Source organism: Flavobacterium sp. CAU 1735, assembly GCF_039888695.1.
Lineage (GTDB): Bacteria > Bacteroidota > Bacteroidia > Flavobacteriales > Flavobacteriaceae > Flavobacterium.
In genome coordinates this window covers 1-57,671 of record NZ_JBDQQQ010000010.1, presented here as the reverse complement: position 1 = coordinate 57,671, position 57,671 = coordinate 1, and the positions used below count along the sequence as shown (strand labels likewise).

The 57,671-nt window shown below is 37.6% G+C and carries 58 protein-coding genes and 1 tRNA gene; 37 read left to right on the top strand and 22 right to left on the bottom strand.

What is annotated here, in order from left to right:
- Positions 1-101 precede the first annotated feature (101 nt).
- Positions 102-172: transfer RNA gene (locus AAFN64_RS17100), tRNA-Cys, on the top strand.
- A 57-nt stretch (positions 173-229) separates the two neighbouring features.
- On the opposite strand, the gene AAFN64_RS17095 is transcribed toward AAFN64_RS17100, so the two are convergent.
- The 3 genes from AAFN64_RS17095 to rnr all read right to left on the bottom strand — a co-directional run bounded on the left by AAFN64_RS17095 (position 230) and on the right by rnr (position 3,998).
- Complete coding sequence (locus AAFN64_RS17095; RefSeq protein ID WP_300488753.1) at positions 230-916, bottom strand: LysE family transporter; 687 nt, start codon at positions 914-916, stop codon at positions 230-232.
- Between the two features lie 191 nt (positions 917-1,107).
- Positions 1,108-1,797, bottom strand: coding sequence for a head GIN domain-containing protein (locus tag AAFN64_RS17090; RefSeq protein ID WP_300488755.1), 690 nt, complete (start codon positions 1,795-1,797; stop codon positions 1,108-1,110).
- Positions 1,798-1,817: 20 nt separating this feature from the next.
- A complete protein-coding gene (gene rnr / locus AAFN64_RS17085) occupies positions 1,818-3,998 on the bottom strand; it encodes a ribonuclease R (RefSeq protein ID WP_300488758.1) in 2,181 nt (726 codons plus the stop codon).
- Positions 3,999-4,111: 113 nt separating this feature from the next.
- Between rnr and AAFN64_RS17080 the strand changes: the two genes are divergently transcribed.
- Together AAFN64_RS17080 and rpiB are read left to right on the top strand one after the other, a co-directional pair.
- Positions 4,112-4,351 carry a DUF2007 domain-containing protein gene (locus AAFN64_RS17080; RefSeq protein WP_136404338.1) on the top strand — a complete coding sequence of 80 codons (240 nt, stop codon included), beginning with the start codon at positions 4,112-4,114 and terminating at the stop codon, positions 4,349-4,351.
- 46 nt (positions 4,352-4,397) lie between these two features.
- The gene (gene rpiB, locus AAFN64_RS17075; RefSeq protein ID WP_347067154.1) at positions 4,398-4,832 is read left to right on the top strand and encodes a ribose 5-phosphate isomerase B; all 435 of its coding nucleotides are present in this window, start codon (positions 4,398-4,400) and stop codon (positions 4,830-4,832) included.
- A gap of 135 nt (positions 4,833-4,967) precedes the next feature.
- Here the strand turns inward: rpiB and AAFN64_RS17070 are convergent, their stop codons facing one another.
- The 4 genes from AAFN64_RS17070 to AAFN64_RS17055 all read right to left on the bottom strand — a co-directional run bounded on the left by AAFN64_RS17070 (position 4,968) and on the right by AAFN64_RS17055 (position 8,216).
- Entirely contained in the window at positions 4,968-5,744 is a 777-nt protein-coding gene (locus AAFN64_RS17070; RefSeq protein ID WP_300488767.1) for a polysaccharide deacetylase family protein, read from the bottom strand.
- The gene (locus tag AAFN64_RS17065; protein ID WP_347761404.1) at positions 5,741-6,676 is read right to left on the bottom strand and encodes a glycosyltransferase family 2 protein; all 936 of its coding nucleotides are present in this window, start codon (positions 6,674-6,676) and stop codon (positions 5,741-5,743) included. Before AAFN64_RS17065 ends, AAFN64_RS17070 begins: the two co-directional genes overlap by 4 nt.
- The gene (locus AAFN64_RS17060; RefSeq protein ID WP_347761403.1) at positions 6,664-7,854 is read right to left on the bottom strand and encodes a glycosyltransferase family 87 protein; all 1,191 of its coding nucleotides are present in this window, start codon (positions 7,852-7,854) and stop codon (positions 6,664-6,666) included. Before AAFN64_RS17060 ends, AAFN64_RS17065 begins: the two co-directional genes overlap by 13 nt.
- 89 nt (positions 7,855-7,943) lie before the next feature.
- A complete protein-coding gene (locus tag AAFN64_RS17055; RefSeq protein ID WP_347761402.1) occupies positions 7,944-8,216 on the bottom strand; it encodes a DUF1294 domain-containing protein in 273 nt (90 codons plus the stop codon).
- A 97-nt stretch (positions 8,217-8,313) separates the two neighbouring features.
- On the opposite strand from AAFN64_RS17055, the gene AAFN64_RS17050 reads away from it, so the two are divergent.
- On the top strand, positions 8,314-10,437 hold the full coding sequence (locus tag AAFN64_RS17050; RefSeq protein WP_347761401.1) for a Tex family protein: 2,124 nt from the start codon (positions 8,314-8,316) through the stop codon (positions 10,435-10,437).
- A gap of 96 nt (positions 10,438-10,533) precedes the next feature.
- On the opposite strand, the gene tatA is transcribed toward AAFN64_RS17050, so the two are convergent.
- The gene (tatA, locus tag AAFN64_RS17045) at positions 10,534-10,710 is read right to left on the bottom strand and encodes a twin-arginine translocase TatA/TatE family subunit (protein WP_136404332.1); all 177 of its coding nucleotides are present in this window, start codon (positions 10,708-10,710) and stop codon (positions 10,534-10,536) included.
- Between the two features lie 211 nt (positions 10,711-10,921).
- On the opposite strand from tatA, the gene AAFN64_RS17040 reads away from it, so the two are divergent.
- From AAFN64_RS17040 to rfbD, 10 genes are read left to right on the top strand one after another with little or no spacing between them, the layout of a single operon-like run.
- Positions 10,922-11,785 carry a M23 family metallopeptidase gene (locus AAFN64_RS17040; RefSeq protein WP_300488781.1) on the top strand — a complete coding sequence of 288 codons (864 nt, stop codon included), beginning with the start codon at positions 10,922-10,924 and terminating at the stop codon, positions 11,783-11,785.
- A gap of 7 nt (positions 11,786-11,792) precedes the next feature.
- Positions 11,793-12,149, top strand: a complete 357-nt coding sequence (locus tag AAFN64_RS17035) for an SdpI family protein (protein ID WP_347761400.1) — start codon at positions 11,793-11,795, stop codon at positions 12,147-12,149.
- Between the two features lie 6 nt (positions 12,150-12,155).
- Complete coding sequence (locus tag AAFN64_RS17030; RefSeq protein ID WP_347761399.1) at positions 12,156-13,643, top strand: GH3 auxin-responsive promoter family protein; 1,488 nt, start codon at positions 12,156-12,158, stop codon at positions 13,641-13,643.
- Complete coding sequence (locus AAFN64_RS17025; RefSeq protein WP_347761398.1) at positions 13,643-14,545, top strand: carboxypeptidase-like regulatory domain-containing protein; 903 nt, start codon at positions 13,643-13,645, stop codon at positions 14,543-14,545. Before AAFN64_RS17030 ends, AAFN64_RS17025 begins: the two co-directional genes overlap by 1 nt.
- Before the next feature lie 43 nt (positions 14,546-14,588).
- Positions 14,589-16,277, top strand: a complete 1,689-nt coding sequence (locus AAFN64_RS17020; protein ID WP_347761397.1) for a hypothetical protein — start codon at positions 14,589-14,591, stop codon at positions 16,275-16,277.
- A gap of 15 nt (positions 16,278-16,292) precedes the next feature.
- On the top strand, positions 16,293-17,279 hold the full coding sequence (locus AAFN64_RS17015) for a hypothetical protein (RefSeq protein ID WP_347761396.1): 987 nt from the start codon (positions 16,293-16,295) through the stop codon (positions 17,277-17,279).
- Between the two features lie 2 nt (positions 17,280-17,281).
- On the top strand, positions 17,282-18,298 hold the full coding sequence (gene rfbB / locus AAFN64_RS17010) for a dTDP-glucose 4,6-dehydratase (RefSeq protein ID WP_347761395.1): 1,017 nt from the start codon (positions 17,282-17,284) through the stop codon (positions 18,296-18,298).
- Positions 18,299-18,314: 16 nt separating this feature from the next.
- Positions 18,315-19,175 carry a glucose-1-phosphate thymidylyltransferase RfbA gene (rfbA, locus tag AAFN64_RS17005; RefSeq protein ID WP_300488802.1) on the top strand — a complete coding sequence of 287 codons (861 nt, stop codon included), beginning with the start codon at positions 18,315-18,317 and terminating at the stop codon, positions 19,173-19,175.
- A gap of 4 nt (positions 19,176-19,179) precedes the next feature.
- Positions 19,180-19,731: a dTDP-4-dehydrorhamnose 3,5-epimerase gene (gene rfbC / locus AAFN64_RS17000; protein WP_300488805.1), complete on the top strand. Its 552-nt coding sequence runs from the start codon at positions 19,180-19,182 to the stop codon at positions 19,729-19,731.
- Entirely contained in the window at positions 19,725-20,585 is an 861-nt protein-coding gene (gene rfbD, locus AAFN64_RS16995) for a dTDP-4-dehydrorhamnose reductase (RefSeq protein ID WP_347761394.1), read from the top strand. Before rfbC ends, rfbD begins: the two co-directional genes overlap by 7 nt.
- Here rfbD and AAFN64_RS16990 read toward each other — a convergent pair.
- Complete coding sequence (locus AAFN64_RS16990) at positions 20,582-21,850, bottom strand: O-antigen ligase family protein (protein ID WP_300488811.1); 1,269 nt, start codon at positions 21,848-21,850, stop codon at positions 20,582-20,584. The two genes, rfbD and AAFN64_RS16990, sit on opposite strands and share 4 nt — an antisense overlap.
- Before the next feature lie 159 nt (positions 21,851-22,009).
- Between AAFN64_RS16990 and AAFN64_RS16985 the strand changes: the two genes are divergently transcribed.
- Positions 22,010-22,537: a hypothetical protein gene (locus tag AAFN64_RS16985; RefSeq protein WP_300488814.1), complete on the top strand. Its 528-nt coding sequence runs from the start codon at positions 22,010-22,012 to the stop codon at positions 22,535-22,537.
- Positions 22,538-22,564: 27 nt separating this feature from the next.
- Here the strand turns inward: AAFN64_RS16985 and AAFN64_RS16980 are convergent, their stop codons facing one another.
- Both AAFN64_RS16980 and AAFN64_RS16975 read right to left on the bottom strand, forming a co-directional pair.
- Positions 22,565-23,641 carry a glycosyltransferase gene (locus tag AAFN64_RS16980; protein WP_347761393.1) on the bottom strand — a complete coding sequence of 359 codons (1,077 nt, stop codon included), beginning with the start codon at positions 23,639-23,641 and terminating at the stop codon, positions 22,565-22,567.
- Positions 23,642-23,650: 9 nt separating this feature from the next.
- The gene (locus AAFN64_RS16975; protein ID WP_300488819.1) at positions 23,651-24,829 is read right to left on the bottom strand and encodes an O-antigen ligase family protein; all 1,179 of its coding nucleotides are present in this window, start codon (positions 24,827-24,829) and stop codon (positions 23,651-23,653) included.
- Between the two features lie 254 nt (positions 24,830-25,083).
- On the opposite strand from AAFN64_RS16975, the gene AAFN64_RS16970 reads away from it, so the two are divergent.
- Complete coding sequence (locus AAFN64_RS16970) at positions 25,084-25,833, top strand: FkbM family methyltransferase (RefSeq protein ID WP_347761392.1); 750 nt, start codon at positions 25,084-25,086, stop codon at positions 25,831-25,833.
- Positions 25,834-25,948: 115 nt separating this feature from the next.
- Here AAFN64_RS16970 and AAFN64_RS16965 read toward each other — a convergent pair whose 3' ends face one another.
- The 6 genes from AAFN64_RS16965 to AAFN64_RS16940 all read right to left on the bottom strand — a co-directional run bounded on the left by AAFN64_RS16965 (position 25,949) and on the right by AAFN64_RS16940 (position 33,297).
- Positions 25,949-27,631 carry a hypothetical protein gene (locus AAFN64_RS16965; RefSeq protein ID WP_347761391.1) on the bottom strand — a complete coding sequence of 561 codons (1,683 nt, stop codon included), beginning with the start codon at positions 27,629-27,631 and terminating at the stop codon, positions 25,949-25,951.
- Position 27,632: 1 nt separating this feature from the next.
- Positions 27,633-28,355 carry a glycosyltransferase family 2 protein gene (locus AAFN64_RS16960; protein ID WP_300488828.1) on the bottom strand — a complete coding sequence of 241 codons (723 nt, stop codon included), beginning with the start codon at positions 28,353-28,355 and terminating at the stop codon, positions 27,633-27,635.
- An 81-nt stretch (positions 28,356-28,436) separates the two neighbouring features.
- Positions 28,437-29,402 (bottom strand): NAD(P)-dependent oxidoreductase, encoded by a 966-nt coding sequence (locus AAFN64_RS16955; RefSeq protein ID WP_347761390.1) that lies wholly within the window; start codon positions 29,400-29,402, stop codon positions 28,437-28,439.
- 244 nt (positions 29,403-29,646) lie between these two features.
- Positions 29,647-30,981 carry an oligosaccharide flippase family protein gene (locus tag AAFN64_RS16950; protein ID WP_347761389.1) on the bottom strand — a complete coding sequence of 445 codons (1,335 nt, stop codon included), beginning with the start codon at positions 30,979-30,981 and terminating at the stop codon, positions 29,647-29,649.
- Positions 30,982-31,039: 58 nt separating this feature from the next.
- Complete coding sequence (locus tag AAFN64_RS16945) at positions 31,040-32,053, bottom strand: NAD-dependent epimerase/dehydratase family protein (protein ID WP_347761388.1); 1,014 nt, start codon at positions 32,051-32,053, stop codon at positions 31,040-31,042.
- A gap of 14 nt (positions 32,054-32,067) precedes the next feature.
- Positions 32,068-33,297, bottom strand: coding sequence for a WcaI family glycosyltransferase (locus AAFN64_RS16940; protein ID WP_300488840.1), 1,230 nt, complete (start codon positions 33,295-33,297; stop codon positions 32,068-32,070).
- 408 nt (positions 33,298-33,705) lie between these two features.
- On the opposite strand from AAFN64_RS16940, the gene AAFN64_RS16935 reads away from it, so the two are divergent.
- Genes AAFN64_RS16935 through AAFN64_RS16925 form a run of 3 tightly spaced genes read left to right on the top strand, consistent with a single transcriptional unit; the run spans position 33,706 to position 36,808 of the window.
- A complete protein-coding gene (locus AAFN64_RS16935; protein ID WP_300488843.1) occupies positions 33,706-34,689 on the top strand; it encodes a UDP-glucuronic acid decarboxylase family protein in 984 nt (327 codons plus the stop codon).
- Positions 34,689-36,041 carry an exopolysaccharide biosynthesis polyprenyl glycosylphosphotransferase gene (locus AAFN64_RS16930; RefSeq protein WP_300488847.1) on the top strand — a complete coding sequence of 451 codons (1,353 nt, stop codon included), beginning with the start codon at positions 34,689-34,691 and terminating at the stop codon, positions 36,039-36,041. Before AAFN64_RS16935 ends, AAFN64_RS16930 begins: the two co-directional genes overlap by 1 nt.
- Positions 36,041-36,808 carry a glycosyltransferase family 2 protein gene (locus tag AAFN64_RS16925; RefSeq protein ID WP_347761387.1) on the top strand — a complete coding sequence of 256 codons (768 nt, stop codon included), beginning with the start codon at positions 36,041-36,043 and terminating at the stop codon, positions 36,806-36,808. The genes AAFN64_RS16930 and AAFN64_RS16925 overlap by 1 nt, the downstream gene beginning before the upstream one ends.
- On the opposite strand, the gene AAFN64_RS16920 is transcribed toward AAFN64_RS16925, so the two are convergent.
- The gene (locus AAFN64_RS16920; RefSeq protein ID WP_347761386.1) at positions 36,803-38,113 is read right to left on the bottom strand and encodes a phenylacetate--CoA ligase family protein; all 1,311 of its coding nucleotides are present in this window, start codon (positions 38,111-38,113) and stop codon (positions 36,803-36,805) included. The two genes, AAFN64_RS16925 and AAFN64_RS16920, sit on opposite strands and share 6 nt — an antisense overlap.
- Before the next feature lie 130 nt (positions 38,114-38,243).
- On the opposite strand from AAFN64_RS16920, the gene purD reads away from it, so the two are divergent.
- Positions 38,244-39,515 carry a phosphoribosylamine--glycine ligase gene (purD, locus tag AAFN64_RS16915; protein ID WP_347761385.1) on the top strand — a complete coding sequence of 424 codons (1,272 nt, stop codon included), beginning with the start codon at positions 38,244-38,246 and terminating at the stop codon, positions 39,513-39,515.
- Positions 39,516-39,517: 2 nt separating this feature from the next.
- Here purD and AAFN64_RS16910 read toward each other — a convergent pair whose 3' ends face one another.
- Complete coding sequence (locus AAFN64_RS16910) at positions 39,518-39,748, bottom strand: uracil phosphoribosyltransferase (protein ID WP_136404309.1); 231 nt, start codon at positions 39,746-39,748, stop codon at positions 39,518-39,520.
- 48 nt (positions 39,749-39,796) lie between these two features.
- Here AAFN64_RS16910 and AAFN64_RS16905 point away from each other — a divergent pair, with 48 nt between their 5' ends.
- The gene (locus AAFN64_RS16905; RefSeq protein ID WP_300488858.1) at positions 39,797-40,729 is read left to right on the top strand and encodes a DUF6427 family protein; all 933 of its coding nucleotides are present in this window, start codon (positions 39,797-39,799) and stop codon (positions 40,727-40,729) included.
- On the opposite strand, the gene upp is transcribed toward AAFN64_RS16905, so the two are convergent.
- Positions 40,724-41,377 (bottom strand): uracil phosphoribosyltransferase, encoded by a 654-nt coding sequence (gene upp, locus AAFN64_RS16900; protein ID WP_300488861.1) that lies wholly within the window; start codon positions 41,375-41,377, stop codon positions 40,724-40,726. The genes AAFN64_RS16905 and upp overlap by 6 nt on opposite strands.
- 68 nt (positions 41,378-41,445) lie before the next feature.
- On the opposite strand from upp, the gene AAFN64_RS16895 reads away from it, so the two are divergent.
- Both AAFN64_RS16895 and AAFN64_RS16890 read left to right on the top strand, forming a co-directional pair.
- A complete protein-coding gene (locus tag AAFN64_RS16895) occupies positions 41,446-42,051 on the top strand; it encodes a DUF4254 domain-containing protein (protein ID WP_347761384.1) in 606 nt (201 codons plus the stop codon).
- Positions 42,052-42,063: 12 nt separating this feature from the next.
- Entirely contained in the window at positions 42,064-43,098 is a 1,035-nt protein-coding gene (locus tag AAFN64_RS16890) for a glycosyltransferase family 9 protein (RefSeq protein WP_347761383.1), read from the top strand.
- 147 nt (positions 43,099-43,245) lie between these two features.
- On the opposite strand, the gene AAFN64_RS16885 is transcribed toward AAFN64_RS16890, so the two are convergent.
- Positions 43,246-44,298, bottom strand: coding sequence for a ferredoxin--NADP reductase (locus AAFN64_RS16885; protein WP_300488869.1), 1,053 nt, complete (start codon positions 44,296-44,298; stop codon positions 43,246-43,248).
- A gap of 127 nt (positions 44,299-44,425) precedes the next feature.
- Here AAFN64_RS16885 and AAFN64_RS16880 point away from each other — a divergent pair, with 127 nt between their 5' ends.
- The 14 genes from AAFN64_RS16880 (at position 44,426) to atpG (ending at position 56,890) form a co-directional block, all read left to right on the top strand.
- Entirely contained in the window at positions 44,426-44,761 is a 336-nt protein-coding gene (locus AAFN64_RS16880; RefSeq protein ID WP_300488870.1) for a helix-turn-helix transcriptional regulator, read from the top strand.
- A gap of 81 nt (positions 44,762-44,842) precedes the next feature.
- Positions 44,843-45,568: a hypothetical protein gene (locus AAFN64_RS16875; RefSeq protein ID WP_347761382.1), complete on the top strand. Its 726-nt coding sequence runs from the start codon at positions 44,843-44,845 to the stop codon at positions 45,566-45,568.
- A 57-nt stretch (positions 45,569-45,625) separates the two neighbouring features.
- Positions 45,626-47,095, top strand: a complete 1,470-nt coding sequence (locus AAFN64_RS16870) for a DUF5687 family protein (RefSeq protein ID WP_300487504.1) — start codon at positions 45,626-45,628, stop codon at positions 47,093-47,095.
- A 24-nt stretch (positions 47,096-47,119) separates the two neighbouring features.
- The gene (locus tag AAFN64_RS16865) at positions 47,120-47,815 is read left to right on the top strand and encodes an ABC transporter ATP-binding protein (RefSeq protein ID WP_300487506.1); all 696 of its coding nucleotides are present in this window, start codon (positions 47,120-47,122) and stop codon (positions 47,813-47,815) included.
- 135 nt (positions 47,816-47,950) lie between these two features.
- Complete coding sequence (locus tag AAFN64_RS16860; RefSeq protein WP_347761381.1) at positions 47,951-50,602, top strand: gliding motility protein; 2,652 nt, start codon at positions 47,951-47,953, stop codon at positions 50,600-50,602.
- Positions 50,603-50,668: 66 nt separating this feature from the next.
- Complete coding sequence (locus AAFN64_RS16855; protein WP_347761380.1) at positions 50,669-51,094, top strand: polymer-forming cytoskeletal protein; 426 nt, start codon at positions 50,669-50,671, stop codon at positions 51,092-51,094.
- On the top strand, positions 51,063-51,284 hold the full coding sequence (locus AAFN64_RS16850) for an AtpZ/AtpI family protein (RefSeq protein ID WP_300485032.1): 222 nt from the start codon (positions 51,063-51,065) through the stop codon (positions 51,282-51,284). Before AAFN64_RS16855 ends, AAFN64_RS16850 begins: the two co-directional genes overlap by 32 nt.
- A gap of 7 nt (positions 51,285-51,291) precedes the next feature.
- Positions 51,292-51,696, top strand: coding sequence for a hypothetical protein (locus AAFN64_RS16845; protein WP_300485030.1), 405 nt, complete (start codon positions 51,292-51,294; stop codon positions 51,694-51,696).
- A 112-nt stretch (positions 51,697-51,808) separates the two neighbouring features.
- Positions 51,809-52,999: a F0F1 ATP synthase subunit A gene (atpB, locus tag AAFN64_RS16840; RefSeq protein ID WP_300485028.1), complete on the top strand. Its 1,191-nt coding sequence runs from the start codon at positions 51,809-51,811 to the stop codon at positions 52,997-52,999.
- A gap of 30 nt (positions 53,000-53,029) precedes the next feature.
- Positions 53,030-53,224, top strand: a complete 195-nt coding sequence (gene atpE, locus AAFN64_RS16835) for an ATP synthase F0 subunit C (protein WP_136404294.1) — start codon at positions 53,030-53,032, stop codon at positions 53,222-53,224.
- 92 nt (positions 53,225-53,316) lie between these two features.
- Positions 53,317-53,817 carry a F0F1 ATP synthase subunit B gene (locus AAFN64_RS16830; protein ID WP_300492168.1) on the top strand — a complete coding sequence of 167 codons (501 nt, stop codon included), beginning with the start codon at positions 53,317-53,319 and terminating at the stop codon, positions 53,815-53,817.
- Complete coding sequence (atpH, locus tag AAFN64_RS16825; protein ID WP_300492169.1) at positions 53,817-54,350, top strand: ATP synthase F1 subunit delta; 534 nt, start codon at positions 53,817-53,819, stop codon at positions 54,348-54,350. The genes AAFN64_RS16830 and atpH overlap by 1 nt, the downstream gene beginning before the upstream one ends.
- Positions 54,351-54,389: 39 nt before the next feature.
- Positions 54,390-55,964 carry a F0F1 ATP synthase subunit alpha gene (atpA, locus tag AAFN64_RS16820; RefSeq protein WP_300492166.1) on the top strand — a complete coding sequence of 525 codons (1,575 nt, stop codon included), beginning with the start codon at positions 54,390-54,392 and terminating at the stop codon, positions 55,962-55,964.
- Positions 55,965-56,032: 68 nt separating this feature from the next.
- The gene (gene atpG, locus AAFN64_RS16815; protein WP_300492165.1) at positions 56,033-56,890 is read left to right on the top strand and encodes an ATP synthase F1 subunit gamma; all 858 of its coding nucleotides are present in this window, start codon (positions 56,033-56,035) and stop codon (positions 56,888-56,890) included.
- 558 nt (positions 56,891-57,448) lie between these two features.
- On the opposite strand, the gene AAFN64_RS16810 is transcribed toward atpG, so the two are convergent.
- Positions 57,449-57,671, bottom strand: a 223-nt coding sequence (locus AAFN64_RS16810; RefSeq protein ID WP_347761379.1) for a hypothetical protein, incomplete at its 5' end; no start/stop codon positions are given.

Sequence of the window (57,671 nt, the reverse complement as noted above, 5' to 3'; positions counted from 1 at the left end):
CAGCCTGTTGAAAACGAGCGCATTATAAAATAAGTACAATAAAATGTCGAATTTGAATTTGAATTTCAAAATATTTTAGTAAGTTTGCGCCCTACAATACTGGCATCGTGGCCGAGAGGCTAGGCAGCGGTCTGCAAAACCGTCCACAGCGGTTCGAATCCGCTCGATGCCTCAGGAAACAAAAAGAGCGGTTATATTAACCGCTCTTTTTTATAACTATAATTTACTATTATTTTTTCTCTTCGATTTTTTCCAGTGTATTTTTTACAAATTCCTTTTCTTTAGGAAACCATCCCTGGAACATCAATACCAATCCAAAAACAATTAACAAAATACTGCTTAATTTTTTAACTTTCAGAATGTTAGAAGGAGTCAGTTTTTTACGAAGTTGTTTGGCTAATAAGATTTTTCCGATATCCGTAATGAAATAGGAACCAATCACCGCACTAAAAAACGTTAGCATACGGGAAGGCACCATATCCAGTTTAGGTCCGAAAGTAATGATAATTGCCAACCAGAATCCTAAAACCCCGATATTGATAAAATTAAGTAGGAATCCCTTGATAAAAAGGCTGAAGTAATCTCTTTTGATCAACTCAACAACTTCCTCGTCTTCTTCGACCGATTTGCTTTGTCTTCGAAGTTTAAAAAAAGTGATCATTCCATAAGTAAACATCAGGATACCGCCAAAAATAAATAAAGCGGGATCGTCCTTAATACTTTGAATCAGTCGGACACTACTAAAGTAAGCAATAGCAATAAAAACGATATCACCTAAGACTACTCCAACGTCAAATGACATGGCCGCGCGAAATCCTTTGGTAATACTGGTTTCCAAGAGAACAAAAAAGACAGGGCCGATCATAAAACTTAAAAAGAATCCTAACGGAATTCCGGTAAGAATATCGTCTATCATGAAAAGGTATTTAAGGTGAATAAGCGTAAAAACACTGTTACTACAATGTTAAATTACAAATATAGTTTAAAAAATCCGATAGGTTTAAAACGATTGTCTCAAATCGACCGGAAAACGGGTTTATTGTATAAAAGAAACCCCGACTACTCACTAGTCGGGATTTTATATATTTTGTTTCAGTTGTAACGGAATTATTTTTTGATTACGTCAATATTTCCGCCTGCAAAAGTTTTCTGATTTACTTTTTTAGGGTTTCCATAAATGGTAATGTCTCCGCCCGCTCTTGTTTTGGCATCTACCAGATCGGTTGCAAAAACATCGGCTTCACCACCGGCATTAACAGCTACAGTCGTTTGAGAGGTTTCGAAAGTTTTGGCATTTACAATACCACCGGAATTGATCACAATATCTTGGTTTTCGGCTTTACCATTTAATTTTACCACACCACCGGTAGTCGCGCGGACACTTGCTTTTTTAACATTCAAACCAACTTTTATCTGTCCGCCTTTGTTGGCATTTACAGTAAAGTCGACTCCTTTTACCATGACGTCGCTGGACACATAAGCACCTTCACTGGCTTCAATACTTTCGATATTTTTATAGAAAATGATGGCTGTAATATCTTCGCCTTTCAGAAATTTATCCAACGGCATACGGATTTTTAAATCGCCGTTTTTGTTTACAATTTCTACTTTTTCGGCGCCTTCACCTTTTAGTTCAATTTTGTTTTCGGAACCCGGAATCAATTGGGCCGATATTTTATCGAATACTTTTACCGCTGTAAAATCACCTACGTTTTTAGTCACCTGAGCAAAACCAAACTGGGTTGCCAATAGGAATGTGACCATTGCGAAACTGTTCTTAAAAGTTGTTTTTAGCATCGTTTTCTGTTTTTAAAATGTTACGAATCTTTCTTTTTGATAAAATGAAAATCCAGTTGTTTTTTAACCAGATCGGCATTTTTAACTTTTACGATGACTTCGTCGCCCAATTGGATGATATTATGTGAAATTTCGCCAACCAAAGCATATTGTTTTTCGTCGAACGTATAGTAATCGTCGCGGATTTCGCGGATACGTACCATTCCTTCGCACTTATTTTCAACAATTTCCACATAAATACCCCATTCGGTCACACCGGAAATAACGCCCAAAAACTCTTCGTCTTTATGATCCTGCATATACTTCACCTGCATATACTTGATACTGTCGCGTTCGGCATTGGCTGCCAGACTTTCCATAGTAGAGGAATGCATACATTTTTCCTCATATACTTCCGCATCGGCCGAAGCGCCGCCATCGAGGTAATGTTGTAGCAAACGGTGTGCCATAACATCGGGATAACGACGAATTGGAGATGTAAAATGCGAATAATAATCGAAAGCTAGTCCGTAATGACCTATGTTTTCGGTAGAATAACTGGCTTTGCTCATACTGCGAATGGCCAGAGTATCAACCAGATTTTGTTCTTTTTTGCCCTGTACATCTTCCAACAACGTATTCAGCGATTTTGAAATGGCATCTTTGGATTTAAAATTGATCGAATAACCGAATTTAGCGATTACGGTTTGTAAGTTGATCAACTTGTCCTGATCCGGTTCATCGTGGATACGATACACAAACGTTTTCTTTTGTTTTCCGATAAATTCCGCCACCTTTCGATTGGCCAGCAACATAAATTCTTCGATCAGATGGTTGGCATCTTTGGCGACTTTAAAATACACTCCGGTTGGTTCGGCATTTTCGTTCAGGTGGAATTTTACTTCTACTTTATCGAATGAAATAGCACCGTTTTGCATTCGTTTTTTTCTAAGGATCTTAGCCAGTTCGTTTAGTTTTAGCGTCGCTTCCACTATAGGCGCATCGACAGTATACTCGTTTCCGGTAAGCGAAATTTCGGCCGGAATCTGATTTCCTTCGGTTTCGATAATGTGTTGCGCTTCTTCATAAGCAAAACGCTGGTCGGAATAGGTTACCGTTCGACCAAACCACTGGTTAACCAATTCGGCTTTTTCATTCAGTTCAAAAACGGCCGAAAAGGTATATTTCTCTTCGTGTGGACGTAGTGAACAGGCAAAATTGGAAAGCACTTCCGGAAGCATTGGCACTACACGATCGACCAGATAAACGGAAGTCGCTCGTTGGTACGCTTCATCGTCCAATACGGTTCCTTCCTGAACATAATGGGAAACATCGGCAATATGGATTCCGATTTCATAGTTTCCATTTGGAAGTTTTTCGAACGACAAGGCGTCGTCAAAATCCTTGGCATCTTTCGGGTCGATTGTAAATGTAAGCGTATTCCGCATATCGCGGCGTTTTAGAATTTCGCTTTCCTGAATGGAAGTATCCAGTTTTTTGGCATAGGCCTCCACCTCTATCGGGAAATCGTATGGTAGTCCGTATTCCGCAAGGATCGCATGGATTTCGGTATTGTGTTCGCCTGGTTTTCCCAATACTTTTGTAACCACTCCAAACGGACTATCGGCTTTAGCCGGCCAGTCTTCGATATGAACCAGAACGACATCCCCGTTTTGCGCCTCTCCCATTTTTTCTTTCGGGATAAAGATATCGGTATACATTTTCGGATTGGCTGACGTCACAAAAGCAAAGTTCTTTTGGATATCGATCACACCAACAAAATCGGTTTTTTTGCGTTCGATAATTTCAACGACTTCCCCTTCCGGTCTGCGTCCTTTTCTGCGATTGTAGATATAAATTTTTACCTTATCGCCATCCAGAGAATGATTCAGATTATTGGTTGGGATAAAGACATCGTCTTCCAGATCCGGACAAACAAAATAAGCCGTTTTCCGACTGGTCATATCGATTACCCCTTCAAAATAATCAGCTTTTGTGATGATACGGTATTTACCGCGGTCCACTTCTTCGATCTTTTCTTTGGAGGTAAGGTATTTTAATTCTTTGATGATTTCATTCCGACTTTGGGTATCATTCAGTTCCAAAACAGCAGCTATTTGTTTGTAGTTGAATGTTTTGTTAGGATCTTTGGAAAGGATTTTAAAAATTTTTGCAGAAAAATCTTTCCCTTTATTACCTAACTTTTTGTGTTTCTTACTCATAAATTCTTTTCTAATATACTGCTAAAATTACGAATTAGTATTCACAATCGGGGAAGAAAGAATAAGAATTATAGAAATAATAACTTTTGTATCTTTAGCAAAACCTTTAAACGATGAATGAATTTGTTACGGTAGCCGTTTTTGATTATCCGCACGAAATTGCCGTGCTAAAGCATTTATTGGAGCAACAGGAAATCCGTTATTTTTTTGAAAATGAGACGATGATGAACATTGCGCCTATGTATTCGCAGGCTTTGGGAGGAATTAAACTAAAAGTACATCCGGATGATATTGAAGCCGTACGGGCGATTCTTAAAAAATTAAACGACGACACCAATTTAAAAATTGTTTAACAGTATTCTTTGCTAACTTTGCAGTAAACAAATAAACAACAACACAATGAGAATTTCAATTGGGAACGACCATGCCGGTCCGGACTATAAACAAGCGATTTTAAAACATCTGGAAGCCCAGGGTCATACGGTAACGAATCATGGGACAGACACTTTTGATAGTGTGGATTATCCCGATTTCGGTCACCCGGTTGCATTGGATGTTACAGAAGGAAGAGCCGATTTTGGTATTGTAATCTGCGGAAGCGGAAACGGTATCGCGATTACGGTTAACAAACACCAGGGAATCCGTGCGGCTTTATGCTGGACAAAAGAAATTGCGGCATTGGCACGTCAGCATAACGATGCGAATATTATCAGTATTCCGGCGCGATTTACCTCGATTCAACAGACTATCGAAATGGTGGATACCTTTTTGGCAACGGCTTTTGAAGGCGGACGTCATGCCAATCGTGTGAATAAAATCCCGGTTTGTCAATAGACCAGAGAATAAAGAGAAAAGAGAAAAGACCCGATAGGGTTATAATAAAAAGGCTTCCATTTGGAAGCCTTTTCTATTTGTTAAGCACACCTGACAGGTTTTTAAAACCTGTCAGGTGTAGCGGCTTAGTGTATTTTAGAGAATATCTTTAATAAACTCCTGAAAAGTACCGAATGGTAACTTGCTTTTTTTCATATTCGAAATAAACTGATCCAATCGGTTTTCCATTTTTACACCGGTATTTTTACGGACATAACCCGGGAATCCAAAACGTTCGAAATCGTCCAGATCGGTAAACTCCCACGGATGGAAATAAATGTTGAGGTACTTATCTTTTTTATAGGTCCATTTGGCAATGCGGCTATACAAACCCAACGGAAGATTGTGAAACGACAGCCAGAAAAGCGGAAACCGTACCAATGGACTCACTGAAGCCGGTATTTGCAAAACGTTGTCTTTCTTATAATAGGTCCGGGAAATATGCAGGTTGTTATACCTTCCGGGAAGATAAGTCGGATTAATCGAACTGTTATAAAGATATCCGGCTTTGGCCACTTCTTTTTCGTCTACCGGCATCATGCGCGGCATACGGAAACCGGTCACGGTCATACCGGACAATTCTTCCAGTTTTTCTTTGGATTCCTTTAAATGCGGTACTTCAAAATTGGAATGGTAATACGTATGTGAAGCCAGCTCATGCCCTTCCCTTTTAATACGTTCGATAATTTCGGGTGCATTAATAGCAAAAGTGGCCGTACTAAAGAACGTCGCTTTTACCTGATGTTTTTGGAGAATATCCAATATTGCATGCGAACCGGTAATAGATAACTGAATCTGATCATCGAATGAGATGTCTTTTCCGTATTCGAACGGCATGTCGAATTCTTCAATATCAAAACTTAATAAAATCATGACTGATCTTTTAAATTGGTAGAACGGATAATATAATTCGGTCGGTTTTTAGTTTGCATAAACATCTTACCTACATAAATACCAATAATTCCCAGCATGATAAGCTGTAAACCACCAAAGAAAACAATGGTAATAATAATAGATGCCCAACCGGAAACTTCAATATGATTATAAAATGCATATACCACATATGGGATATACAATAGCGATAACAGAGACATGATCAACCCTACATAAACAGCAGTATATAAAGGTTTTATGCTAAAAGAAGTCACACCATGTAAGGCTAGGCGGACCATTTTTTTAAAGGAATATTTACTAGTACCGGCAAAACGTTCGGCCGGTTCATAGCGGATACCATATTGTTTAAAACCAAGCCATTTGGTAAGTCCTCTTAAAAACGGTTCGGTTTCATGAAAGTTTCGGAACACATTTACTACAGTACGATCCATCAGTCTGAAATCGGCAGTACCGGCTTCGAGTTCGATATCCGAAAGGGAATTAACCAGTTTATAAAAAAGATTCGAACTGCTTCTTTTGGCTTTCGAAAGTCGTTTGTCTTCCTCACGAATGGTGTACACAATATCAAAACCTTCCTCCCATTTTTGAAGCATTTCAGGAATGATTTCCGGTGGATGTTGCGCATCGCAGTCCAATGAAATCACACAATCACCATAGGCATTGTCCAAACCGGCTTTTACCGCCAGTTGATGTCCGAAATTCTTGGAAAATTCCAAAAAATAAGCATTATTATAATTGTTTGCCAGTTCTTTTACGGTAACCAGTGTTTCATCCCTACTCCCATCGTCCACAAAAATAACCTCCCAGTTATACGGCAACGTACTAAAAACAGAATGAATGTTTGTAAAGATATTCCGGATATTATCCGCTTCGTTGTAAGCAGGAATTACAATAGAGACTAATTTTCGCATACGGTAACGGATTTAGGGTTGAAATCTTTTGTAAGCATTTCATAAATTATTGTAAACCAAATGATAACGCAAGGTAAAGCTTTTAACGCATGATTGCGGATAAAAACACGGGCAGCTTTCGGAAACAGATCCGTTGGCGATAAGGATGTTAGTAAAATCGCAAAAATCAGTAAGGCGATCTCCCATTTGGAATGTTGCGATTTACGCATAAACCAGATGGCCACACCGGTAAACGCAATGATATAAGTAGGCGATTCGGAGCCACTGCTAAAAATTACGGTAAAAATCAAGGTCGATGCCAGTAATAACAAACGAAACTCCAGGAATTGAAATTGTTTTATTCGGAGATAAGTTGCACCGAAAAGCAATACACCGCCCAGTAAAAACGGAGTATTCGGAATGGTAGGATCGCCCAAAGTCCGTCGAACCATTCCCATAAAGGAAATATCCTGATACGAATCCAGACTGATATTCGACGAATTTTTATAAACCAGGGTATTGAACCATTCTACGTAGGTATCGATAATAAACTTAGGCGACGACAAAAGCATCGGTACCACAAAAAGTACAACAGCCCAAAAAATAAGCCCAAGGATAAACTGAATTTTTTTCTGCGTAAAAAAGAAAAACGCCAGGCCAACGATTCCATATAATTTGATCATTGTACAACTTATAATAGGAAAAGTAGCGATTCCGTTTTTGTTTTTTAGCGTATAGGAAAAGGCAATCAGAATAGCACCCGTCAGGAAAATATTAAACTGAAAACTTAGCAAAGCCGTAATCAGTTCATTGGCGCAGATTAGCGCGATAATAGCCTTTACTTTATTCGAAAGCGGTAAACTTTTAATTCCGAAAGCAAAAACAAGTACACTGCATACATTCCATAACAGCATTCCCAAATAATCCGGTAATAGCGCAAAAGGAGCGATAAATAAGGCAAAAACAGGGCCATAGTGATTTCGATCCCAGTATTCGTCGGGATAATGCGCATAAAGCGATTTGGATTCGATTAAATGCCAGAACGTATATTTAAAAATCGAATAATTATTATAACTGCCGTGGTTATACTGTTTAATAGCGATTAAAGCCGCCACTGCCACGAGTAGACCAAAAATATATTTGGGTTGTAGCAGAAAAGAAAACCGGGAAAACTTATTTTTTGTAAGATTCGGTATCAAAATGTCTTGAATTTAGTAAGGGATTGGACAAATATATAGATTTCAGCGGAATTTTTCCGGACGGTTTTTATTATGATCAAATGATAATATCAAAGATCAAAATAATGTTTGAGCAGCATCAGTATTCCGATTTGCAAAACCAGCAACACCGAAAATTTCCATAGAAAAGACGGTTTTGCTATTTTATGCCGAAAAAGCAGCATCGCACCTATAGCACCGATACTTCCACCAATAAAACTAATAGCCAGCAATTTTTTTTCGGATATCCGTTTTCGTTGGGTAACCGCCAGCCATTTATCGATGCCAAAAACAACAAAAGCGAAAACATTCATGCTGAGGACATAACAGAATAATGGCTGCATTGTTATAAAATTTCTGCCAAAGATAGTATTTTAGCCTGCACAATCCGTTTTTTAAAAACAGGGTTTGCGACATTTTAACAAGCAATTTATTTATAGGATGACGAATATTGAGTATATACTAAAGCATGTTTCGACGGCTCCAAAGAACATAGAAAGTACCTTACAGCTTTTGGCAGAAGATTGTACGATACCCTTTATTGCCCGTTACCGAAAAGACAAAACCGGAAATCTGGATGAGGTTGTTATTGAACAGATTGCCAAATTAAATGCGGCTTTCGAAGCCATTATTAAACGAAAAGAGGCCATTTTAAAATCCATTGCGGAACAGGATGCTTTAACACCGGAACTGAAACAGAAAATAACCAATAGTTTCGACCTGAACGAATTGGAAGATTTTTACCTTCCGTATAAGAAAAAAAGAAAAACCAAAGCCGACGTAGCCCGTGAAAACGGATTGGAACCGCTGGCTAAAATTATCATGGCACAAAATGCCGATGATCTCGATTATATCGCATCGAAATACCTGAATGACAAAGTGGGGAATGAAGACGAAGCACTTCAGGGTGCGCGTGATATTGTAGCCGAATGGATTAATGAAAACATGTATATCCGTAAAAATCTGCGAAGAATGTTCCAGCGTAAAGCCGTGATCGAAACCAAAGTGGTAAAAGCGAAAAAAGACGAAGAAGGTGCCAAAAAATTCGAACAATACTTCGAATGGTCGGAACCGATAACCAAAGCACCGTCACATCGTTTACTGGCCATGTTACGTGCGGAAAACGAAGGCTATATCAAATTAAAAGTCGATATCGAACAGGAGGAAGCGCTGGAGTTTATCGAAGAAAACATCATTAAAAACAAGAAAGAGACGGCCACGCATCTCAAAAAAGCGATTGGCGACAGTTATAAAAGATTACTGGAACCGGCGATTTCGAACGAAACCTTACAGGAAGCGAAAGCGAAAGCTGATGCAAGTTCGATTCAGGTATTCGCCGGAAATTTAAATCAATTGCTACTGGCACCGCCATTGGGTGAAAAACGGATTCTGGCAATCGACCCGGGATTCCGAACCGGATGTAAGGTGGTTTGTCTGGACGAAAAAGGGGATTTGTTATATAACGAAACCATTTTCCCGCATGCGCCACAAAATGACACCGCGATGGCAATGAAAAAAATCCGCTCGATGGTCAATTCCTATAAGGTCGATGCGATTTCGATTGGAAATGGAACAGCTTCCAGGGAAACGGAATTTTTTATTAAAAAAATAGCTTTCGACAAGCCGATACAGGTATTTGTGGTAAGCGAAGCCGGAGCGTCGGTATATTCGGCGTCCAAAATTGCCCGTGACGAATTTCCGAATTACGATGTTACCGTACGTGGTGCCGTATCGATCGGAAGACGATTATCGGATCCGTTGGCCGAACTGGTAAAAATCGACCCGAAATCGATAGGAGTAGGGCAGTACCAACATGATGTCGATCAGACGCAGCTTAAAAGCGAATTAGATACCGTGGTTACCCGTTGTGTAAACTCCGTTGGAATTAACCTCAATACGGCGAGTAAATCGTTGTTGAGTTATGTGTCCGGAATAGGCGAGAAGATGGCCGAAAACATTGTGACGTACCGATCGGAAAACGGCGCTTTCGAAAGTCGGAACCAACTAAAAAAAGTACCGCGACTGGGTGAAAAAGCCTTTCAACAGGCGGCGGCTTTTATCCGAATCACGAATGCAAAAAACCCATTGGACAATTCTGCGGTACATCCGGAAGCCTACGGAATTGTTGAAAAAATGGCAAAAGACCTTAAAATATCGGTTAACGATTTGATTGCCAACAAAGAAAAAATAAGTGCGATACCATTGGAAAACTACGTCACCGATGCGGTTGGACTTTTAAGTTTAAAAGACATTATAAAAGAGTTGGAAAAACCGGGACTGGATCCGAGGAAAGCGGCCAAAGTATTTGAGTTTGATGCCAATGTTAAAACGATCCGGGATTTGCGCACCGGAATGGTATTACCGGGAATTGTAAATAATATTACCAATTTCGGATGTTTTGTGGATATCGGAATCAAGGAAAGCGGATTGGTTCATATTTCCCAGCTCAAAGAAGGATTTGTGAGCGATGTAAACGAAGTGGTAAAACTACACCAGCACGTACAGGTAAAAGTGACCGAAGTCGACGAAGACCGCAAACGAATACAGTTAAGCATGATACTGTAAAGACAAATAAAAAGAGGCTGTAAAAAATAAACAGCCTCTTTTGTTTTTAAAAAGTCGTTTACTTTTACAGCCTCTAAAAAAAAGTATTACAAAAAATTACTCTTTGGTTTCGTCTTTCTTAGGAGCGGAAGGTTGATCGTCCTTAGCAGCATTTTTGAATTCTTTAATTCCGGAACCCAAACCTTTCATTAGTTCAGGAATTTTTTTACCACCGAATAAAAGTACAATTACCACTACGATCAGGATTATTTCTGTTGCACCAAGCTTTCCCATTGTTACTGTGTTTATTATTTCAAAAAATTAATTCGTAAATCGAGAGAACAAAGTTAGGTATAAATACAATTAGACGAATAAATAATTGAGGCTTTTTAAAGATAAGGGGCTAAATTTAGGATTTCTTTAACCTAAATCACAAAAATCAATATAGGTGCAGGGTTAAGAAAGCCGGTATTAAATTATTATATTTGTGAATTAAAAGAATATAATGTCTGCGAAGCGACTAAAACGACAGCTTTTAAAAAAGAAATTATTCAATAAAAACCGATTGGTTATATTGAATGAAGATACGTTTGAAGAGATATTTTCTCTGAAGTTAAATCTGATGAACGTTTTTGTGAGTCTCACCGTATCTACGATATTCCTGATTACCGCCACCACGTTTATTATTGCCTTTACACCTTTACGGGAATACATCCCGGGTTATTCTTCGACCAAACTTAAAAAGGAAGCCACACAACTGGCCATAAAATCCGATTCGTTGGAACAAGTGATCCGGCAGAACAACCTGTATGTGGAGTCGATTAAAAAAGTGCTTACCGGCGATCTGGACTATGCCAAGTTAAACAAAGATTCCATTAAGGTAGAAGACAAAAACACGGAGGTCGCGGATCTGAATCCGTCGCAAACCGATTTAAAACTACGGGAACAGGTTCGACTGGAAGACAAATACAATGTTTTCGAAAAAGCCAAACCAAGGGTAAATCTGGTTTTATTGCCACCGGTAAAAGGACATATTGTAGAAAAATACAATTCCAAAAACAAACATTATAATATTAGTGTTGCGCTGACAAAAAATACACCGATTAAATCGATTGCAAACGGGACGGTTGTTTTTTCCGATTGGACGCCAACCAACGGACAGGTGATCATCATCAGACATAACGACGGGATTATTTCGGTTTATAAACGAGCGGCATCCTTAACCAAATCGGAAGGGGATGTGGTTAAATCCGGAGAAGTGATTGCTTTGGCCGGAATTACCGGAACCTATCCGGATGTACAATTACACTTTGAACTCTGGAAAGACGGTTATCCGATCGATCCGACTCAGTTTATTGATTTTGAATAACCTAACTATGGAGTGGACAACAAATCTGTTACAGTTACCTTTATTATGTGGTGGAATTTTTATCCTTGCCGGGCTAATTCAGTATTGTTTTCCGCCTAAAAAAATAAACAGTTTATACGGATACCGTACATCGGGTTCTATGAAATCGCCGGAACGATGGCAATTTGCACAAAAATATTCCGCGATAGAATTGATCAAAAGTGGTGGTATATTGATAGTACTGGCAATGACACCTTTGATATGGCCCAGCCTAAAGAATGGTGAATTCGTTATAAGTATGGCTCTGGTATTGCTTTTTGTTTTTATTCTGATATACCGAACCGAAAAAGCATTGAAAAAAAAGTTTGCCGATAATCCTAAATAAAATCAAATGTCGATAAAATCGATTGTTGCTAAAGTACTAGCTGGAAAAATTTATAAGAATACGCGAAAATGGGCGGACAATCCGGTTGCAACCCAACAAAAAATATTTTGGGAACTGATTCGTTCGGCTCAAAACACCCAATTTGGAAAAGACCATCAGTTTGAGACGTTCACATCGGTAGACGATTTCCAGAAACAGGTACCGGTTCGCGATTATGAACAACTGCGACCTTATATCGACAAGATGTTAACAGGTGAGGCTGACGTATTATGGAAAGGAAAACCGTTATACCTGGCCAAGACGTCCGGAACGACTTCCGGAGCCAAATACATTCCGCTAACAAAAGAATCGATGCCGTATCATATTGAAGCGGCACGGAATGCCATTTTACATTATATCCATGAAACCGGAAACGCATCGTTTGTAGACGGCAAAATGATTTTTTTACAGGGAAGTCCGGTATTGGACGAGAAAAACGGAATCAAACTGGGCCGACTTTCAGGGATTGTGGCGCATTATGTTCCGAAATATTTACAAAAAAACCGGATGCCAAGCTGGGAAACCAACTGTATTGAAGATTGGGAAACCAAAGTCGACGCGATAGTAGAGGAAACCTTCCACGAAAACATGACGGTCATCTCCGGAATTCCGTCGTGGGTACAGATGTATTTTGAAAAACTAAAAGAAAAAGGCAATAAACCGGTAGGCGAAATCTTTAAAAACTTTAACCTGTTTATCTACGGTGGCGTGAATTACGAACCCTATCGGGCGAAATTCGAAAACCTGATTGGACGCAAAGTCGACAGTATTGAATTATTTCCGGCTTCCGAAGGCTTTTTTGCCTATCAGGACACCCAGAAAGAAAAAGGAATGCTACTGTTGTTGAATTCGGGTATCTTTTACGAGTTTATCAAAAGTGACGAATTTTTCCAGGAAAACCCAAAACGCTATACCATAGGTGAAGTAGCACTGGGAATCAATTATGTTTTGATCATTTCTACAAACGCCGGATTATGGTCTTATAATATAGGCGATACCATTCAATTTACGAGTTTGCAACCGTATCGGGTACTGGTTTCGGGACGCATCAAACATTATATTTCTGCATTTGGTGAACACGTGATCGGAAAAGAAGTAGAAGCCGCGTTAAAAGAAGCGATGGAAAATACCGATGTACGGGTTAATGAGTTTACCGTAGCGCCGCAAATTACACCGACCGAAGGTTTACCGTATCACGAATGGCTGATTGAATTTGAACAGGAACCGGAAGACATGGTCATATTCGAACAAAAACTAGACAAAGCCATGCGGGCACAAAACGTCTATTATGACGATTTGATTTCAGGAAATGTATTGCGAACGGTGGTTGTGACAAAAGTAGCCAGAAATGCATTTCAGGAATATATGAAGTCCGAAGGAAAACTGGGTGGCCAAAATAAATTACCGCGCCTTTCGAACGATCGGAAAATTGCCGATAAACTGAAGAAAGAATAATGTATAAGGCGTTATTTTTTCTATTGTTCCTTTCGATAAGTAGTTCGGCACAAATACGAGGAACTGTCGTTGACGAAAACCAACAACCGGTCGCCTATGTGAATATCTGGGTTGAGGATGAAAATAACGGAACAACAGCCGATGGGAACGGAGATTTTACTATTTTCGAGAAAAATCCGGAGAAGGTTTTAGTGTTCAGTGCGTTGGGCTATGAAACAGCGAAAGTAAAAGGTACCGAAGCGGCCAACGTTGTGTTAAAGCAGCGTCCGTTACAGCTTCAGGAAGTTATGATTGCCGGAAAAAAAGGCAATAAAACGATAACCGTTGGCGATTATAAAAAAGGAGGAATCAACCATTTCTTTTCCAGTGGAAAAAATCCGTGGATTGTAGCGCGCTATTTTCCGTTTGATGGGAACAGTGCCAAAACATCCTATCTTAAGGAGTTGATGATCATGACCGACTCGGAAGTGAATCCGGCAAAGTTTATCCTGCATTTTTATGAAGTAGCGGAAGATGGAAGTCCGGGAAAAGACCTAACCGATACAATTTTGCTGATCGAAGCGGCAAAAGGAAAACAAAACACCGTGGTAAAACTGGATGGCTATGATTTGGAAATCGGAAAAAAAGGCATCTTTGTAGCCGTCGAATGGCTTATTATCGACGAAAACAAATATGATTTTAAAATGGCATCAAATGATGCCGCTTCGGGGAGTTATACCGTTAGTAACTTTTCCGGAACCCGGTACGAACCCAGAATAGGGACAATACCGTCTGAAGAAAGTACTTCCTGGCGGTTTACGATGGGACGATGGTCGCGATTTGACAAACCAATCCAATCGGGTATCGGGAAGTATAACAACAAGTTTAATGAACTTGCGATAAAGTTAACTTTAACAAACTAAAAAATAAAAATCCTACATTTGTGGGTTACTAAATAGAAAGCATATGAAAGAGATTAAAAACATTTCGCGTTCACGCGCACAGGAATCATCGGCAGCAATTGAACGTTTGTACATTACCATGCGTCATTTGTTTAACAGAGGATTCTATAAACCCATGGGTATTTCGGGAGAAACTTTACGCGAAGCGTTATTGTCGTTACGTCCGGAAATATATGGGACGATTGCAGAAGAAAAAGTAGAGTTAAACGGATTACTATATGTAATTGAGCGTTTACCCATTGGTATTGAAGAATGCCGTTATATCAACCTGACCTCGGATGAAGGGTATTCGAAGTCGCATTTTCAGGCGATAGTACCGCCAAAAAGAAGACGAAACTGTTACCGTATCGATGACGAGCAGATGAATATCGAAATTACCCGTGGCCGTTCGGATATCTATGATATTTTAACGCACCTTACTTTTATTTTTATCGAATCGCATAAAATCAAAGACCGGGTATTAATCGATGAAGATGGTCGTTTAACACGTGACTGGGAAAAACTGGAGCAGGTTATCCTTCAGAATAAAAAACTGACGTTGGTAGAACGCGAAAAAGCGATTTCGCATGTATCAAATATTTTAGGAAGAACGTTTGCTGAGGTATTGGATATTTACGACAGTTTTGCAACCCAACAAGCACCGGAACGTTTTCTACACATCATTTACTGGTTAGGGAAACTGGCGATAGAAGAGGTGGTCGACAATAACAAGCGAACCATTACTTTTAGCCCGATTCTGAGAGAACGTTTGGGACACCATATCCATGGAGAGATCTGGGCGAACAACATCAAAAAAGTTTTACTGAAAAATAAATTAATCCACCGTCCGATTCATGTGATCAGTGCGAATATGCACAGTGTGATGAATTCCTTATTTGCGACACACGTATTAAAAGGAAAATTCAAAGACCAGTCGGATTTTGTGATTTACGAAGAACTGAGCAAATCATCCAATAATGATTTACGAGCGAAAGCGGAAGAATTCGCGATAAAACACGGTATGATTTCGCTTCCGGATACTTCGGGAACGAACATTGACGTTCAGATTTTCGATACGGCAAAAATTGACTGGAACAAATCGGCATTTCCAAATGCAAAAGTCGAAGGCGAACATCCGGTGATTATCGTGATGGATTATGCCTTTGGTGAGCAGGCCTACGAAACGATCGACGAACTATTAAAACCGTATAAAGACGGACAGGAAAAAGTATTCCTGAACGTAGAATCGGTTTCGATTATGGGTAAAGCCGGTATTTTAGAAGGAGGAAAAGGCGACATCATGATTCCATCGGCACATATCAACGAAGGAACAGGAGATAACTATCCGTTTGACAATGAACTTTCGGCCGAAATGTTTGAAGGAAATGAGATTCCGGTTTTTGCAGGACCAATGATAACGGTATTAGGAACATCGTTACAAAATAAAGACCTGTTAAAATTTTTCCACGAATCGACCTGGGGTGTGATTGGACTGGAAATGGAAGGAGCCTACTATCAGAAAGCCATTCAGTCGGCTTCCAAAATTAGAAAAAGTATCCCGTCAAATGTAAAAGTACGCTATGCGTATTATGCATCGGATAACCCATTGGAAACTGGAAGTACATTAGCTTCGGGAGGATTAGGAACAACCGGAGTTAAACCAACGTATTTAATTACGATTAAGATTTTAGAGCAAATTTTTAATATAAAATAAAACCTATCACTTACTATGAATAATAACTCTAACGCGACGCATTCAGAAGATCAGGAAATCGATTTGTCACAAGTTTCCAAGAAAATTGGAAATGCCTTTCAGTACTTTTTAGACTGGATTTTCGATGGTGTCTTATTTTTAAAACGCAATATAATAATCATATCCATTTTGTTTATTATAGGAGCAGGATTAGGATTTTATCTGGATAAATCAGAAAAAGTATATAGCAATCAAATAATAGTAATTCCTAATTTTGAAAGTGTTGATTATTTGTATGCCAAAGTAGAGTTATTAAATGCAAAAATTAAAGAACGTGATTATACGTTTTTAACTGGTTTAGGTATAAAAGAACCTAAGAAAATATCGAAGATTGAAATTGAACCCATCATCGATATTTATCGTTTTATCGATAATAGTGAAGAGAACTTCCAGATGATTAAATTGATGGCTGAAGACAACGATATGCAAAAAATATTGGAAGACAAAATCACAAGTAAGAATTATAAATTCCACACGATATCTTTTTTAACGCATGGATTAACACAAAGAAATACTACACTGGAACCGTTAATGAAGTTCTTTAACGATAGTGATTATTATAAAAATGTTCAGAAAGAAAAAATCAAAAATCTGGAGCTAAAAATTCAAACAAATCAGGAAACGGTTAACCAAATCAATGGGATTTTAAACCAGTTTTCGGAAAATACCAGTTCGCAACAAAAAAGTGATAAGTTGGTTTACTATAATGAAAACACGCAGTTAAATGACGTGATCAAAACGAAAGACCAATTGGTAAATGAGTTAGGCTATCTGAATGTGCAGATGAATGATTTTAAAGAAATTATAAAAGAAAGTAGTTCCACAATAAATGTACGCAATACCAAATCGGTTAATGGTAAAATGAAACTGATTTTGCCGGTACTTTTTGTCGGATTGTTTTTATTAGCCGGAATGCTGCGTTCTTTCTATAAAAAACAAATGATTAAAAGAAACTTAGTATAAGCATGAAAAACATACTGATAACCGGAGGTGCGGGATTTATAGGAGCCAATTTTGTAACCTATTTTATAGAAGGGAATCCGGATATAAACGTAGTTAATTTAGACAAGCTGACCTATGCAGGAGATTTGGCCAATCTGGAAGAAGTGGCCAATCACAGTCGTTATACTTTTGTACAAGGCGATATCTGCGACCGTGAGTTGATCGAGACGCTTTTTGAAAAATATGATTTTTCGGATGTGATCCATTTTGCAGCCGAGTCGCATGTGGACAATTCAATCTCTGGACCGGAAGCTTTTATCCGAACCAATGTCATCGGAACATTCAACCTGTTGGATACCGCTCGTAAACATTGGATGACGGGACCGAATCACTATAAAGAAGGATATGAACAATCGCGTTTCCATCATATTTCAACCGATGAGGTTTACGGAACGTTAGGTGCCACCGGATTGTTTACAGAAGAAACATCCTATGCGCCCAATAGTCCATATTCGGCTTCAAAAGCCTCTTCCGATATGATTGTAAGAAGTTATTTTCATACCTATGGAATGCAGGTGGTAACGACAAACTGTTCCAATAATTACGGTCCGAAACAGCACAATGAAAAACTGATTCCAACCATTATCCGCAAAGCGATTTCGGGAGAAAACATTCCGATTTATGGCGATGGACAAAATGTAAGAGACTGGTTGTATGTGTTGGATCACTGTAAAGGAATCGAATTGGTTTTTAAAAACGGAAAAGCAGGCGAAACCTATAATATCGGAGGACGAAACGAGCGCAACAACCTGTATATAGCCAATACAATTTGTGAGCTATTAAACGAAATGCAACCTAAAACCGAAGGCCGTTATCAAGAACAGATTGTTTTTGTAAAAGACCGCCCGGGACACGATTTGCGTTATGCGATCGATGCAACTAAGATCGAAACGGAATTGGGCTGGAAAGCCGATGAAAATTTCGAAACCGGAATTCGGAAAACCATTGCCTGGTATCTAAACAAATTTGACAAAAAATAATAAAGCATTTCATAAAATGAAAGGGATAATATTAGCAGGAGGCTCCGGCACCAGATTACACCCGCTTACGCTGGCCGTGAGCAAACAGTTAATGCCTATCTATGATAAGCCAATGATTTATTATCCGCTGTCGACATTAATGTGGGCAGGAATCCGTGAAATACTGATCATTTCTACACCACATGATTTACCACTCTTTCGTCAATTATTAGGCGACGGAAGTAAACTGGGCTGTCGTTTTGAATATGCCGTACAGGAAAACCCTAACGGACTTGCGGAGGCCTTTATTATTGGTAAAGATTTTATTAAAGACGATAAAGTAGCGCTGATTTTAGGTGATAATATTTTTTACGGAACCGGATTAGCCGAATTACTTCAGGCGAATAACAATCCGGATGGCGGGATCATTTATGCCTATCACGTACACGACCCGGAACGTTATGGCGTGGTTGATTTTGATAAGGATGGGAAAGTACTTTCGATAGAGGAAAAACCGATTTATCCGAAATCAAATTATGCGGTACCGGGAATCTATTTTTATGATAACGATGTCGTTTCGATAGCCGAAAATATCAAACCGAGTAACCGTGGCGAACTGGAAATAACCGATGTCAACAAAGAATACCTCGAAAGAAAAAAACTTCAGGTGAGTATCTTAGACCGTGGAACCGCCTGGCTTGATACCGGAACGTTCCAGTCGTTAATGCAGGCCGGACAGTTTGTACAGGTTATCGAAGAACGCCAGGGATTAAAAATCGGAGCCATTGAAGAAGCGGCCTACCGAATGGGATTTATTGATGCCGAACAATTGCAGCTTTTGGCGGAACCGTTATTAAAAAGCGGCTATGGAAAACACTTATTAAGCATATTAGAATAAAAAAATGACGATTACTCCTACAAAACTATCCGGCTGTTATATACTTGAACCCAAAGTGATTCAGGATGCGAGAGGTTATTTTATGGAAAGTTTTAATGAAAAAACATTCCGCGATGGAACCGGTGAGGACGTTCATTTTGTTCAGGACAACCAGTCGTTTTCGTCCAGAGGTGTACTACGGGGATTACATTATCAGACCGGAGAACACGCACAGGCGAAATTGGTTCGCGTTTTACAGGGAGAAGTGTTGGATGTAGCAGTCGACATCCGTCCGGAGTCGGAAACCTATGGTCAATATGTAGCAGAAGTATTATCAGCCGAAAACCAAAAGCAGTTATTTATCCCAAGAGGATTTGCACACGGTTTTTTGGTACTTAGTGAAACGGCTACTTTTTTCTATAAATGCGACAATTTTTACAATAAAGAATCCGAAGGCGGAATCATTTATAATGACCCGAACCTGTCGATTGACTGGAAACTGGAAGCTTCGGAATTATTGATTTCCGAAAAAGACCAGTTTTTGCCCACATTTGATAAAGCCCGAAAGATATGGTAGTACTGGTAACCGGTTCGTCGGGACAATTAGGACAATCATTACAATCTATTTCGGAAAACTACCCGGAAATTGATTTTGTTTTTGCTTCGTCTGCTGATTTGGATATAACGGATACAGAAAAGACTATTGCTTTTTTTCGGAAAACACAGCCGGCCTACTGTATTAATACGGCGGCTTATACTGCTGTTGACAAAGCCGAAAGTGAGCCGGAAAAAGCATTTCAGGTAAATGTAAAAGGACCGCAAAATCTGGCGGAAGCCTGCGCCAAAACGAATACCGTTTTACTTCATATTTCAACGGATTTTGTTTTTGATGGCGAAAAGAGTACGCCCTATACTGAAGATGATATACCCAATCCGAAAGGCGTTTATGGAAAAACAAAGTTGGAAGGGGAACAGGCTATAAAAATAACCTGGTCAAAATACTACATTGTGAGGACATCCTGGGTCTATTCCGAATTTGGTAACAACTTTATGAAAACGATGTTACGACTGGCTTCCGAACGGGATACCCTTAACGTAGTCGATGATCAGATTGGAACACCCACTTATGCGGTTGATCTGGCCGAAGCACTCATTACAATAATCCGTTATGATTTTCAAAATGATAGTAAACCGTATGGAATTTATAACTTTAGCAATGAAGGCTTATGTAGTTGGTATGATTTCGCTAAGAAGATATTCGAATTAAGTCATACCGCCATTACAGTAAATTCAATACCTACAACAGCATATCCAACACCGGCGCAACGTCCAAAATACAGTGTATTGGATAAGCAGAAAATCAAAAACATTTTTAAAACCGATAGTACCAATTGGGAAGTATCGTTATCCAAAGCACTACAGCAGCTTTAATTTTCAGGATTTTTTAATTCATCCGAAGTCGGATTTTTCCGGAAAGCATCGTTTCTAAGGAATGTCATCAGAATCAGATGGAAAAAGAAAATACCATAATGTCTGTAAAAGAAATCTTCGGTAAAACAAATGATCAGGATGTTTAGTGTCATTACATAGAGTAAGAACTGATCGACTTTTAATACAACGCGAAAAACTTTATAGCAATAAAACAGGAAGAATAGTAGTGCGAAAATACCTGCCGAAATAAGCATATATAAAAAGTAATTATGCGTCATGTACTTAATCGTTACAAAAAAATCAGAATCATAGTTGGTTTTATAACATTCGTCCAAACTTTCCTGAAGTTTACCAAAACCCACTCCAAACAAATAATGTTCTTTAGCTAATTCGATACTACATTTCGTTATCGAAAGACGCACATTTGTAGAATCATAAGAAAGCCCTTTAGGCGGATTATTATAACTGTTATACATTTCTACAAATCGGTTTTTAACTCCGGGTATCGAAAAAGCAAGAATGCTTCCGAGTAAGAGAAAAGAAACCGTGACCATTACTTTTCTTTTCAGACTAAAATGGCGCAGTGTTAATGGCATACAAATTAAAAGGGCAAACAGAAAGAGGATGTTTATTTTTGAAAGCAATAAAAAGGTAATCAGCAGGAATGCTGCAACATAAAACAATTCGAAATAGGCTTTCTTTTCCAGCACCTTTTTAAAACTAAAAGCGGTACACACAATTATCATAGATGAATAATACGTCGGATGTATTCGGAAAAAAGGAATTTCGGAATATACGAAATCACGGAATTTCGGAATGTTATACTGATATACAAAGAAATCTGAAAAGTCGTATTTATACAAAAATGCAACGATATAACTAACGGCAATAATCAGACAGGTATTTTTAAAGATGGTGAGATACAGATTCACTTTTTCACCGGAAAAGAACGTCTTCGGGATTAATGAAAAAACAACCGGAAACAGTAAAAAAAACAAAGCGTGATTGATCGCCACCAGATTTTCGACCAGTTCCATTCGCAAAAGACTAAACACCGTTATGATCCAAAACGGAATGGTTAGGTATAAAACTTTAAAATCAAAATTTCTATAGCTTTTCGTGGAATAACTGTAAAGCCCGGTATTTAAAGCAACCAATATAAAAAAGAAGGTTGAGATATTTTCTTTGAAGAAAGGGAAAATAAAAAGCAGGGGAATAAAAAATAAAAATAATTTTTCGGATATTTCTTTTATACGTAGTCGCATATTTTTATTGTATTAATATGATAATCAATATTTTGATTATAGACTGTCAGGACGCATCAAAGCGTCGATTCAATGGCAAATATATTATTTTAAATAAATAAAATTTTTTTAAGACATATAAAAAAATATGATAAATTTGTTCATTCAAAAACAGAAAAAATGAAAAAAATTGGCTTATTGTTTTTAGGTAGTATTCTTTTATTCTCCTGTGGTAGAGATAACAAAAAAGAAGAGGCGGAAACTTCTTCTGAGCAAAAAGAAGTGGTAGTAGCAGATAATTATGCGATCACACTTGATGCAATTTATGAAAAAGATGATGAACTACTATTAGTGTTTAAAAAAGCAGGGTACTGGGATTATGACCACCCTACAAAATTTAAAATAGTAGGCCAGCCAAATATGCAGAACATTAAAATAGATGTACCACAAGGTTTAAGTATGGAAAATGTTCAGGTGGATTTAAGTTCGAATAAAGAACAGAAATACGTAACGATTAAAGGAATCAATGTATTAAACAATGGTAAAGTCGTTATTGATGGATCAAACAACATGCATGCGAAATACTTTGATATGGGTAATAGCGTTGGATGGGATCCGAAAGGCTTACGATATATTATGAATTTCGGCGGGGAGTATCCACCAAGAATGGTTGGAAACGAACAATTGGAAGCCGTATTGGTAAAATAAAAAAAGGGGACTATTTAGTCCCCTTTTTTATAACATATCATAAAGATCATTCCATAGATGGCCCTTCTTTTCCCAGCTATAATTTTGATAAACATAAGCTGAAAGATTTACGCCTCTTTCTTCCCGTTCGTTTGTACTCCAACTGGTTACTTGATTTATAGCGTCTGTCAACTCGGTCAAAACAGGATTAATCATTATTCCTCCGTTTCCATTCCATTCCGGATTAATACCGGTATTATAGGTAGTGATAACCGGTGTTTTACAGGCAGCAGCTTCCAGATTGACCATACCCACTGCTTCTGAATAAGAAGGCGCTACAAAAGCTTTTGCATTCGCATAAAGACGGTATTTTTCGTCGCCAAAAACACCACCCACAAATTCCACTCTGTTTTCCAGCCCTAATTCCTGACAGCGTTTTCGCAACTCCGGTGAATAATCGTTTTCGGAGCCGACAATCTTTAATTTGATTTTTTTATCTTGAATCTTACACATCGATTCAATCAAAATATCCAGTCCTTTTTTAGGGTGAATCCTACCTAAAAACAACAGATACTCTTCATCCGGATTGTAATTCAGATTTGCCGGTAGATTGGAAAAATGAAGTAGATTCGGAATTTCAACAATATTTTTGTGGTTTGTTAGTTTAAAAAGATTGTCTTTTTCGATAGGAGTTATGGCATGTATTATTTTAGAATTTTTCAGCAATGTATTCAGAAACAGCGCCAAATAAATTTGCTTCTTCAGTTTTTTTTCACCCAAATGCCAAGGTTCCAGCATTCCGTGTGGTGTTATGACATAAGGGATGTTTTTGCTTTTTGCCAGCTTACCGGTTATATACTGCGTATACATAAAAACACCATGAATATGTAAAAGCGTTTCACGGTTGATATTGGAATGGATATAATTCTTAAATTCTTTGGAATAATCCCAAGGTTTGTCTGTAGGAAAAACAGTATAATTATCCTGAGGTTCTTTTCTATTGGTAAGAATAACAGATTTATAGTGATTGTCTGAATTGAGGTAATTGTTTAAATTAACCAAAACAGTTCGAACGCCGCCACTGTCAAACGAAACATTTTCGGCAACCTGATATATAGTTTTCATGAGGTCTAATTAAGGTAAAGGCTTATTATTATTTAGAGCTGTTTTTTCTTTTAACGAATAGTATAATAACCATATAAAAAAGAAGAATTCTGGAGGGAAGTAATGTCCGTCTCTGAATAATTTTAAAAGAATATAAATAAAAAGACCCTGAGCCAAGGCCATATCTTTGTATTGAAACACATTGAAAGCAAGGTACAGCAATACAAAAATCAGTAAAAATCCGAATATTCCCATTTCCGAAACAATTCGTGTAAATAAGGAATTGGCATCGGGTGCATTAATGGTGTGTTTGTTTTGGGTCCGAATATACTGAGGAGGCCGCATTTGTTTCAGATAAACTTCCTTATGCATATGAATATGACTTCCGATACCAGTACCTAAGGGATGATCTTGAATATTATTTTTTGCAACGTAGAGATTACTAATCAACGCATAAGAACTAAGGTTGGTTTTATTATCAAATTTTCCGGTATTGATTACGTTTAATGATTCATATGTTTCTTCAACTCTTAATTTAAAAAACGGATACTCCTGATAGATATAGATGAAAATACCGATAATAACAGGAAGTAAACAAACGAGGTAAGAAATCCTTTTCAGGGAAATATTAGGAACAATAAACATTAAGCCACAGCCTATATAACCCAAAGAAGAGTTTGATAGAATTAATGTCCCGAATATTGCAGCAAAAGACCAATATTTTTTTTCTTTAAAAAAATAATAACAGGCAGGAATCACAACGATTGCATAGTGAGCCGGTTCTGTGAAAATACTTTGTAGCCGACCATCATTAACATTGATATTTAAAAAATAGAGCGGATATCCCAAAATTGCCACATAGAGACACATTTTTGAATAGACCGATTTAATTTGTGAAAGCGGGTAAAGCGGAATAAAATTATAATAGTATATCCCTAAAATGGAAATCCCGATTAACTGTGCAATGGCATAGCGGTAGGGGATGTCAATAAGGGTATTCGCAGTTAAAGCATGTACGAGGAAACCTAATAATAAAAGCAAGAAATAAATATTAAATTTCAGCTTTTTGATTCTAAGCAATAAAAAATAATTAACAAGAATGATCAGATATAAAAGTTTCCAGTCTATAATAAGGTGGAAAAAGAAAGCCTCCGTGAAAATTGCAAAAACTGAAGAATATAAAAGATATTTGCGTATAGATATTTTCATTTTATGATCTAGCTATTATGGCGTATGTAATACGTTGTTAAAATACTGTTTTCTACTGTTGACCGGAGGGAAATAATTCAGACGTTAAATATAAATTAATAATCAGAATATTCAGGTATTGTGATACAGTACTATAATTGCAAATATAATTTTATAAAAAAGAAATAGCATAAAGTATTAAATGAATTATTTTCAGAGATTATTTTTTGATGTATCGGTTTTATTATAACTTGCATTACTAAAATTAAGAGATAATGAAATACTCTACTATAATAAAACAATTATTTGTAGTAACTAAATCGAAATGGATTTTACAATTTATAAAAGGGAACATATATTCTATAGCATCTTTTGAAGTCGTTTCTAATTTACAGAAGTCGATTCCTCATTTGGACAGAATAATCGACGTGGGAGCCAACTCCGGCCAGTTTTCTAAAGTTGCCAACCACTTTTATCCCAATGCTTCTATAGACTCATTCGAACCACTACCCAATCTATATCCAAAAATTGAGGAGATGTTCAAAAAAAATGAAAAGATCAGAACCCACAATATGGCGCTTGGAAATGAAAACGGCTCTATAAAATTCAACCGACACAAATACGGGCATATCAGTTCTATTTTAGACCTTAGTGCTGAAAATGTTCATTATCCGAAAGGAGAAAATGCTTTAGATCAGATTGATGTTGAAATAAAAACACTTGACGGAATTTTCGCAGCGGAGTTGAATAATAAAAATCAGACCACCTTGCTAAAACTCGATGTTCAGGGTTATGAGCTGGAAGTTTTAAGAGGCGGAACAGAGTCCATTAAGAATATCGATTATATCGTAATCGAAGCGAATCTGGAACAGCTTTATAAAAACCAGCCGACGTTTACGGAGGTGAATACGTTTCTGAATGAGAGATCCTTTGAACTGGCAGGAATGCTTGACTTTAATCTTGGGAAAAACAATAAATACATTGAAATAGATTTATTATATCAGAACACGTTAAAAAGAAAATAAAAACCGAAACGATACATTGGATAGCGTTGGATTTTATTTTGAGTAAAGGCAATAATAGATCATAAAAAAACGGTTTCTGTAAATCAGAAACCGTTTTTTTATGCGGTTGAAACATTTAATATTTAAAGCCTGATTGCAAATCCTCGCCTCTTAATTTAATATTCGAATTAAAAAACCAGGTACATGGAAACTTATCATAACACTGATAGTGATTTGGATTGGGTTCGAAAACCTCAATTTTTTTCTGTTCGGGTGTTAAAAGAATATGACTGTCAAATTTAATGTTTCGTTTTTTCTTTACATAATAAATGTCAGCCGGTAAATAAAACAGCGTCATATCTTTTCCTCTGCGGAAATCTTCCCAAAAAAGCGCATAAGCACTTTGATAGATCATATAAAAAGAAAAAAGCAACGATACGATTAAAAGAGGATTAAAAACAACTTTAAACTTTTCGATCAATGGCTGTAGTATCAGAACAGGGAAAAAAGCCAGAACCAGAATAAAAGAAAAAGAGAATCGGAAATCAGGAGCTGTAAACAACCAAAGCAGGAATCCGGAAAAAGCAATTCCGGTGACAAGAAGCCCAATTTTTTTCACTTCTTTTCCTCGGGTGAAAAAATAGATAACGGCTGAAACAGGCGCAAGAGCTGCTAGAATAAAAAGGAAACGATTATGAGGTACGACGGCTTTCCACCATATTGGAAACCACTCCTGGAAAGACATAGCCAGCACTTCGTTAAAATCTCTATGAGGAATTCGGGCCCACGAATAAATTCCTTTTGTTGTTTCCGAAATAATTTCTTTTGGCACGGTCCAGTCAAAATTGAAAAGATGCAATTGATCCATTGGGAATACAAGATATCCGGTTAAAATGACATTTCGGATCAACCAGGGAATCAATAAAAAAGAACCGAGTAGGATCAGACTTTTCAAACGAGGAACAACATTTTTAAAATCATTAAATAACACTGCAAGTCCTAAAAAGGCAATTGGGAAAATCGATAACTTAAGCGTAAGACTAAAAAGCGGGATTATGCTGTAAAGCAGGTATTTTTTTTGCAGGGAATTGTTTTCGAACAATAAAGAAAGTAAAACGAACCCAACCAGAATATTCGGAAGTAAATCGGTACTGGGTGACGAAATATCGGAACCGTACTGTTGCGTGAAAAAATATAAAAAAAGCAGTGCCATAATACCAATGGCGCCTTTTCGAAAATAAATGTGACGTAACAGCCAGAAAAAAAACACTAAAAAAGATACAGAACTAATGGCAAAAATATACTGATTGTAAACCGCGTTAAAAGTAAACGCGGCACTCAAAACCATCATGGAAGAATTAAATCCGAATCGATCGTGAAAATTAGCCAATCCAGGTACGACGCGATACATTTCATTCCACTGAATAGCATTTACATGATATAAGAATGTATCAAAATTTTTAGGAAGTATAATGGCAAACAAAAGGAGTATTGCCGTTGCAACAAGTAATAATAACGAAAAAAGCTTTTCTGATTTTATCCGATGGAACAAAGCTTTAACCTTAGGCATAAAATAACCGGAATTGCGATAAAATAAAAAGGCAGTTAAAAGAATCAGAAAGAGTAGCGCGAAAAAATCGGTCGGCAAAAATAGCGACCAGATATTTAATACAGTTCCGGTTAGACACAATCCGATAAAAAAGGAATCGGTGGCCGAATAATTATCTTTTGCATTAGTCTCAAAATACAATACAAAACTCTTACCGATTACGATAAAAATAAAGCTGATAACCAGAAAGCAAACTACAAGAACATACATATTACTTTATTTTAAACAATCCATATTTTAAAATACAATAGATAGCGCGAAAACCGTCTTTCCACCCAATTTTTTTTCCTTCTTCATAGGTTCTGCCATAATAGGAAATTCCAACTTCATAAATACGGATATTCGGAACCCGTGAAATTTTCGCAGTTACTTCCGGTTCAAATCCAAAACGTTTTTCCCGAAGTGGAATACTTTGAATGATCTGCGTATTAAAAAGTTTATAGCAGGTTTCCATATCGGTAAGGTTCAGGTTGGTGAACATATTCGAAAGAAATGTTAGAAACTTATTTCCAATGGTATGCCAGAAAAACAGGATGCGGTGCGGATTACCGCCCATAAAACGGGAACCGTAAACAACATCGGCAAAACCGGATAAAACCGGTTTTAAAAGCAGGTTATATTCTTCCGGATCATATTCCAGATCCGCATCTTGTATGATCATATAATTTCCGGTAGCTTTTTGAATTCCGGTATGCAAAGCGGCTCCTTTCCCTTGATTAACCTCGTGTTTAAAATACTGGATATTCATCTCCGGGTTATTTGAAATATAATTCAAAATAGCCTCTTCGGTATTGTCTTTTGAACAATCGTTTACAATAATGATTTCTTTTTGGATATCCTTTTCAAGAACTACTTTTTTTAGTTTATCAAGTATCAAATGAATCGTTTTCCCTTCATTATAAGCAGGAATAATTACGGACAATTTATGGAACATAGTTAAAAAAGTAGTTTTTATACATATAATTATTTAATTGTAATTCTGTTTAGTAGCACTCTAATGTAATGCAGCGACTATTTAAGAATTGCTTTGTTTCATCCAGGACGTTGTCATTTTTACCCCTTCTTGAACGGTATACGGCAAATCGCCACATAATTTTTCCAAATCGGTAGTGTCATACACCATATGCGTAATCAGGTTATTTAATCGGAACGATGTTAAAGGTGGATTTTTCCATCCCATTTTATAAAACAGATCTCCAAATGTGGCGATTATTTTTAGTGGCAACATTGGGATTTCCATTATTTTACCGTTATCAAATTCGGCTGAAACCATATTCGCCCATTCTTTTAATTGTAATGGCGGATAATCGGTTAGATAATAACATTGATTTAGATTTTCCTTAGGGGCAAAAAGCATTTTTTCCAATTGGAAAATGGAATTTAAAACAAAACCAAACGATTTTTTCGGGTTATGGTTTTTCGGGATAAAAAACATTTTTTTTCGAACGGTATCAAAAAACGTTTTATATGGAATTTCGAAATAAGGACCCCAGATTGAAGTTGGTCGAACAACAACAAAATCGTGATTGGCATTTTCTTTTACATATTTTTCGCCGATCATTTTGCTTTCCCCGTATAGATTTGGCGGGCAAAAATCGTTAAAATCTTTCGGGATATAATCGATGCGACACACCATCCGACTGGAGGCATATATTGTTCTTTTAACAGAAGTTGAGGCATTAATAATGGCAACAATATTGTGAACCCCTTCTATATTAGCAGCATATCCTTTTAAAGAATGATTTTCATTCAAATCGGTTCGCGCCGCAAGGTGTACTACATATTCCGGGTTAAATGTATCGAAACAAGCCTGAAGTTTTTCTTTATCCAGAATATCACCCTGAACCCAGTTTTTAAGAAATGCTTTGTTTTTAGGTTCCTTAATATCGTAGTTAACAATATCATGATTTTTTAAACTAAGATATTCTACTAGGTTCGTACCAATAAAACCAGAGCCACCAGTGATAAGAATTTTTGACATAAATTAAATTTTAAATAAAATATTCTGTTCCCAAAACTAAAAAAGTACGCCGTTATATTGGAAGTACTTTTGTTTAAACACCTTGGTTTCTTTTTGTTTGGGTTTTAAAAGAATAGGGCTGTCAAATTTAAGATTTCTTTTACATATAAAAATCATCTGGAAAAAGATATAAATAAAAGAAATTTTAGAACACAGTATTTAATCGTTGCTTTTTATAATCCAAATCCACACTATCGATAACCAACTATTTTGAAATACGACGAACAATGCTATAGCATTCTAAAGGAATAAAAATGAGCCAAAAAATCAAGATACATACCGTTGAAATAGCGACACTGTTTATACCGTATCCTAAAGATATCAAAAAATAGGTTAGAGGAATTTTTACAATTAAACTTACTACTATAATGACAGTATAACGATTTAACCTTCCAATTCCATTAAGGAAATTAGTGTAAAACGTAGTGAAAATCCGAATAGCGGTTATAATTGCTATCAAAAGTACAAGATTGTCCGGAATCAAGAGCGGTTCTTTAATCCATATCGAAATAATAAACGGACAGATAAGCGCCAGAATGGCAATAGCAAGGGTTATCCCAATTGAAAAAAGATTAAAACGTTTAAAACTCAACAATAAATTCTGACGTTTTTTTTCAACATAATCTTTTGCAAACATCGACCACATAGGCGATAATGCTGCGAATAGTACCATTACCGGAAGTTGGAAGATTTTATTAACCGAGTCATAAGGAACGACGTCTTTAGGACTAAAATTGTTCGAAATAATATAGTTATCTACCGTAAAAAACAAGATCATACACAATTGGATAACCATAAATTTCATTCCGATTTTTAGTGTTTCACGGATAAAATGCTTAGGTGGTTTTTGTTTTGTATTCAGATTTAATTGCTCCATTTTAAAGAAGCGAATCGTATATCCGATATTTACGAGCAAACAGAAACCGCCATTCAGAACCGAAACCAGTAACAGTTTGTATTCCGGACGGATATCCGGAAAAAGGAACATCGCAATACCAAACAGGAACAGAAAACCGAACTGATTCACGGCAAGCGATTCTTCGGCATATTTACCTTTTAGATAAGCGACATACAGCGATTTATGGATACCGGCAACCAGATTGGAGCAAAAGAAGAAAATATTAACCGTAAAAAGAAGCCAGACAAACGACCGGGTGTGAAAGGAGATATTCAGCGCCGTTTTGATGTCAAAAAGAGACACATAAGCAGTGGCAAGTATAAAAATACATAAGGCTATATAAGCACCATATTTATAGGTGCTTTTAATATAGCCTTTTATTAAATCTATTTCGTTATTGTGAAGCAGAATCGGGATTTTTGTTTTGAGTGCACTCTGGATTCCAAAATCCATAAGTAAAACCCATTGAAAAACTGTAAACACTAAAACCCAGATGCCATAATCTTCATTCCCAAGATACTTGATCAACAATGGAATGGAAATAAACAGTGCTAATCCGGAACCGCCTTTGTAAAAACCACTCATCAACAGATGGTTGTTTTTTAGTTTTTGGAATAAAGCCAAAGGACTTTTAGAGTTCATAGCGCGATTGTACTACTTTCAAACAGCTGTTGAAAGGATTAATTTGCTTCAGCGGAAATTATATTTTATAACTGTTTTCGTGTACCATCTGGTTAATCCAGCTAAAGGTTTTCACCATTCCGTCACGTAACGGTTCTGAAACTTCCCAACCGATTTTTTCTTTGTACAAACGGTTATCGGAATTACGACCACGTACACCGGTAGGACATTTGAAACCATATTTGTCGAAAAACTCCTGACCTTCGATGTTTTTAATCGTAATATCTTTTCCGGAAATAGCGATTGCCATTTCAGCCAGCTGGTTGATCGTAACCATTTCTTCCGAACCGATATTCACCGGACCTAAGAAATCGGATTCCATCAAACGCAATACCGCTTCCACACATTCGTCAACATAAAGGAAAGAACGGGTTTGTTGTCCGTCGCCCCATACTTCGATTTGTGATCCCGGTTCCGATTCGGCCACTTTACGACACATGGCAGCCGGTGCTTTTTCTTTACCGTCTTTCCAGGTTCCCTGCGGTCCGAAAATATTGTGAAAACGCGCTACGCGAACATCTAATTTATAGTTTCGATTAAAAGCCAGAAATAATCTTTCGGAGAATAATTTTTCCCAACCATATTCCGAATCCGGATTTGCCGGATAGGCCGATGACTCTTCACAGTTCGGGTTGGATGGATCCAATTGGTTGTATTCCGGATACATACAGGCTGAAGACGAATAAAAAACTTTTTTCACCTTTTTCACCACCGATTCTTTGGCGACGTTAAGGTTGATCATAGCAGAATTATGCATCACATTCGCATCGTTTTCTCCGGTAAAGATATAACCGGCACCACCCATATCGGCAGCCAGCTGGTATACTTCATCGACACTTTCGTCGATTACGCGGGCAACCAAAACAGGATCGGTTAAATCCCCTTTTATAAATTCATCACAGATTTCCTCGTGTGCAAAATATTCATGATTTTTTATATCGCAAATGCGGACAAAATTTCCTTCATTTTTTAATCGTTTTGCCAAATGGCCTCCAATAAAACCACCTCCACCTAAAACTATTATTTTTTTCATAATTATAGTATTAATTATAATGTATTGATCTTTTCAATAAATGAATTTAAAATCATATTCTTGGAGAAATTCTCGACCATATAGGCACGCGCTTTTTCTCCGGTTTCTTTTTGTAAATTTTTATCGTTCTTTAAAGTCAGCACTGCATTGTAAATGGCATCACTGTCTTCATTGGTATAATAACCCCATCCTTGCGAGGAGTTAATATGTCGTGCCACTTCCGAACTCAGATCACCTGTGATAACCGATGGTCGCGCGCTACTCATCATTCCTAATATTTTTGAAGGCATAACCGAATCGATCACATCAGATTTCTGAAATAACACGTGTAAATCGGCGCTACATAATAAATTCGACAGATCCTCATAGGGTATCGGTTCGTAATAGCGAATGAATCCCATCAGGTTATTGTCTTTTAAAACCTGAAGCAACTCATTTTTATAAGCACCTTCGCCCACCAATACAAAATCGATGTCCGGGAACTGCTGCAACTTTTTGGCTAAGTTAATATAAACTTCCCAATTTTGTTTCTGACCGATATTGCCAGAGTATAAAACGGTAAATTTATCTTTTGAAATATAGTCGTGTTGCTTGTAATTATCTGGATTTATAAAATCCACATCGACCCAGTCCGGGAAAAAAACAGGATTGGTTTGAGGGGCTTTTAATTTAATCCGATCCACCATTTTAAAACTGATGGAACTAATAATATCCGATTTTACAAACAGATAGGCTTCAATTTTGTATAATAGTTTTTTAAACGCAGCGGAGATCGGATTTTGCTTTAGCAAACCGGATTCATAGGCGGCATCGAACTCAAAATCTTTAATGGAAGTCCATAATTTGGCTTTCAGGCGTCTTTTTAAAAACAATCCAAGCACCACATTGGTGGTAAAAGGGATATTACAAAAAACCAGATCGGCCTTTTTGATTTTCTTTAGGTTAAAGACATTTCCGAAATTAAAAGAGAGTATATGGAGTATACGGTGGAAAAAATTCCGGTTTTCCGGTACATAAAACTTATAACGGTAAATGGTTACACCATTAATTTCTTCCGAATAAAAGCGCGGTTTGTCCTGATAGTGTTCCGGAATTTTCCACATTGGATAATACGGAAACCCGGTTATTACCGAAACATTATATCCTTTTGTAACCAGGAACTCGGCTAATTGTGAGGTGTATAAACCAATAGCAGTATCTTCAGGGGCGTAATTTACGGTAATAAAAGTAATGTCTTTGATCATAATTATTTATGAATATTGACTGAATATCATTAGTGTTTTGCGTTTTCGAATGATAACTTTGAATGATATTCACAATATTGTAATGTTTTTTCTGAAAGGATAAAATGTGGAGGGAAATTCTGAAAACAAAATGTTGGTAAAAAAACATTTCGTGTTTTTTTGCAAGTATTTTTACAAAAAAGCAAATATACGTAAAATAACCCTAAAAATGCAACATAAAATCCGTGCCACATCGGCCTTATATTGCAAATATAGATTTTAGAATGAAATAAAAACAGTTTTATTCTTTTTAATTAAATGATTAAATTTTACGGGATCCGGAGGGAATCGTTAATTATTGATTTTTGTTAAATTTAACTAAAAGCGGACCAAGGTTTTTTTATATATTGCAACCATTAATTGGAATACATGAAAAGAATATTAATTACAGGAGCAGCAGGGTTTTTAGGATCACATTTATGCGACAGATTTATTGCGGAAGGCTACTTTGTGATTGGGATGGACAATCTGATCACGGGGGACTTAAAAAATATTGAGCATTTGTTTAAAAATCAAAACTTTGAGTTTTACCACCACGATATAACCAAGTTTGTCCATGTTCCGGGTCAATTAGACTATATACTGCATTTTGCCTCTCCGGCAAGTCCGATCGATTATCTTAAAATTCCAATACAAACCTTAAAAGTAGGATCGTTAGGAACGCACAATCTGTTAGGATTAGCTCGTGTAAAAAAAGCAAGAATTTTAATTGCATCGACTTCGGAGGTATACGGAGATCCGTTAATACATCCGCAAACCGAAGAATATTACGGAAATGTAAATACCATCGGGCCACGAGGTGTATACGATGAAGCCAAGCGTTTTCAGGAATCCATTACAATGGCCTACCATACTTTCCATGGTGTAGAAACCCGTATTGTTCGGATTTTTAATACCTATGGGCCGCGAATGCGATTAAACGACGGTCGTGTTATTCCGGCATTTATCGGTCAGGCATTACGAGGCGAAGATCTTACTATTTTTGGTGATGGTTCGCAAACCCGTTCGTTCTGTTATGTAGACGATCAGGTAGAGGGAATCTTCCGATTACTGCACTCGGATTATGTGTTGCCGGTTAATATTGGTAATCCGGATGAAATTACGATAAAAGATTTCGCAGAAGAAATCATTAAACTTACCGGTACCAATCAGAAAGTGGTATATCATCCGCTACCGGTAAATGATCCGCTGCAACGACAACCGGATATTACTAAGGCAAGAGAAATCCTAGGTTGGGAAGCCAAAGTATCCCGTTCGGAAGGAATGAAAATCACCTATGAGTATTTCAAATCATTATCGACAGAGGAATTATTAAAAGAAGAGCATAAGGATTTTTCTAAATATATATTTTAGTGCGTAGAACTACCGGCCGGTATTCCGGATATATTAGACCTTTTTCTTATTTGTTGGATTTGATTATTATCAATATCCTGACAGGGGTTTTATTACCCGAAACAATAGGATTTTATTATAATATATTCATCAGTATCACCTGGATTACCATTGCGCTGAATATTGGTTTTTATGAAGTCTATCGTTATACAAAAGCGATCGAGATATTTGGAAAAATACTAAAGCAATATGCCTTGTTCCTGGTATTTAGTTTTGCCTATATCGGGTATTTCTCCAAATATTCCCAACCTTCGGAAACCATAAAATACACAACCACTGCAATGGCACTGGTCGCAGCGTTTAAATTTGCAGTATTCTATTTTCTAAAACGGTTTCGGGTTGTTTTCGGTGGAAACTTCCGTAGGGTTATCATCGTCGGACAAAGTAAAAATATTTGTCAGCTTCAGGAGTTTTTTACCGAAAATCCGGATTATGGCTATAAACTGGAAAAAGTATTCCATTTTGACAAAAACGAGTCGAGCGAAAACATTACGTCCTGTTTTAAATTTGCATTGGATCGGAATATTGATGAAATCTATTGTTCCCTGCAGGATTTATCCAATTCTCAGGTGAGTAAGTTTGTCGACTTTACCGATAATAATCTGAAGTTGCTCAAATTTTTACCGGACAACAAGGAAATCCTTTCCCGTAATCTGGTTTACGACTACTACGGCTATATTCCTATTATATCGATGCGAAACATTCCGCTGGACAAGCCGTTTAATAAAATTGTAAAAAGGGTTTTCGATATTTTTTTCTCACTATTAATTATCATTGGATTGCTTTCCTGGTTAACACCATTGTTAGCCATTCTTATAAAAATGGAATCAAGAGGACCTATATTCTTTAAACAAAAGCGAAACGGACTAAACTACAAAGAGTTTAACTGCTATAAATTCCGTTCGATGCGTCCGAATGAAATTGCCGATTTGGAGCAGGTTTCTAAAAATGACCCCCGAATTACCAGAATTGGACGTTTTATCCGTAAGACGAGTATCGATGAATTACCGCAGTTCTTTAATGTAATCCTTGGCGATATGTCGGTTGTAGGACCGAGGCCACACATGGTGAGTCATACCGAAATGTATGCCCGAAGTGTGGATAAATTTATGGTACGTCATTTTATCAAACCCGGAATTACCGGACTGGCACAAACCAATGGTTATCGAGGGGAAGTGGAAACGAACTACGACATTATTAACCGGGTGAAATACGATATTTTCTATTTGGAAAACTGGTCGCTTTTACTCGATATAAAAATTATTTATCTCACCGTTCACAATGCCATTAAAGGAGACGAAAAAGCCTATTAATGTCACAGCGGGTATCCATAATAACACCAACATTTAATTCCGCTCCATTTATAAGCGCAACCATCCTGTCGGTTCAAAACCAGACCTATCCGGATTGGGAAATGCTTATTGTTGATGATTGTTCCACGGATGAAACCGTAGCGATAGTCAAAACATTTGCCGAACAAGACAACCGGATCCGATTTTATGAATTAGACCGTAACTCAGGAGCGGGTGTGGCCCGAAATCACGCTTTGGAAAAAGCATCCGGTCGGTATATTGCTTTTTTGGATGCCGATGATTTATGGAAACCGGAAAAACTGGAAAAGCAACTCGCTTTTTTAGCCCAAAACAAACTGCCTTTTACTTTTTCATTTTACGATTGTATCGACGAAAATGGAGACTCCTTACAGAAAAGAATCAAAGCACCACTACGACTCAGTTACCGCCAATTGTTCTTTTGTAATTTTATAGGAAACCTGACCGGAATATACGATACGGATTATTTCGGAAAAATTCCGATAGCATCCTTCAGAAAACGCCAGGACTGGATTGTCTGGCTAACTATTTTAAAACAGATAAAAACCGCACAACCCGTTCCGGAAAGTCTGGCATTATACCGAATCCGAAAAGACTCTATTTCGGCGTCAAAACGAAGTTTGTTACAACACAATTACCGTATCTACCGCGATTTTCATGGAAAAAGCAATATCGGTGCCTTCTTTTGTATGATTGGATTTTTGTTTACACAATTGCTGATAAAACCCCGTTTTATAGAGAAATTATAACAACGACTGGAATTGTTTCAACTTCCCTCTGTTGGTTCGGGATAAAGTTGTTTTCCGATTAAAAATAAAAGTAAGTCCGGTTTCCAGATACAGTGCAATAGCGGCTTCAATTTTTTGAATTTGATCCGCTGTTAATTCGAAATCACTCACATAATCGATTTCAAAAGTATCCCGCTGAATTTGTTTGATGATAAATTCCTTTACATTACCGTCGTCTTCGATAATACTTTTGGTGATATAATAAAACGTAAGTCCCGGCGCTTTTTTACCACTTGGCAAAACGGCCACATCATTCGTACGTCCCGTTAGTTTTTTTAAAATTGTTTTTTTAGCCGTACTCGATTCGTCCAATGCGCCGATATCACCAATATCATAGCGAATAAAAGGATGTGCTTTATTGTATAAAGACGTAATCACAATGCGGCCTTCCTGTCCGTAGGGAAGCGGCCGATTCTCTTCGTCGAGGATTTCTACAAATAGCGTTTCGGTATTGACCTGCCATTCCCCTTCAGGATTTTGAAAGGCGATCAGATCCAATTCGGAAGCACCATATTCGTTTACAATAGGGATCCCAAACTGCGTTTCCAGTAAAATTTTATCATCTTCAAAAAGCATCTCCGAAGTGACCATACAAACCTTTAAAGTCGGGCAAACGGTTTTAAGTACGATATTCCGGGCTTTTAAAAATTTGGCAAACAAAACAATAGAACTGGTATAACCGTTGATATAATCGAACTTTTGTTTTTTGAATTTATCTAAAACCTGTTCCAGAAAACCGTCGGATAAATCAAAAATCGGAAAGCGATAGCGGTTGCCTAAATAATCTTTTAAACGCTCTTTATAATAGCCTGCTTTGTCCAATGGAATGCCATAAAAACGAGCCTGATAGGACGTGTTAAAATCGATACCATACCAACCAAAACGATAAAAATAGGACGCCCAGGTTAGCGCATGTACATATTTATCTTTTGCAAAAATAAACGGATCGCCACTGGAACCGGAGGTTTTATTTACAAACGTATTGGAACCGGTATAACCTTTAGAAAGGCGGTTTTCCAAGGGTTGTTGCAAATCTTTTTTAGTCAGTACCGGTAAATCTGACCAGTTGTCGAACGTTTTTTTTCCGACCAATTTTTGGTAAAAAGAATTGTTTTCCAGATGGAATGTCGCGATTTCCTTTTGTTTAACAGCGATATAATCCGGGTAGTCTTTTTCCGGAACAGCGCGAATGGATTCAAATTCCGATTGTGCTTCCTTCATTGGGAAACCACTGATTTTTAAAGAGAAATCGAATAGTCGGAACACGGGTGTCAATTTTAGTCAAAGTTAGAAAAACAAACGAAGCAGCCTATAGTGGGATAAACTTTTTAGCATTAAAATTATAATATCCATTCAAAACGGAGTATTTTTGACGTTTCAAAAAACAACACAACAAATGACAATTTTATTATTAGGATCCGGCGGAAGAGAACATGCTTTAGCCTGGAAAATGCTACAAAGCGAACACTGTTCAAAACTACTGGTAGCGCCTGGAAATGCAGGTACTGCAGCGATAGCCGAAAACGTAAACATCAATCCAAACGATTTTGAAGCGGTTAAAAACCTGGTGTTGACCGAAAAAGTGGATATGGTTGTGGTAGGACCGGAAGACCCGTTGGTAAAAGGGATTTTCGACTATTTTCAACAGGATGTGGTATTAAAAGACATTCCGGTAATTGGCCCGTCAAAAATTGGAGCACAATTAGAAGGAAGTAAAGAATTCGCCAAAGAATTTTTGGTAAAACACAATATCCCAACGGCTGCTTACGACAGTTTTACAAAAGATACCGTAGAAGCCGGATGTCAATTCTTAACCACGTTACAACCACCGTACGTTTTAAAAGCAGATGGACTGGCTGCCGGAAAAGGAGTTTTGATCATTCAGGATTTGGCCGAAGCACAAGCCGAATTGCGAAACATGTTGGTAAACGAAAAATTTGGAAGTGCCAGCGCGAAAGTTGTCATCGAAGAATTTTTGGACGGAATCGAATTGAGCTGTTTCGTATTGACCGACGGGAAGAACTATAAAATATTACCAACAGCAAAAGACTACAAACGAATTGGAGAAGGCGACACCGGATTAAACACCGGAGGAATGGGAGCCGTTTCGCCGGTACCGTTTGCCGATGCTGTTTTGATGGAAAAAATAGAAAGTCGTATTGTAAAACCAACAATCGACGGATTGCAAAAAGACGGAATTCCGTATAAAGGATTTGTATTTATCGGTTTGATCAAAGTTGGAAACGAACCGTTTGTAATCGAATATAACGTTCGTATGGGCGATCCGGAAACAGAAGTGGTAATGCCGCGTTTGAAATCCGATTTGGTAAGCCTTTTCAAAGCAGTTGCAACACAAACACTGGATCAGGTGGAATTGGAAATCGATCCGAGAAGCGCGACGACCATTATGGTGGTTTCGGGTGGCTATCCGGAAGACTATGAAAAAGGAAAGGCCATTTCCGGATTGGAACAAGTAGACGGATCCATCGTTTTTCATGCCGGTACAACCTTACAAAATGATCAGGTGGTTACCAATGGTGGTCGTGTTTTGGCTGTAACGTCCTATGGGGATACGTTTCAGGAAGCCATAAAAAAATCTTATCAAAATATAGATAAACTAAATTTTGATAAGATGTATTTTAGAAAAGATATCGGTTTCGACCTCTAATATTATTTTAAAAACGAGTGGGCTGTAGTATCTTGACTATCCTCTCCGCTATCTTTGTGTTTCTTTAACTCTTTAATCCAGTAGTAAGTAGCACCACAACAGATGATGATGAAAATCCAGTTTAAAAGATTCGCAGCCCACCAGTTTGATAATTCCAATTTTCGCATCAAATCCATAGGGGCGAATAGTATGTCTACGAATAAGTACTGTATTCCTTCAAAAAATGCTTTCATTTTTGTTTAAGTATTATATTTACAGTCACAAAAATATAAAATATCTACATGATAGCAAGCCTTTTTAATAAATCTAGACCGTTAAATTATGCGATAATTAGTTTATTACTGGTTTTATTTTACTTTTTATACCTAACCCAATACCCGGAGTGGACCGAATATTATACCACGGTAGTACAAAAAATAGGCTTGTTAGTAGTATTAACGGGGTCATTGTTTTTGGTTCGTTTCGTTACCAAAAGAAACGGATTGAGCAAGGACAACAGTTATGCACCCTTCTTGTTTTTGTTGTTCCATATCCTGTTTCCATCGGTTTTGGTAAACACTAATATTATCCTGGCTAACTTTTTTATACTGCTGTCACTCAGACGATTAATATCCTTACAGTCACTAATAACACCCAAAGAAAAAATCTTCGATGCTTCGCTGTGGATTTTTGTAGCGACGCTATTTCACTTCTGGAGTATCCTTTTTATCGTATTGGTATTTGTATCGATTGTATTTCACGTATCGCGGGATTACCGAAACTGGATTATTCCGTTTATAGCGCTTTTTACGGTAGGTATTTTGTTTACATTGGCGGTTATCGCCGGAGAGCGGGATCTTTTATTTATTGTATTGGATAAAGCCTATATCAGTTTTGATTTTACCTACTTTGAAAATATCTATCAGAATATCGCGCTGGCCATTTTCTCATCGATAGCAGTATTGTTTTTTGTGACACAATTACTGGCATTATCCAACCGACCGTTAAACATGCAGTCGTCCTACAAAAAAGTATTGTTTTCTTTTGTATTAGGTGTTGGAATTTATGTCCTTTCAGCCAGTAAAAACAATAGTTTCCTGGCCTTTACCTTTTTTCCGTTAGCGGTAATGGGAACCAATTTTATCGAAAGTCTGGACAATAAATGGGTGCGGGAAAGTGTGATGTATTCCCTGATTGTGATCAGCTTTTTTATCTTTTTCGCGCAGGTACTATAATTTACTACCGTAAGCCAAATCGCCGGCATCACCCAATCCCGGAACGATATAATTTTTAGCATTCAAACCTTCGTCCAGAGCGGCTACCCAAAGGTGACAGTTGTTTGGCAGGTTTTTTTCGAGGTATTCGATTCCTTCCGGAGTAGCGATTACAACAGCAATATGGATTTCTTTTGGTGTTTCTTCCGACATCAGTTTTTGGAAAACTGCTACCAGTGATTGTCCTGTTGCCAGCATCGGATCGATCAGAATCAGGTTTTTGTTTTCAAACGACGGAGCCGCCTGATATTCCACTTTGATTTCGAAATAATCATCGTTATTCGGGTGAAAACGCATGGCCGAAACAAAACCGTTTTCGGCATCGTCAAAGAAATTCATAAAACCGGTGTGCAATGCCAATCCGGCTCTTAAAATAGAACACAACACCACATTATCTTCCAAAGCGGTTGTTTTTTTGATACCTAATGGCGTCTGTACATCAATCTCTTTATAGGTCAGAATCTTACTCAATTCATACGCCATCACTTCACCGATTCGTTCGATATTTTTACGAAAACGCATACTGTCTTTCTGGATCGTAACATCGCGGATTTGTGATAGGAAATGATTAAGAATACTGTTGTTTTCAGAGATATAATGGATATGCATTTTCGGGATAAAATTTGTATTAGTAGGATAAAAGTATAAAAACTATATTTGTAAATAAAATTTAAACTATGTTTTCACAATTTGCCTTCTCCATTTTCGAGGAAAGTATCAACGATTATCATCAATATGATAATGTAGATCAACCGATTAACAATCCGTATCCAAAAGATCAGATTGAGCACCTGTTGTATCTGAAAAACTGGATCGATACGGTACAATGGCATTTTGAAGACATTATACGGGATCCGCAGATCAATCCGGAAGCGGCTTTGGTTTTAAAAAGAAGAATCGACGCATCAAATCAGGAGCGTACGGATATGGTGGAATATATCGATAGTTATTTTCTTCAGAAATATGCTGATGTTACGGTAAAACCAACCGCAAAAATCAACTCGGAAAGCCCGGCTTGGGCGATCGACCGTTTGTCTATTCTGGCTTTGAAAATTTATCACATGAACGAAGAAGCGAATCGTATGGAAGCTACGGCAGAACACCGTGCAAAGTGCCAGGAGAAACTAAATGTATTGTTGGAACAGAAAAAAGATTTGACGACAGCGATCGACGATTTGCTTACCGATATCGCGAATGGTGATAAATACATGAAAGTGTACAAACAGATGAAGATGTATAATGACGAGGAATTAAACCCGGTATTATATCAAAATAAAAAGTAGCCATCGGACAACATGTCTAAGATCAAACATATTTTAGTAATACGACTGTCGGCAATGGGCGATGTGGCAATGGTTGCACCGGTATTGCGCGCTTTTGTTTCACAATATCCCGATGTAAAGATTACGGTTGTATCCCGTCCGTTTTTTAAACCATTTTTTAGCGGAATTCCCAATGTGGTTTTTTTTGATGTCGATTTACACGGCAGGCATAAAGGACCAAAGGGTTTACTACGCCTTTTCTGGGATCTGAGAAATTTAAAAGCCGATGCTGTGGCCGATTTACACAATGCCATCCGATCAAAAGTTATCCGGAAATTATTCGGACTGATCGGAAAAAAGGTCGTGTATATGGACAAAGGCCGAAAAGAAAAAGAAGCCTTAACCCGAGCCGAAAACAAAATATTCCAACCCTTATTGTCCACATTTGAACGTCATGCTCTGGCTTTTAAAAAATTAGGATTCCCGATCGACTTGAATCATCCGGTTTTTCCACCAAAAGCCATCTTAAGTGAAACGACTTTACAGGTTACCGGATCAAAACAGGAAAAATGGATCGGAATTGCGCCATTCGCACAATATGATACCAAAATGTATCCGTTGGATTTGATGCAACAGGTAGTGGACGAACTGGCTAAAAAATCAAATTATAAGCTATTTCTTTTTGGAGGCGGACAGGATGAAGTGGAGCAATTGCAGGCCATGCAAAATGGAAATCCCGCGATTGTGGTGATTGCCGGAAAATTAAAATTGCCACAGGAAATGGAAGTAATCAGCAACCTGGATCTTATGGTCAGTATGGATTCCGGAAACGGACATATTGCAGCCATGTTAGGTGTTAAGGTGGTTACGATATGGGGCGCGACGCATCCCTATGCCGGATTTACACCGTTTAACCAACCATTGGAAAATTCGGTGCTTCCCGATCGGGAAAAATACCCGTTATTACCAACCTCAGTCTATGGAAATAAATTGGTAGAAGGTTACGAAGATGCCATGCGTACGATACATCCGGAACAGATTATCGCGAAAATAGAATCAATAGTATAAACGTTGCTACACCTGACCCGTTTTAAAAACCGGTCAGGTGTCAAAAGCAAATATAACCTGTTTATACCTGTCAGGTTTCAAAAACCTGACAGGTATTTAAGCAGTTCTCAAATAAAAAAGCCTTTCATTCGAAAGGCTTTTGTTATATTATACATCGTCGTAATCGATATAAATTTCATCGGAAGTCGGATGCGCCTGACACGTCAGGATTAATCCTTCGGCGATTTCGCGATCGGTCAGAATGGAATTCTTTTTCATTTCAGCCGATCCACTCGTGATTCGGGCCAAACAACTGCTGCAAATTCCGCCCTGACAGGAATACGGAGCATCAACACCTTGTTTTAAAGCGGCTTCCAGAATCGTTTGTTTCTGCGCCATTTCAAACGTGGTTTCTTCATCGTCTACCAAAACGGTAATTTTGGTATGTCCGCCCAAGGTTTTTTCAATTTTGGTTTCGTTGGAGGATGTCGTAAAAAGCTCAAATTTGATATCTTTTTCCGCTACGTTGTTTTCTTTTAAAACAGTACTTACGGTAGCAATCATTTCCTCCGGTCCGCACAAATAATATTTGGCAAACGACAACGAAGCATGTTTGTTTTTGATTACAAAATTCACCGTCGATCGTTCGATACGGCCAAAAAGTGAATCTTCCGCACGCGCCTGACTAAACACATAGTGTACAAAAAAGCGGCCTACATATTGTAGTTGTAAATCGTGTAATTTTTTATAGAAAATGGTGTCTTCCGGCGATTTATTTCCATAAACCAAAACAAAAGTACTGTTTGGTTCGTTTTCCAAAACCGAAAGAATAATAGCCATTATTGGTGTAATACCACTACCGGCTGCAAAAGCGGCATAACTACGCTGATTGTCGGCTTTCGGTTCGAACGTGAATTTTCCTTCCGGAACGCCAACCTCGATCGTATCACCGGCTTTTAATTTTTCATTGGCATAGGTCGAAAAGAAACCATCAGAAACCGCTTTAACTGCAATTCGCAATTCACCGCTGTTCGGCGAAGAACAGATCGAATAGGCCCTGCGGATCTCTTTTCCGTCCGGGGAATATTTTAAGTTAAGATACTGACCTGCTATAAATTGGTATTCGGGCTGTAAAGATTCCGGAACCTCAAAAGAAACCGAAACGGCTTTTGCAGTCTCTCTTCGGACTTCTTTTACTGTTAATGCGTGAAATGTTGACATGGTATGTTTGTTTGCTACAAATGTACTAAACCTTAGTCCTTTTCGTAAATCTTATCACAAAAAATAATACATCAAATACAGATGCATAAATAACTTATGTATATATTTGTTTACATTTTAAAAGAAGATGAAAAATTCGCAATTGTATAAAGGAAGCCTTACAACGATCATTATGAGGTTGTTAGAAGAAAACGGACGGATGTACGGCTATGAGATTACCCAAAAAGTAAAGCAGCTAACCGATGGCGAGCTAAATGTGACCGAAGGAGCACTTTATCCGGCTTTACACAAACTGGAAGCCGAAGGTTTTTTGGATGTCGAAATGGAAAAAGCCGGCAACCGACTGCGGAAGTATTACAAACTCACCGAAAGCGGCGAAAAAGAAACGATAAACCGACTGGCCGAACTGGAAGCATTTATCCGGAATATGCAGGCATTGGTAAAACCGAATCTTGAATTATAATAAATAAAAAGATAAAAGATAAAAGATAAAAGATAAAAGATAAAAGATAAAAGATAAAAGATAAAAGATAAAAGATAAAAGATGCAGCAGAATAGCATACCAAACCGACTTATCGATACAGCTGAAATTGAAAAACTCTATGCTTTTACCGACAAACATTTTGTTCCGTATTACGATTTGCAAACCGAGTTGGTCGATCATCTAGCTAATGCGATAGAGGCACAATGGGGCGTTAACCCAAACCTTTCCTTTGAAGATGCCTTAGCGATTGAATTTAAAAAATTCGGCGTTTTCGGATTTACGACCATAGTAGAAGAACGTCAGGCAGCACTTTCAAAATATTACTGGGGAAAAATCTTTCGTGAATTTGCAACGTTTTTCCGGTTTCCGAAAATAATATTGATGCTTATTATGACGGGCGTCTTATACCGAACCTTACTATTGAGCAGTTATAATAATTACATCATTCTGGCTTTGTTTGGTATAATGGGAATCATTGAGATTATAGCCGGTTATCAATGGTATCGGAAAATCCGTCGCCAGCAAAAAGTCACCGAAAAAAAGTGGTTGCTACACGATATTATACGAAACATATACATTATGCTTCCGGTAATGCTGTTTGGAAACAGTCTGAATTTTCTATTTAAAATGGCCGTAAACGGAACCTACGGACACTGGCAGGTTGTGATTTTTACGATCATTGCGGTACCACTTGGGTTTTTAGAATATGTACGAATCGTAAAAATGCCGACGTTAATTGACCAGGAAATGGCTCGAATTGTTAAAAACCATCAGTTTGTAAAATAATTTGTAACAAATGCTGAGAAGCTGCATCTAACCTTTAACTAAAACCACCAAATTTTCATGTTAAAACACTTCATTACTCTGGAATGGAAATCTTTTGTCCGATCGGCTTCGTTTGGGTCGAATATGGTTCTTAAGATTTTTATGATTTTAGCGGGATTGTATTTTATTGCCTTGTTTTTATTGTTGGGTGCAGGTTCGTACTACATCCTCGAAGAAAACAACTTAAAACCGTTTCCGACCATCACGACGTTTTTGATCTATTATTTTTTCGCCGATATTTTAATCCGCTTCTTTTTACAGAAAGCACCGGTTATGAATATCAAACCGCTGTTGTTTATCAACATCCGAAAAAATAGCATTGTCAATTATGCGTTGGGAAAAACGTTACTGTCCTTTTTTAATGTAACGCATCTGTTTTTCTTTATTCCGTTTTCGGTAGTATTGATGGTGGAAGGATTTGCACCGCTAGGCGTAATGAGCTGGTTGATTAGTATGTTGCTAACCGTTTTTGCAATCAATTATCTAAACATATTGATCAACAAAAATGACTATCTGTTATATGGTATCGGTGCATTAGTCGGATTGATAGGTGTGTCGCAGTATTATTCCTTTTTTGATTTGACGCTTTACACCGGACGCTATTTTTCGGCACTTTATGAAACGCCATGGCTGATCATCGTTCCATTGGCACTTTTCGTAGGATTATATAGTGTAACCTTCCGTTTTTTTAAAAAGAACCTGTACCTCGATGCCGGATTGGCAACAAAACACGAAATCGCCAAAACGGAAGAGCTAACCTGGTTAAACCAGTTTGGGACTTTGGGAACCTTCCTTAAAAACGACATCCGACTTTTAAAACGAAACAAACGTTCCCGTACAACCATCGGAATGAGTATACTGTTTTTGTTTTACGGGTTGTTATTTTTTACGGACAGTATTGAAGCCTATCAGGCGCCACTTTGGAAAATATTTGCCGCAATATTTGTAACCGGAGGTTTCCTGTTAAACTTCGGACAATTTGTGCCGAGTTGGGACAGTGCTTACTATCCGCTAATGATGAGTCAGAACATAAAATACCGGGATTATTTGAATTCAAAATGGTGGTTAATGGTTATGGCAACCGTTATCTCGACATTGTTGGCAAGCTTCTACCTGTATTTTGGAGTGGATGTTTATCTGGCGATATTGGTAGGTGCGATTTATAATATGGGTGTGAATGCACATATCGTACTTTGGGCAGGTGCATATATCAAAACACCAATTGACCTGTCGTCGAGTAAAAATGCCTTTGGCGACCGACAAGCTTTTAATGTGAAAACACTATTACTGGCACTTCCTAAAATTGTATTACCACTTTTATTATACGGAATCGGATATTATACTTTAGGTGCAAACTTTGGATTTGTACTGGTGGCCGGAGCGGGCGTTATTGGATTTGCATTTCGTAATAAAGTATTTACGATAATCGAAAAAACCTACAAAAGCGAAAAATACAAAACGCTGGAGGCATACAAACAAAAAAACTAACGATACTTTTAAAAAGACATATATATGATACAAGTCACCAACCTGTCGAAAACCTATAACGGAACCACCGTATTAAATATAGAAAACCTTGAAATTAAAAAAGGAGAAAGCTTTGGATTAGTAGGGAATAACGGAGCGGGAAAAACCACTTTTTTCAGCCTGTTATTGGATCTTATTCAACCATCTACCGGACATATTATTAGTAATAACGTACAGATTAACCTAAGTGAAAACTGGAAACCGTTTACCGCGGCTTTCCTGGACGAAAGTTTCCTGATCGGTTACCTGACACCGGAAGAGTATTTTTATTTTATCGGAGAATTACGCGGACAAAATAAAGCCGATGTGGACGCTTTGTTACGCGAACACGAAGACTTTTTTAACGGAGAAATCCTGAATAATAAAAAATACCTGCGCGACCTTTCGAAAGGAAACCAGAAAAAAGTAGGTATTATCGCTACATTAATTGGTAATCCGGAAGTGATCATTCTTGATGAACCGTTTGCCAACCTCGATCCGACAACGCAGATCCGGTTAAAGAACATTATTAAAAAACTAGCCGATAATCCGGAGGTAACCGTATTGGTTTCCAGTCACGATTTGTTACATACCATTGAAGTTAGTAACCGTATTGTAGCTTTGGAAAAAGGCAGAATTGTAAAAGATATTCATACAAACGAAGAAACCTTACAAGAGCTCGAAACATTTTTTGCTGTATAAAATGCTATCCCTCCCACAAGAGGGATATTGTTTTTTTGGAAACAAATTTTTCCCATATCAAAAAGAAACGTATTTTTACCTCTCTTTATACTAAAAAAAGAAATTGGAAGTTAAAGAACTAAAAACGTTTTTATATTGAAAACCAATCTGTTTAAATACGCCTTAAGCGTAGGGCTCGTTCTTTTTTTGCTGGCATGTTCCACAAAGAAAAACTCATTTGTAAGACGAAACTACCACGCTGTTACAGCCGAATATAACATACTATACAACGGAGGCGTTGCTTTCGATAAAGGAGTGGAAGAACTAAAAGGGACTTATAAGGACAACTTTTGGGAAATTCTACCTGTAGAACGAATGCAGGATATCGATGCCGGAACTCTACCCGGTCAGACAAAAAATGCCAATTTCGAGAGAGCAGAAACCAAAGCGATCAAAGCGATTCAGAAACACTCCATGTATATTGAAGGCGGTGAAAAAAATCCGCAGATGGATGAAGCGCATTTATTGTTAGGAAAAGCGCGTTATTACGACAATCGCTTTATTCCGGCATTGGAAGCGTTTAATTATATTTTGTATAAATATTCCAACAGCGATAAAATTTACGAAGCCAAAGTATGGCGGGAAAAAACCAATATCCGTTTGGAGAATGAAGTTCTGGCGATTAAAAATCTGAAGAAACTTTTAGAAGATCAGAAAATTAAAGGACAGGTACAAGCCGATGCGAATGCTATTTTAGGACAGGCGTATGTGAACCTTGGTTCTATTGATAGTGCTTTGGTAAATTTAAAATTAGCGAAAGACCTGACCAAGCATAACGAAGAAAAAGCCCGTTATCATTTTATTATCGGTCAGTTATACGAAAGTATGAATTACCCGGATAGTGCGTATGCTTCGTTCCAGTCGGTTATCGATATGAACCGAAAATCGCCACGTCGTTATGTTATTCAGGCGCATGCCAAACAAGCACAACAATTCGATTATAAAAAAGGCGATACGCTGGCTTTCCTGAAAAAATTCAACAAACTGGCGGAAGATCGCGAGAACCGTCCGTTTTTGGATGTGATCAATCATCAGGTGGCTTTGTTCTATGATAAACAAGGTAACAAACGTCAGGCGAAGAAATACTACAACAAATCCCTGCGTTCGATGTCGCAGGATAATTATTTGGTAGCGTCCAATTACCGCAACCTGGCAGAGATCAATTTTGATGATGCCAAATATTTAACAGCGGGACAATATTACGACAGTACGATGTCTAAATTAAACCCGAAAACCCGTGAATTTATCGCGATCAAAAAGAAAAGGGAAAACCTGAACGATGTGATCAAATATGAAGGCATTGCCAGAGTAAACGATAGTATCTTATATGTATCCGGATTAGGACCAAACGAACAACGTAATTACTACGAAGAATACATCGCAAAACTAAAAATCGAAGAAGCGAAAAAAGCCCTTGAAGCAGAGAAGCTAAAAACAATGGCCGAAAACAGCGGTTTTTCCGATCCGGGAGCACCAGCTGTAGGATCGAATGCTACTACAAAAAGCGAAATGATGCAATCCCGTCAGGCACCACCTTCGGAAGAGACTACGCCTAAACAGTCGGGAGCACCTACAAATGCCGGAAGTTTTACAGGGGGAAGCACCTTCTATTTTTATAACCAGGCTACGGTAGCTTTTGGTAGAACGGAATTTAAAAAGAAATGGGGGAACCGACCGCTAAAAGACAACTGGCGTTGGTCGACACAAACCATTATTGATAAAGCAAATGAAAATCCGGATGCGGTAGCTGCGGTTGATGAAAACCCGAAAACCCAAGCCGAGGACGAACGTTTTACTCCGGATTACTATATTAAACAATTGCCAACCGATCAGAAAGTACTGGACAGTTTGGCGAAAGATCGCAATTTTGCCTATTTCCAACTGGGAACGATTTATAAAGAAAAATTTAAAGAATACAAACTGGCGGCATCCCGATTGGAAAAACTACTGGTAAACAAACCGGAAGAACGATTGGTATTACCGGCCAAATACAATCTTTTTAAAATTTACGAAATCATCGATCCGGCCAAAGCAGCGATCATGAAACAACAGATCATTGCTGAATATCCGGATAGCCGTTATGCGCAGATTTTGTTAAACAATATTTCGGAAGGAACCATAGCGGGAAGCCCGGAAGAAGTGTATAACAAACTGTTTAAACAATTTGAAAAAGACGAGCTACAGGATGTGCTGGCACAATTGGATCCGGTTATCGAAAATTTCAACGGAGAAGAAATGGTTCCGAAATTCGAATTGCTTAAAGCCAGTGTAATCGGACGATTAAAAGGATTGGAAGAATATAAAAAAGCGTTGAACTTTGTGGCCTTAAACTATCCGAATGCGGAAGAAGGCAAACAAGCAGAAGTTTTACTGAAAAGCGATATTCCGAAAATGGAAAAACTGGAATTAGGAAAAGAAAATCCATCCAGCTGGAAAATTGTATTCCAGGTTCCGTATCCAAATGCAAACGATGCGAAAACCAAAGCCTTAACCGAAAAATTAAAGAAATATATAACCGATCGCAACAGCAACCGTATCACCTTGTCTAACGATGTGTATACGATGGATAAAAGTTTTGTGATAGTTCACGGTTTTAGTAGTAAAGAAGCAGCGCTTTCCACGATTAGCGTACTAAAAGATTTTAAAGGTTATAAAGTTTCCGAAAATGCATTTGTGATTTCGAATGACGATTATAAAGTTGTTCAGATCAAGAAAAATCTGGACGCGTATCTGGCAACCCTAAAATAACTTTTAGAGAAAGTAACAGTAAGATCACAGGAATAAAACCCTGTGATTTTTAAAAGCAATAATACCATGTTTGAAAAACAACAGAAAAAGTCTTACACGGATTTATTAGGTAAAACCAATAGAATAGTAGAAGGAACAACCATTACAGGCGATATTGTTTCGCAAGCCGATTTTAGATTGGATGGAAATCTGATTGGAAATTTTAATTCGAAAGGAAGGCTTGTTATTGGCCCGGCTGGAAGTGTGACTGGCGATATTAAATGCAATACGGCCGATATCGAAGGGAAGTTTAATGGAAAGATCGAGGTAACCGAAATTCTGAATATCAAATCAAAGGCATCGATAAAAGGAGAAGTAATCGTTGGGAAACTGGCGGTAGAACCAGGAGCCGATTTTAGCGCGACCTGTGTGATGCTGGAAGCGACATCCGGAAAAACAACCAAAGCAACAACCGTAACAAATGAATCAGGATCAGGACAGAAAAACGCGTAATAAGTGGCTGGCACTAATTAATATCCCGTTTCAGATGGGGATCATTATTTTTGCCTTTGCGTTTTTAGGAAACTGGCTCGACGAAAAATATCCGAATCCTAACGATCTGTATGTAAAAATCCTTACGCTGCTGGGCGTTTTTATAGCGCTATATAATGTAATAAGGCAGGTAAATCAGTTAAATAAATAAAATAAATATGAGCAGGAAAAAATATGCTGTAATCTTTCGTTTGTTTCAAATTGTTCCTATTCTAGCACTACTGCATATTCTTATTTTTAAGTTTGGTGTTTCTACTCAAACCTATCAGGAATTCCACTATCCTATCTATGGGATTTATCTTTTCTTTCTACTACTTTCATTAGCGATATTACTTTTTTTAATTCGGATAAAAGAAACCAAACCGGAGCAGATTGGCTTTGTTTTTTTAGTATTGATCAGCATTCAATTTGCACTGAGTTATATCTTCCTGATGCCGGTACTGGAGCGGGAAGGAACGAGTGTATATATAGAGAAAATAAACTTTTTTGTGATTTTCATTATTTTTTTGGCATTAGAAGTGTTTTTAACGTCAAGATTATTAAATGATAAGCCAAAGAAGTAGTTGAAATTAATAATTAGAATAAAAAAGAGTAGCAATAACATTGGAATATTAATTAAAAATGTACCTTTGCACCAAATTTAAGGACCGTAAAAATTAAGATATTTAATAAGGTATGGTGATTTCAAAAAAACCTGTCAGAATTATTCTAGCGACTTTTGCAGGGCTATTGTCTTCAATAGCTTTCGCAAACCCGGTAGTAGACACTACACATGTAGCAACAGCAGTAACGCATGAAGCCCATGCAACAACAGAGGTTGCTCACAATGAAGCTTCTCATGGAGACGAGCACGCAACTCAGGATCCAAAAGACAAAGTAACAGCTTACATTGAACACCATTTGCAGGATTCGCATGATTTCGTTTTCTTCTCCGATGAGAAAGAAGGAAAGCATTACGGATTTTCATTACCGGTTATCTTATTGGATAACGGATTAAAAGTTTTCTCTTCTTCAAAATTACACCACGGAGAAGCAGTTGCCGAAGTAGACGGTAATTTCTATAAATTATACCACGGTAAAATTTACAAAACCGATGCTGCCGGAACAATCAACTACGACGAGCATCATCATCCAACTAACGTAAAACCGTTGGATTTTTCAATTACTAAAAATGTAATGTCCATGTTGTTTACATCAATTGTATTATTCTTGATGTTTACAGGTTTGGCACGTTCGTATAAAAAAGGAGCTATTCCAACAGGATTCGGAAGAGTATTGGAGCCACTGATTATTTTTATCCGTGACGAAATTGCTATCCCGAACATTGGAGAGAAAAAATACAGAAAATACATGGGTTACCTGTTAACGGTATTCTTCTTTATCTGGTTGTTAAACCTTTTAGGTATGACACCACTTGGAATTAACGTAACTGGAAACATTGCAGTAACGGTTTGTTTGGCATTGTTCACGTATTTTATCACACAATTCAGTGCGAACAAAGATTACTGGAGTCACATTTTCTGGATGCCGGGTGTACCGGTTCCGATGAAAATCATCTTGATGCCAATCGAGATCCTTGGAACCTTAACAAAACCATTTGCGTTGTTAATCCGTTTGTTTGCAAACATTACAGCAGGTCACGTAGTAATCATGAGTTTGATCGCGATGATCTTCGTAGGAAAAAATATTTATGCAGATATGCCAATCTCTTTAGGATTAACTTTGTTTATCTCAGTTATTGAAATTTTGGTAGCATTCTTACAAGCGTTTATCTTTACCATGTTGTCATCTTTATTTATTGGAATGGCGGTTCAGGACCACCACCATGATGAGCACGGTCACGAAGAGGAAAATGTAATTATTTAATTTAGAAGTTTAATTTTTTAATATATACTTATGGGAAGTCTTAATTTAATCGGAGCTGGTTTAGTAGTAATCGGTGCAGGTTTAGGTTTAGGTAAAATCGGTGGATCTGCTATGGACGCTATTGCTCGTCAGCCAGAAGCTGCTGGAAAAATTCAAACAGCGATGATTATTATCGCTGCTTTATTAGAAGGTTTAGCATTCGCTGCTTTAATCTTAGGAAAATAATAAAGAAGAGAAAAACAATACCTGTAACGGTTGGTTGCAGGTGTTGTTTTATTTAGTAAGAAAAAATTAAATCATAATATATTCAGTATAAAATGGAGAAATTAATTAACGATTTTTCATTCGGTTTATTCTTTTGGCAAGCGCTTATCTTATTAGTGTTAATTTTACTTTTGGTTAAATTTGCCTGGAAACCAATCATGGACTCAATCACGGCTCGTGAAGAAGGTATTAGAAATGCTATTGCTTCAGCAGAAAATGCGAAGAAAGAAATGCAAAACCTTAAAGCTGATAATGAAAAATTGTTAGCAGAGGCTAGAGCTGAAAGAGATACTATGATCAAAGAAGCTCGTGAAATCAAAGAAAAAATGATTGCCGATGCAAAAGAGGAAGCTCAGGTGCAAGGTAACAAAATGATCGAGCAGGCTAAAGCTACAATTGCTAGCGAAAAGAACGCTGCGATGGTTGAATTGAAAAACCATGTATCGTCATTATCATTAGAGATTGCTGAGAAATTATTGAAAGAAGAACTAGCTAACAAAGAAACTCAAACCAAATTGGTTGAGAAAATGTTAGATGAAGTAAAATTAAATTAATCGTTATGGCAAGAGCAGCGATTAGATATGCAAAAGCAATTTTAGATATTGCAAACTCAAATGGCCAGGCGGCTACCGTAAACAACGATATGAAATCGATTGTTACGGCTGTTGCGGAAAGCACAGAGTTAAAGAATTTTTTAGCAAGCCCCGTAATTAAGGCTGATGTTAAGATTTCGGCATTATCAGAAATATTTGCTTCTGTACAGTCAGAAACAAAAGGGTTATTCCGCTTACTTTTAGAAAACAAACGATTTGAGATTTTACCAGAGGTAGCGTCACAATATAATGCTTTGTTCGACGAAATGAACGGTGTGGAAACAGCAAAAGTAACGACTGCTTTTCCTATTACCCCGGAATTGGAAGCAAAAGTTTTAGCGAAAATCAAAGAGTTTTCCAATAAAACCATCACCTTGGTAAACACCGTAGATCCATCTATTTTAGGAGGATTTGTGTTGCGAATTGGTGACAAACAATACAATGCTTCAATAGCAAACCGATTAAGAGAATTAAAAAGAGAACTAAGTAATTAATATTTACCACACTGCAAAGTGTTTAAATTATAAATCAAGATGGCAGAAATTAAGCCTGCTGAAATTTCAGCAATATTAAAGAAACAATTATCTGGTTTTGAATCAGGAGCCACTCTGGAAGAAGTGGGAACAGTTCTTCAGGTGGGTGACGGTATCGCCCGAGTTTATGGTTTATCTAACGCACAATACGGTGAGTTAGTACAATTCGAAAACGGGTTAGAGGCAATTGTATTGAACCTTGAAGAAGATAATGTAGGTGTGGTATTATTAGGTCCGTCTACTGGAATTAAAGAAGGGTCAACTGTAAAAAGAACACAACGTATCGCTTCATTAAAAGTTGGTGAAGAAATGGTTGGTCGTGTTGTAAATACACTAGGTTTCCCAATTGATGGTAAAGGACCAATCGGTGGTGATCTTTATGAGATGCCATTAGAAAGAAAGGCTCCTGGAGTAATCTTCCGTCAGCCGGTAACAGAACCGTTACAAACAGGTATCAAATCAATTGACGCCATGATCCCTGTAGGACGTGGACAACGTGAGTTGGTTATTGGTGACCGTCAGACTGGTAAAACTACAGTTTGTATCGATACCATCTTAAATCAAAAAGAATTTTACGATGCTGGAAAACCAGTATTCTGTATATATGTAGCTGTTGGACAAAAAGCATCAACAGTTGCGGGAATTGCAAAAACATTAGAAGAAAAAGGAGCAATGGCGTATACGGTAATCGTAGCAGCAAATGCTTCTGATCCGGCTCCAATGCAGGTATATGCTCCATTTGCAGGTGCTGCAATCGGTGAGTACTTCCGTGATACAGGTCGTCCGGCGTTAATCGTTTATGATGATTTATCAAAACAAGCGGTTGCTTACCGTGAGGTATCCCTATTATTACGTCGTCCACCAGGACGTGAGGCGTATCCTGGAGACGTTTTCTACCTTCACTCAAGATTATTAGAGCGTGCTGCTAAAGTTATTGCTGACGATAGTATCGCTAAAAATATGAATGACTTACCAGAATCATTACGTCCAATCGTTAAAGGTGGTGGATCGTTAACAGCGTTACCAATCATCGAAACACAAGCGGGTGACGTTTCTGCGTATATTCCAACAAACGTAATTTCGATTACAGATGGTCAGATCTTCTTAGAGTCCGATTTATTCAACTCTGGGGTTCGTCCGGCGATCAACGTTGGTATCTCTGTATCTCGTGTAGGAGGTAACGCACAGATCAAATCGATGAAAAAAGTATCTGGTACATTAAAATTAGACCAGGCACAGTTCCGTGAATTAGAAGCATTCGCGAAATTCGGTTCGGATCTTGATGCGGTTACTTTAAACGTAATCGAAAAAGGTAGACGTAACGTTGAAATCTTGAAACAAGCGGTAAACGATCCGTACAAAGTAGAAGATCAGGTTGCAATTATCTATGCTGGAACGAAAAACTTATTGAGAAATGTTCCGGTAAGTAAAGTAAAAGAATTTGAAAAAGATTATTTAGAATTCTTAAAAGCGAAACATAAAGATACTCTTGATGCTTTAAAAGCTGGTAAATTCTCAGACGAAATTACCGACGTTTTAGAAAAAGTAGCTAAAGAAGTTTCTGCAAAATATTAATAATTAGATAATCTGTAAATCCGGAGTGAGTACTTCGGATTTCAGATTGTTTTATTTCAAATCGACAAATGGCAAATTTAAAGGAAATACGTAATAGGATTACTTCTGTTTCATCTACGATGCAAATTACATCTGCGATGAAAATGGTATCTGCTGCTAAGCTGAAAAAAGCACAGGATGCAATTACAGCAATGCGCCCTTATGCCGAAAAATTAACAGAGTTAATACAAAATTTAAGTGCGTCGTTAGAAGGTGATGCTGCTGGAAAATTTGCAGAACAACGCGAAGTAAATAAAGTATTGATCGTAGCCATTACATCAAACAGAGGACTTTGTGGTGCTTTTAACGCCAACGTAATCAAACAGGTAAAAGGTCTTACCGACGCATATGCCGGTAAACAAATCGACGTGATTACTGTAGGTAAAAAAGGAAACGATGTACTTCGAAAAGTAAATAATGTAGTGGACAACCAAAGTGCTATTTTCGATGAGCTGACTTTCGAAAATGTAGGAGCTTTGGCAGCGACATTAATGGATAAATTTGTAAACGGTGAGTATGATAAAATTGAGTTGGTATACAACCAGTTTAAAAATGCAGCTACTCAAATTGTAGTGACCGAGCAGTTTTTACCATTAGCGCCGATTGAAGGTGCAGAAACGGCTTCATCCGATTATATTTTTGAACCATCAAAAGAAGAAATTGTGTTAACCTTGATTCCAAAATCATTAAAAACACAATTATACAAAGCAATCAGAGATTCTTTCGCCGCAGAACACGGAGCGCGTATGACAGCAATGCATAAAGCAACCGATAATGCAACGGATTTAAGAAACCAGTTAAAGCTTACGTATAACAAAGCGCGTCAGGCTGCAATTACGAACGAGATCCTGGAGATCGTTGGTGGAGCGGAAGCTTTGAAAAACTAAGATTTTTTGTTCCGATTACATCGGAGTTCAATATAAACCGCAGGATTTCCTGCGGTTTTTTGTTTTTACACCTGACAGGTTTCAAAAACCTGTCGGGTATTTTTTATTATATAGATATTTTGATCAAATAATTTTGACTTGATAAATTGTGGTACTATATAATAGTATCCTTTTCTTTTGAAGAAATTCTTTCGGTTTTTTGATAATTAACTGAGGGAGCTAAATTTTTTTAATTCTGAAGCGGTTTTTTATTTGATCAATTCTTTTGGTTGAAAGAATTTTTGGTTGAGATTTAGCACTACCTATATATAGTAGTAGCTTTTTTATTTGCAGATAATCGATTTTTCACAACGGATCAGATATTATTTTTAGAAAATGCACCTATATATAAGTGGTGATTATACTAATTTGTGATGACCTGACGGGTTTTTGTAACCTGTCAGGTCTGGTATTTCAGAAATAAAACATGCGAAAACCCCAGTAAAACCGCGTAATCACACCAAAGACACCAAATAAAGCTAAAAAAAGTGTTATTGTTAAGTCTTTGTAATGAGAGCATTAAGAAAAAGATTTAAAAAAAGGTTTAATAAAGTTTGTGAAACCGGAAAAAGGTTCTAGTTTTGCAGCCGCAATAAGGGAGTTCATTGAAGTAGAGTACAGCAGATTGGGATTGACTAAGGTTAGAAAAAAAGTCAAAAAAGATTTGCGAGAAATAAAAAAGTGATTTACCTTTGCCACCCGCAAAACAGGGAAGTTCCTTGAGTTATTGAGTAAGAAAAAC

Excerpts from the sequence above, each read along its gene's own strand:
- AAFN64_RS17095 (WP_300488753.1), bottom strand. The coding sequence starts at position 916 with ATGATAGACGATATTCTTACCGGAATTCCGTTAGGATTCTTTTTAAGT.
- AAFN64_RS17090 (WP_300488755.1), bottom strand. The coding sequence starts at position 1,797 with ATGCTAAAAACAACTTTTAAGAACAGTTTCGCAATGGTCACATTCCTA.
- rnr (WP_300488758.1), bottom strand. The coding sequence starts at position 3,998 with ATGAGTAAGAAACACAAAAAGTTAGGTAATAAAGGGAAAGATTTTTCT.
- AAFN64_RS17080 (WP_136404338.1), top strand. The coding sequence starts at position 4,112 with ATGAATGAATTTGTTACGGTAGCCGTTTTTGATTATCCGCACGAAATT.
- rpiB (WP_347067154.1), top strand. The coding sequence starts at position 4,398 with ATGAGAATTTCAATTGGGAACGACCATGCCGGTCCGGACTATAAACAA.
- AAFN64_RS17070 (WP_300488767.1), bottom strand. The coding sequence starts at position 5,744 with ATGATTTTATTAAGTTTTGATATTGAAGAATTCGACATGCCGTTCGAA.
- AAFN64_RS17065 (WP_347761404.1), bottom strand. The coding sequence starts at position 6,676 with ATGCGAAAATTAGTCTCTATTGTAATTCCTGCTTACAACGAAGCGGAT.
- AAFN64_RS17055 (WP_347761402.1), bottom strand. The coding sequence starts at position 8,216 with ATGCAGCCATTATTCTGTTATGTCCTCAGCATGAATGTTTTCGCTTTT.
- AAFN64_RS17050 (WP_347761401.1), top strand. The coding sequence starts at position 8,314 with ATGACGAATATTGAGTATATACTAAAGCATGTTTCGACGGCTCCAAAG.
- tatA (WP_136404332.1), bottom strand. The coding sequence starts at position 10,710 with ATGGGAAAGCTTGGTGCAACAGAAATAATCCTGATCGTAGTGGTAATT.
- AAFN64_RS17040 (WP_300488781.1), top strand. The coding sequence starts at position 10,922 with ATGTCTGCGAAGCGACTAAAACGACAGCTTTTAAAAAAGAAATTATTC.
- AAFN64_RS17035 (WP_347761400.1), top strand. The coding sequence starts at position 11,793 with ATGGAGTGGACAACAAATCTGTTACAGTTACCTTTATTATGTGGTGGA.
- AAFN64_RS17030 (WP_347761399.1), top strand. The coding sequence starts at position 12,156 with ATGTCGATAAAATCGATTGTTGCTAAAGTACTAGCTGGAAAAATTTAT.
- AAFN64_RS17025 (WP_347761398.1), top strand. The coding sequence starts at position 13,643 with ATGTATAAGGCGTTATTTTTTCTATTGTTCCTTTCGATAAGTAGTTCG.
- AAFN64_RS17020 (WP_347761397.1), top strand. The coding sequence starts at position 14,589 with ATGAAAGAGATTAAAAACATTTCGCGTTCACGCGCACAGGAATCATCG.
- AAFN64_RS17015 (WP_347761396.1), top strand. The coding sequence starts at position 16,293 with ATGAATAATAACTCTAACGCGACGCATTCAGAAGATCAGGAAATCGAT.
- rfbB (WP_347761395.1), top strand. The coding sequence starts at position 17,282 with ATGAAAAACATACTGATAACCGGAGGTGCGGGATTTATAGGAGCCAAT.
- rfbA (WP_300488802.1), top strand. The coding sequence starts at position 18,315 with ATGAAAGGGATAATATTAGCAGGAGGCTCCGGCACCAGATTACACCCG.
- rfbC (WP_300488805.1), top strand. The coding sequence starts at position 19,180 with ATGACGATTACTCCTACAAAACTATCCGGCTGTTATATACTTGAACCC.
- rfbD (WP_347761394.1), top strand. The coding sequence starts at position 19,725 with ATGGTAGTACTGGTAACCGGTTCGTCGGGACAATTAGGACAATCATTA.
- AAFN64_RS16990 (WP_300488811.1), bottom strand. The coding sequence starts at position 21,850 with ATGCGACTACGTATAAAAGAAATATCCGAAAAATTATTTTTATTTTTT.
- AAFN64_RS16985 (WP_300488814.1), top strand. The coding sequence starts at position 22,010 with ATGAAAAAAATTGGCTTATTGTTTTTAGGTAGTATTCTTTTATTCTCC.
- AAFN64_RS16980 (WP_347761393.1), bottom strand. The coding sequence starts at position 23,641 with ATGAAAACTATATATCAGGTTGCCGAAAATGTTTCGTTTGACAGTGGC.
- AAFN64_RS16975 (WP_300488819.1), bottom strand. The coding sequence starts at position 24,829 with ATGAAAATATCTATACGCAAATATCTTTTATATTCTTCAGTTTTTGCA.
- AAFN64_RS16970 (WP_347761392.1), top strand. The coding sequence starts at position 25,084 with ATGAAATACTCTACTATAATAAAACAATTATTTGTAGTAACTAAATCG.
- AAFN64_RS16965 (WP_347761391.1), bottom strand. The coding sequence starts at position 27,631 with ATGTATGTTCTTGTAGTTTGCTTTCTGGTTATCAGCTTTATTTTTATC.
- AAFN64_RS16960 (WP_300488828.1), bottom strand. The coding sequence starts at position 28,355 with ATGTTCCATAAATTGTCCGTAATTATTCCTGCTTATAATGAAGGGAAA.
- AAFN64_RS16955 (WP_347761390.1), bottom strand. The coding sequence starts at position 29,402 with ATGTCAAAAATTCTTATCACTGGTGGCTCTGGTTTTATTGGTACGAAC.
- AAFN64_RS16950 (WP_347761389.1), bottom strand. The coding sequence starts at position 30,981 with ATGAACTCTAAAAGTCCTTTGGCTTTATTCCAAAAACTAAAAAACAAC.
- AAFN64_RS16945 (WP_347761388.1), bottom strand. The coding sequence starts at position 32,053 with ATGAAAAAAATAATAGTTTTAGGTGGAGGTGGTTTTATTGGAGGCCAT.
- AAFN64_RS16940 (WP_300488840.1), bottom strand. The coding sequence starts at position 33,297 with ATGATCAAAGACATTACTTTTATTACCGTAAATTACGCCCCTGAAGAT.
- AAFN64_RS16935 (WP_300488843.1), top strand. The coding sequence starts at position 33,706 with ATGAAAAGAATATTAATTACAGGAGCAGCAGGGTTTTTAGGATCACAT.
- AAFN64_RS16925 (WP_347761387.1), top strand. The coding sequence starts at position 36,041 with ATGTCACAGCGGGTATCCATAATAACACCAACATTTAATTCCGCTCCA.
- purD (WP_347761385.1), top strand. The coding sequence starts at position 38,244 with ATGACAATTTTATTATTAGGATCCGGCGGAAGAGAACATGCTTTAGCC.
- AAFN64_RS16910 (WP_136404309.1), bottom strand. The coding sequence starts at position 39,748 with ATGAAAGCATTTTTTGAAGGAATACAGTACTTATTCGTAGACATACTA.
- AAFN64_RS16905 (WP_300488858.1), top strand. The coding sequence starts at position 39,797 with ATGATAGCAAGCCTTTTTAATAAATCTAGACCGTTAAATTATGCGATA.
- upp (WP_300488861.1), bottom strand. The coding sequence starts at position 41,377 with ATGCATATCCATTATATCTCTGAAAACAACAGTATTCTTAATCATTTC.
- AAFN64_RS16895 (WP_347761384.1), top strand. The coding sequence starts at position 41,446 with ATGTTTTCACAATTTGCCTTCTCCATTTTCGAGGAAAGTATCAACGAT.
- AAFN64_RS16890 (WP_347761383.1), top strand. The coding sequence starts at position 42,064 with ATGTCTAAGATCAAACATATTTTAGTAATACGACTGTCGGCAATGGGC.
- AAFN64_RS16885 (WP_300488869.1), bottom strand. The coding sequence starts at position 44,298 with ATGTCAACATTTCACGCATTAACAGTAAAAGAAGTCCGAAGAGAGACT.
- AAFN64_RS16880 (WP_300488870.1), top strand. The coding sequence starts at position 44,426 with ATGAAAAATTCGCAATTGTATAAAGGAAGCCTTACAACGATCATTATG.
- AAFN64_RS16875 (WP_347761382.1), top strand. The coding sequence starts at position 44,843 with ATGCAGCAGAATAGCATACCAAACCGACTTATCGATACAGCTGAAATT.
- AAFN64_RS16870 (WP_300487504.1), top strand. The coding sequence starts at position 45,626 with ATGTTAAAACACTTCATTACTCTGGAATGGAAATCTTTTGTCCGATCG.
- AAFN64_RS16865 (WP_300487506.1), top strand. The coding sequence starts at position 47,120 with ATGATACAAGTCACCAACCTGTCGAAAACCTATAACGGAACCACCGTA.
- AAFN64_RS16855 (WP_347761380.1), top strand. The coding sequence starts at position 50,669 with ATGTTTGAAAAACAACAGAAAAAGTCTTACACGGATTTATTAGGTAAA.
- AAFN64_RS16850 (WP_300485032.1), top strand. The coding sequence starts at position 51,063 with ATGAATCAGGATCAGGACAGAAAAACGCGTAATAAGTGGCTGGCACTA.
- AAFN64_RS16845 (WP_300485030.1), top strand. The coding sequence starts at position 51,292 with ATGAGCAGGAAAAAATATGCTGTAATCTTTCGTTTGTTTCAAATTGTT.
- atpB (WP_300485028.1), top strand. The coding sequence starts at position 51,809 with ATGGTGATTTCAAAAAAACCTGTCAGAATTATTCTAGCGACTTTTGCA.
- atpE (WP_136404294.1), top strand. The coding sequence starts at position 53,030 with ATGGGAAGTCTTAATTTAATCGGAGCTGGTTTAGTAGTAATCGGTGCA.
- AAFN64_RS16830 (WP_300492168.1), top strand. The coding sequence starts at position 53,317 with ATGGAGAAATTAATTAACGATTTTTCATTCGGTTTATTCTTTTGGCAA.
- atpA (WP_300492166.1), top strand. The coding sequence starts at position 54,390 with ATGGCAGAAATTAAGCCTGCTGAAATTTCAGCAATATTAAAGAAACAA.
- atpG (WP_300492165.1), top strand. The coding sequence starts at position 56,033 with ATGGCAAATTTAAAGGAAATACGTAATAGGATTACTTCTGTTTCATCT.